Annotated in this window: 52 protein-coding genes, 3 tRNA genes and 1 pseudogene (2 of these 56 cut by a window edge); 30 read left to right on the top strand and 26 right to left on the bottom strand. The window is 52.7% G+C overall.

Annotated elements, in window-relative coordinates; translation table 11 throughout:
• The 3 genes from K3T82_RS14840 to K3T82_RS14830 all read right to left on the bottom strand — a co-directional run.
• Nucleotides 1-508 carry the 5' portion of an SRPBCC family protein gene (locus K3T82_RS14840; protein WP_220194217.1) on the bottom strand. It extends 503 nt beyond the left edge of the window, so 508 of the gene's 1,011 nt are visible here — the first part of the coding sequence; the start codon lies at nt 506-508; its stop codon lies off the left edge, out of view.
• A 316-nt stretch (nt 509-824) separates the two neighbouring features.
• Complete coding sequence (locus tag K3T82_RS14835; protein ID WP_220194216.1) at nt 825-1,859, bottom strand: SRPBCC family protein; 1,035 nt, start codon at nt 1,857-1,859, stop codon at nt 825-827.
• A 435-nt stretch (nt 1,860-2,294) separates the two neighbouring features.
• A tRNA-Arg gene (locus K3T82_RS14830) sits at nt 2,295-2,367 on the bottom strand.
• Between the two features lie 415 nt (nt 2,368-2,782).
• Here K3T82_RS14830 and sufB point away from each other — a divergent pair.
• Nucleotides 2,783-4,183, top strand: a complete 1,401-nt coding sequence (sufB, locus tag K3T82_RS14825; protein WP_220194215.1) for a Fe-S cluster assembly protein SufB — start codon at nt 2,783-2,785, stop codon at nt 4,181-4,183.
• Here the strand turns inward: sufB and K3T82_RS14820 are convergent.
• Nucleotides 4,180-4,425: a hypothetical protein gene (locus tag K3T82_RS14820; protein ID WP_220194214.1), complete on the bottom strand. Its 246-nt coding sequence runs from the start codon at nt 4,423-4,425 to the stop codon at nt 4,180-4,182. The two genes, sufB and K3T82_RS14820, sit on opposite strands and share 4 nt — an antisense overlap.
• Before the next feature lie 134 nt (nt 4,426-4,559).
• Between K3T82_RS14820 and K3T82_RS14815 the strand changes: the two genes are divergently transcribed.
• Entirely contained in the window at nt 4,560-6,470 is a 1,911-nt protein-coding gene (locus K3T82_RS14815; protein ID WP_220194213.1) for a protein kinase domain-containing protein, read from the top strand.
• Between the two features lie 89 nt (nt 6,471-6,559).
• Here the strand turns inward: K3T82_RS14815 and K3T82_RS14810 are convergent, their stop codons facing one another.
• The 3 genes from K3T82_RS14810 to K3T82_RS14800 form a co-directional block, all read right to left on the bottom strand.
• Nucleotides 6,560-7,030: a hypothetical protein gene (locus K3T82_RS14810; protein WP_220194212.1), complete on the bottom strand. Its 471-nt coding sequence runs from the start codon at nt 7,028-7,030 to the stop codon at nt 6,560-6,562.
• Nucleotides 7,031-7,303: 273 nt separating this feature from the next.
• Nucleotides 7,304-7,711: a hypothetical protein gene (locus K3T82_RS14805; RefSeq protein ID WP_220194211.1), complete on the bottom strand. Its 408-nt coding sequence runs from the start codon at nt 7,709-7,711 to the stop codon at nt 7,304-7,306.
• A gap of 89 nt (nt 7,712-7,800) precedes the next feature.
• The gene (locus K3T82_RS14800) at nt 7,801-8,919 is read right to left on the bottom strand and encodes a citrate synthase (protein WP_220194210.1); all 1,119 of its coding nucleotides are present in this window, start codon (nt 8,917-8,919) and stop codon (nt 7,801-7,803) included.
• A gap of 210 nt (nt 8,920-9,129) precedes the next feature.
• Here K3T82_RS14800 and K3T82_RS14795 point away from each other — a divergent pair, with 210 nt between their 5' ends.
• The 9 genes from K3T82_RS14795 to K3T82_RS14755 all read left to right on the top strand — a co-directional run bounded on the left by K3T82_RS14795 (nt 9,130) and on the right by K3T82_RS14755 (nt 16,323).
• The gene (locus K3T82_RS14795; RefSeq protein WP_220194209.1) at nt 9,130-10,017 is read left to right on the top strand and encodes a helix-turn-helix domain-containing protein; all 888 of its coding nucleotides are present in this window, start codon (nt 9,130-9,132) and stop codon (nt 10,015-10,017) included.
• 141 nt (nt 10,018-10,158) lie between these two features.
• A complete protein-coding gene (locus tag K3T82_RS14790) occupies nt 10,159-10,953 on the top strand; it encodes an alpha/beta fold hydrolase (protein WP_220194208.1) in 795 nt (264 codons plus the stop codon).
• 233 nt (nt 10,954-11,186) lie between these two features.
• Nucleotides 11,187-11,561: an AAA family ATPase gene (locus K3T82_RS14785; RefSeq protein WP_220194207.1), complete on the top strand. Its 375-nt coding sequence runs from the start codon at nt 11,187-11,189 to the stop codon at nt 11,559-11,561.
• A 59-nt stretch (nt 11,562-11,620) separates the two neighbouring features.
• Nucleotides 11,621-12,040, top strand: coding sequence for an AAA family ATPase (locus K3T82_RS14780; protein WP_220194206.1), 420 nt, complete (start codon nt 11,621-11,623; stop codon nt 12,038-12,040).
• 25 nt (nt 12,041-12,065) lie between these two features.
• Nucleotides 12,066-12,977 carry an AAA family ATPase gene (locus K3T82_RS14775; RefSeq protein ID WP_220194205.1) on the top strand — a complete coding sequence of 304 codons (912 nt, stop codon included), beginning with the start codon at nt 12,066-12,068 and terminating at the stop codon, nt 12,975-12,977.
• A gap of 224 nt (nt 12,978-13,201) precedes the next feature.
• On the top strand, nt 13,202-13,831 hold the full coding sequence (locus K3T82_RS14770; RefSeq protein ID WP_220194204.1) for an RNA polymerase sigma factor: 630 nt from the start codon (nt 13,202-13,204) through the stop codon (nt 13,829-13,831).
• Between the two features lie 83 nt (nt 13,832-13,914).
• Nucleotides 13,915-14,547 carry an anti-sigma factor family protein gene (locus K3T82_RS14765; RefSeq protein WP_220194203.1) on the top strand — a complete coding sequence of 211 codons (633 nt, stop codon included), beginning with the start codon at nt 13,915-13,917 and terminating at the stop codon, nt 14,545-14,547.
• 147 nt (nt 14,548-14,694) lie between these two features.
• On the top strand, nt 14,695-15,435 hold the full coding sequence (locus tag K3T82_RS14760; protein ID WP_220195118.1) for a GH25 family lysozyme: 741 nt from the start codon (nt 14,695-14,697) through the stop codon (nt 15,433-15,435).
• Nucleotides 15,436-15,549: 114 nt separating this feature from the next.
• Entirely contained in the window at nt 15,550-16,323 is a 774-nt protein-coding gene (locus K3T82_RS14755) for a hypothetical protein (protein ID WP_220194202.1), read from the top strand.
• A gap of 170 nt (nt 16,324-16,493) precedes the next feature.
• Here K3T82_RS14755 and K3T82_RS14750 read toward each other — a convergent pair whose 3' ends face one another.
• The gene (locus K3T82_RS14750) at nt 16,494-17,927 is read right to left on the bottom strand and encodes a S1C family serine protease (protein WP_236031156.1); all 1,434 of its coding nucleotides are present in this window, start codon (nt 17,925-17,927) and stop codon (nt 16,494-16,496) included.
• 215 nt (nt 17,928-18,142) lie between these two features.
• Between K3T82_RS14750 and K3T82_RS14745 the strand changes: the two genes are divergently transcribed.
• The gene (locus K3T82_RS14745) at nt 18,143-19,231 is read left to right on the top strand and encodes a tetratricopeptide repeat protein (RefSeq protein WP_220194201.1); all 1,089 of its coding nucleotides are present in this window, start codon (nt 18,143-18,145) and stop codon (nt 19,229-19,231) included.
• 57 nt (nt 19,232-19,288) lie between these two features.
• On the opposite strand, the gene K3T82_RS14740 is transcribed toward K3T82_RS14745, so the two are convergent.
• On the bottom strand, nt 19,289-20,782 hold the full coding sequence (locus K3T82_RS14740; RefSeq protein WP_220194200.1) for an HD domain-containing protein: 1,494 nt from the start codon (nt 20,780-20,782) through the stop codon (nt 19,289-19,291).
• Between the two features lie 337 nt (nt 20,783-21,119).
• Here K3T82_RS14740 and K3T82_RS14735 point away from each other — a divergent pair.
• Nucleotides 21,120-22,006: pseudogene (locus K3T82_RS14735) on the top strand (Cof-type HAD-IIB family hydrolase).
• On the opposite strand, the gene K3T82_RS14725 reads toward K3T82_RS14735, so the two are convergent.
• The 4 genes from K3T82_RS14725 to rpmE all read right to left on the bottom strand — a co-directional run bounded on the left by K3T82_RS14725 (nt 21,949) and on the right by rpmE (nt 25,675).
• On the bottom strand, nt 21,949-22,584 hold the full coding sequence (locus tag K3T82_RS14725) for a protein-tyrosine phosphatase family protein (RefSeq protein ID WP_220194197.1): 636 nt from the start codon (nt 22,582-22,584) through the stop codon (nt 21,949-21,951). The pseudogene K3T82_RS14735 and the gene K3T82_RS14725 sit on opposite strands and share 58 nt — an antisense overlap.
• 123 nt (nt 22,585-22,707) lie before the next feature.
• Nucleotides 22,708-23,682: a DUF1385 domain-containing protein gene (locus K3T82_RS14720; RefSeq protein ID WP_220194196.1), complete on the bottom strand. Its 975-nt coding sequence runs from the start codon at nt 23,680-23,682 to the stop codon at nt 22,708-22,710.
• Between the two features lie 55 nt (nt 23,683-23,737).
• Nucleotides 23,738-25,228: an MGDG synthase family glycosyltransferase gene (locus K3T82_RS14715; protein WP_220194195.1), complete on the bottom strand. Its 1,491-nt coding sequence runs from the start codon at nt 25,226-25,228 to the stop codon at nt 23,738-23,740.
• A 240-nt stretch (nt 25,229-25,468) separates the two neighbouring features.
• On the bottom strand, nt 25,469-25,675 hold the full coding sequence (rpmE, locus tag K3T82_RS14710) for a 50S ribosomal protein L31 (protein WP_220194194.1): 207 nt from the start codon (nt 25,673-25,675) through the stop codon (nt 25,469-25,471).
• Nucleotides 25,676-26,085: 410 nt separating this feature from the next.
• Between rpmE and purB the strand changes: the two genes are divergently transcribed.
• The 4 genes from purB to K3T82_RS14690 all read left to right on the top strand — a co-directional run bounded on the left by purB (nt 26,086) and on the right by K3T82_RS14690 (nt 30,362).
• Nucleotides 26,086-27,399 carry an adenylosuccinate lyase gene (gene purB / locus K3T82_RS14705; RefSeq protein WP_220194193.1) on the top strand — a complete coding sequence of 438 codons (1,314 nt, stop codon included), beginning with the start codon at nt 26,086-26,088 and terminating at the stop codon, nt 27,397-27,399.
• 171 nt (nt 27,400-27,570) lie between these two features.
• Nucleotides 27,571-29,193: an MptA/MptB family glycosyltransferase gene (locus tag K3T82_RS14700; RefSeq protein ID WP_220194192.1), complete on the top strand. Its 1,623-nt coding sequence runs from the start codon at nt 27,571-27,573 to the stop codon at nt 29,191-29,193.
• Nucleotides 29,194-29,241: 48 nt separating this feature from the next.
• Entirely contained in the window at nt 29,242-29,676 is a 435-nt protein-coding gene (locus tag K3T82_RS14695) for an alpha-hydroxy-acid oxidizing protein (protein WP_220194191.1), read from the top strand.
• A 14-nt stretch (nt 29,677-29,690) separates the two neighbouring features.
• Complete coding sequence (locus K3T82_RS14690; protein ID WP_220194190.1) at nt 29,691-30,362, top strand: alpha-hydroxy-acid oxidizing protein; 672 nt, start codon at nt 29,691-29,693, stop codon at nt 30,360-30,362.
• Nucleotides 30,363-30,498: 136 nt separating this feature from the next.
• Here K3T82_RS14690 and mobA read toward each other — a convergent pair whose 3' ends face one another.
• Together mobA and K3T82_RS14680 are read right to left on the bottom strand one after the other, a co-directional pair.
• Nucleotides 30,499-31,131: a molybdenum cofactor guanylyltransferase gene (mobA, locus tag K3T82_RS14685; RefSeq protein ID WP_220194189.1), complete on the bottom strand. Its 633-nt coding sequence runs from the start codon at nt 31,129-31,131 to the stop codon at nt 30,499-30,501.
• A 17-nt stretch (nt 31,132-31,148) separates the two neighbouring features.
• Nucleotides 31,149-31,619: a hypothetical protein gene (locus K3T82_RS14680; RefSeq protein ID WP_220194188.1), complete on the bottom strand. Its 471-nt coding sequence runs from the start codon at nt 31,617-31,619 to the stop codon at nt 31,149-31,151.
• Nucleotides 31,620-31,829: 210 nt separating this feature from the next.
• Between K3T82_RS14680 and K3T82_RS14675 the strand changes: the two genes are divergently transcribed.
• On the top strand, nt 31,830-32,885 hold the full coding sequence (locus K3T82_RS14675; protein ID WP_220194187.1) for an N-acetyltransferase DgcN family protein: 1,056 nt from the start codon (nt 31,830-31,832) through the stop codon (nt 32,883-32,885).
• A gap of 66 nt (nt 32,886-32,951) precedes the next feature.
• Here the strand turns inward: K3T82_RS14675 and K3T82_RS14670 are convergent, their stop codons facing one another.
• Together K3T82_RS14670 and K3T82_RS14665 are read right to left on the bottom strand one after the other, a co-directional pair.
• Nucleotides 32,952-34,157, bottom strand: a complete 1,206-nt coding sequence (locus K3T82_RS14670; protein ID WP_220194186.1) for a DNA glycosylase AlkZ-like family protein — start codon at nt 34,155-34,157, stop codon at nt 32,952-32,954.
• Between the two features lie 52 nt (nt 34,158-34,209).
• Complete coding sequence (locus K3T82_RS14665; protein ID WP_220194185.1) at nt 34,210-34,743, bottom strand: cysteine hydrolase family protein; 534 nt, start codon at nt 34,741-34,743, stop codon at nt 34,210-34,212.
• Between the two features lie 161 nt (nt 34,744-34,904).
• Between K3T82_RS14665 and K3T82_RS14660 the strand changes: the two genes are divergently transcribed.
• A complete protein-coding gene (locus tag K3T82_RS14660) occupies nt 34,905-35,879 on the top strand; it encodes a helix-turn-helix transcriptional regulator (RefSeq protein ID WP_220194184.1) in 975 nt (324 codons plus the stop codon).
• Nucleotides 35,880-35,989: 110 nt separating this feature from the next.
• Here K3T82_RS14660 and K3T82_RS14655 read toward each other — a convergent pair whose 3' ends face one another.
• The 4 genes from K3T82_RS14655 to K3T82_RS14640 all read right to left on the bottom strand — a co-directional run bounded on the left by K3T82_RS14655 (nt 35,990) and on the right by K3T82_RS14640 (nt 38,995).
• Nucleotides 35,990-37,228, bottom strand: a complete 1,239-nt coding sequence (locus K3T82_RS14655; protein WP_220194183.1) for an ornithine cyclodeaminase, nickel-pincer nucleotide-dependent — start codon at nt 37,226-37,228, stop codon at nt 35,990-35,992.
• Between the two features lie 117 nt (nt 37,229-37,345).
• On the bottom strand, nt 37,346-37,903 hold the full coding sequence (cas4, locus tag K3T82_RS14650; protein ID WP_220194182.1) for a CRISPR-associated protein Cas4: 558 nt from the start codon (nt 37,901-37,903) through the stop codon (nt 37,346-37,348).
• Between the two features lie 43 nt (nt 37,904-37,946).
• Nucleotides 37,947-38,354: a hypothetical protein gene (locus K3T82_RS14645; protein WP_220194181.1), complete on the bottom strand. Its 408-nt coding sequence runs from the start codon at nt 38,352-38,354 to the stop codon at nt 37,947-37,949.
• Nucleotides 38,355-38,419: 65 nt separating this feature from the next.
• Complete coding sequence (locus tag K3T82_RS14640) at nt 38,420-38,995, bottom strand: HDIG domain-containing metalloprotein (protein WP_220194180.1); 576 nt, start codon at nt 38,993-38,995, stop codon at nt 38,420-38,422.
• 351 nt (nt 38,996-39,346) lie between these two features.
• Between K3T82_RS14640 and K3T82_RS14635 the strand changes: the two genes are divergently transcribed.
• The 3 genes from K3T82_RS14635 (at nt 39,347) to K3T82_RS14625 (ending at nt 41,905) form a co-directional block, all read left to right on the top strand.
• Entirely contained in the window at nt 39,347-40,360 is a 1,014-nt protein-coding gene (locus tag K3T82_RS14635) for a dipeptide epimerase (RefSeq protein ID WP_220194179.1), read from the top strand.
• 236 nt (nt 40,361-40,596) lie between these two features.
• Nucleotides 40,597-41,247: an ATP-dependent Clp protease proteolytic subunit gene (locus K3T82_RS14630; RefSeq protein ID WP_220194178.1), complete on the top strand. Its 651-nt coding sequence runs from the start codon at nt 40,597-40,599 to the stop codon at nt 41,245-41,247.
• A gap of 13 nt (nt 41,248-41,260) precedes the next feature.
• On the top strand, nt 41,261-41,905 hold the full coding sequence (locus tag K3T82_RS14625) for an ATP-dependent Clp protease proteolytic subunit (RefSeq protein WP_220194177.1): 645 nt from the start codon (nt 41,261-41,263) through the stop codon (nt 41,903-41,905).
• Nucleotides 41,906-41,984: 79 nt separating this feature from the next.
• On the opposite strand, the gene K3T82_RS14620 is transcribed toward K3T82_RS14625, so the two are convergent.
• The gene (locus tag K3T82_RS14620) at nt 41,985-44,477 is read right to left on the bottom strand and encodes a DUF4012 domain-containing protein (RefSeq protein WP_220194176.1); all 2,493 of its coding nucleotides are present in this window, start codon (nt 44,475-44,477) and stop codon (nt 41,985-41,987) included.
• A 451-nt stretch (nt 44,478-44,928) separates the two neighbouring features.
• Nucleotides 44,929-46,344, bottom strand: a complete 1,416-nt coding sequence (locus K3T82_RS14615; RefSeq protein WP_220194175.1) for a DNA polymerase Y family protein — start codon at nt 46,342-46,344, stop codon at nt 44,929-44,931.
• Between the two features lie 440 nt (nt 46,345-46,784).
• Here K3T82_RS14615 and K3T82_RS14610 point away from each other — a divergent pair, with 440 nt between their 5' ends.
• From K3T82_RS14610 to K3T82_RS14595, 4 genes are all read left to right on the top strand, one after another.
• On the top strand, nt 46,785-47,534 hold the full coding sequence (locus K3T82_RS14610; protein ID WP_220194174.1) for a hypothetical protein: 750 nt from the start codon (nt 46,785-46,787) through the stop codon (nt 47,532-47,534).
• 266 nt (nt 47,535-47,800) lie between these two features.
• Nucleotides 47,801-48,583, top strand: coding sequence for a GspE/PulE/PilB domain-containing protein (locus tag K3T82_RS14605; RefSeq protein WP_220194173.1), 783 nt, complete (start codon nt 47,801-47,803; stop codon nt 48,581-48,583).
• Between the two features lie 121 nt (nt 48,584-48,704).
• A complete protein-coding gene (locus K3T82_RS14600; RefSeq protein ID WP_220194172.1) occupies nt 48,705-49,634 on the top strand; it encodes an NAD-dependent epimerase/dehydratase family protein in 930 nt (309 codons plus the stop codon).
• 286 nt (nt 49,635-49,920) lie between these two features.
• The gene (locus K3T82_RS14595) at nt 49,921-51,075 is read left to right on the top strand and encodes an inositol-3-phosphate synthase (protein WP_220194171.1); all 1,155 of its coding nucleotides are present in this window, start codon (nt 49,921-49,923) and stop codon (nt 51,073-51,075) included.
• Nucleotides 51,076-51,246: 171 nt separating this feature from the next.
• On the opposite strand, the gene K3T82_RS14590 is transcribed toward K3T82_RS14595, so the two are convergent.
• Both K3T82_RS14590 and K3T82_RS14585 read right to left on the bottom strand, forming a co-directional pair.
• The gene (locus K3T82_RS14590; protein WP_220194170.1) at nt 51,247-51,453 is read right to left on the bottom strand and encodes a carbon storage regulator; all 207 of its coding nucleotides are present in this window, start codon (nt 51,451-51,453) and stop codon (nt 51,247-51,249) included.
• 592 nt (nt 51,454-52,045) lie between these two features.
• Nucleotides 52,046-52,927: a sigma-70 family RNA polymerase sigma factor gene (locus K3T82_RS14585; RefSeq protein ID WP_220194169.1), complete on the bottom strand. Its 882-nt coding sequence runs from the start codon at nt 52,925-52,927 to the stop codon at nt 52,046-52,048.
• Nucleotides 52,928-53,444: 517 nt separating this feature from the next.
• Here K3T82_RS14585 and K3T82_RS14580 point away from each other — a divergent pair.
• From K3T82_RS14580 to K3T82_RS14565, 4 genes are all read left to right on the top strand, one after another.
• Nucleotides 53,445-53,738, top strand: coding sequence for a hypothetical protein (locus K3T82_RS14580; RefSeq protein WP_220194168.1), 294 nt, complete (start codon nt 53,445-53,447; stop codon nt 53,736-53,738).
• Nucleotides 53,739-53,874: 136 nt separating this feature from the next.
• Nucleotides 53,875-53,960, top strand: a tRNA-Ser gene (locus K3T82_RS14575).
• A gap of 8 nt (nt 53,961-53,968) precedes the next feature.
• A tRNA-Ser gene (locus K3T82_RS14570) sits at nt 53,969-54,057 on the top strand.
• A gap of 517 nt (nt 54,058-54,574) precedes the next feature.
• Nucleotides 54,575-56,467 (top strand): GAF domain-containing sensor histidine kinase, encoded by a 1,893-nt coding sequence (locus K3T82_RS14565; RefSeq protein WP_220194167.1) that lies wholly within the window; start codon nt 54,575-54,577, stop codon nt 56,465-56,467.
• A 31-nt stretch (nt 56,468-56,498) separates the two neighbouring features.
• Here the strand turns inward: K3T82_RS14565 and K3T82_RS14560 are convergent, their stop codons facing one another.
• Nucleotides 56,499-57,671: the 3' portion of a cation diffusion facilitator family transporter gene (locus K3T82_RS14560; RefSeq protein WP_220194166.1), read on the bottom strand. The gene runs 318 nt beyond the window's last position; 1,173 of the gene's 1,491 nt are visible here — the last part of the coding sequence; its start codon lies off the right edge, out of view; the stop codon is at nt 56,499-56,501.

Here is a 57,671-nt window from a genome sequence, read left to right as displayed (position 1 = left end):
GGCGCGTGGTCGCGGCTCCACGCCCTACGGCACTCCCTGCGTGGAAAAGATAGTGAGAAGACATCGGATCAAGCGCTCTTGGCGGCGCCTCTTCAACCATACGGGCGAAGTGCTGCATATCCTCCTCAAGGGCCGCCTGGAAGCGCGAATCTATCCCCAACCTCTCTGCTACCGCGCCCAGAATACCCGCTGGTGGCGTGTAACTGATAAACACATTCACCATCGTTCGCTCAGGTCCTACCGGTTCAAACTTGACTCGACCCGAATTCTCCAGACCTTCTACCGAGCGCCAACCCACTTGCTTATCTGTAATCCAATCTTCATTGAGCGCGTCCCATTCATAGGCGCTTCCACCAACCTCAGCTACCCAATGACTACGCTGCTCGTCATAGTATGTAACCTCTTTAATGAAGCGCATAAATTTAGGAAAGTCGTTGAAATGCGTAAACAACGTGTATACCTGCTCCACAGGGGCTTGTATGGTTACTGAAACATGATGTTCTGCCATAACGTGTCCTTCCTCACTACATGAACGCGCCAATCAGGTTCGTTCTATCCCTACCCTGGTCTGACGCTCTCCACTTTCTGTTATGCTTGGTCGCTTCTGAGATAGCGGTACTTCTTATCACGCGCTACCAATAGCGGAAGTTTCGCGAAACTTCTTAACTCCTCCAGGATTTCTTCCTTTTTCGACTCCCTGAGCACGCCGTGCCCCCACGCATAAGACCTTCACGCAACAACAAAAAAGAGACATGGTAGGTTACACATGCACCTACCATGTCTCTAGTGAAACTGGCTTGCTTTACAGAATGCCTTTTTGCCCATCAGGACGAGGAAGTACCAGGGTTAGCCTCTCCTCCCACTTCTGGAGTGTCACTAAGCACACATATGTCGCGGTTTCCCCGAATCATGGTCAGCCAGGGTGATTCCTCGTACAGCTCCTCAACAGACTTCCGCGTCGCATCCTTCTCCTTCTGTGGCAGACGCGACATCATTGGGTCCTGTGTATACCAGGGATAGCGTGGACGCAGCGAATCCTTGTCGCCAAAATTAGTACGATCTAGACCAGCATGCCGCCCACCAAGGGTATCATAAACCGGATGGGGCGGATAAGACTCCAGAGGCTCATTGCTGATCTCCTCGCCCATGGCTTGCAAGCGATTCTGGCGCTCTTCCTCCAGACGTTGTAATAGCTCTACTCTTGCCTTCTGCTCCCGCTCCTGTCGCAAACGAGCCTGCTCTCCTGCCTGCATCAACCGGCGCTGGCGCTCTTCCTTAACCTGCGTCACTCGCTTTTCACGCTCAGCAAGCGCTTCTGGAGACATCATAGGATCTTGCGCCATCGCCTTACGCTGGCGCTCTGTCACATCGCGACGCGCATAGGAGCTGTCTTTGTGAAAGAGATAGTGAGACTGCATAGGGTCCATCTCGCCCTCCGGCGTCTCCTCAACCATACGCGCGAAATGAATAAGCTCAGTCTTCAAAGCCGTGTCGACATAGCTATTAACGCCCAGGCTCTCGCCAATCTTCCCCAACGCACCGGAAGGCGGCATATAATAGATATAAACCCCAACCTCCGTACGGCGTGGACTCAAAGCATGAAATTTGACTCGCCCGCTATTCTTCAGTCCTCGCGTGGAGCGCCATCCTATCTGCTTGTCCGGTATCCAATCCTCGTTCACAACATCCCACTCAAAGCGTCCTAATAGCTGCATGACCCAATGACTTCGCTGATCATCATAATAGGTCACTTCTTTGACGAAGCGCATATACTTGGGAAAGTCATGGAAATGGGTAAACAGTTCATATACCTGATGGAGCGGAGCCTGCACAGTCACCGATACACTATGCTCTGCCATATCTCACCCCTTCTCTCAGTCATTGCCGCAAACAGCGACAAATCTGTTGCGAAACGCACTACGAAGAGTAATGAACAGTCTCCATGTGACCCCAGAATTACCACAAGGGTCACCGACACTAGATTGGGAGAGTACACGAACCGAGAAGTCCGCTATACAGCTGCAAGAACGCTATATTGACATATTCGGTATTAGAAAACCTGAGCGCGCAGCGCTAGCCACCGTTCAGGTGGCATCGGTTTTCACATAAGGCATACTATAGTATAGCATGATGCAACTAACTTTACGCCTCACAAAAAGTAAGCTTTTACGACAACAAGCAAGACTAAGTGCACCACATTAGCTATGAAAAAATATGACAAGAGAGGAAAAATAATTTCATTGAGGATAAGAAGATGATACTATATGCAGGTTAATAAACAGGCATAAAAAAAACGCGCCCGGCAGGATTCGAACCTGCGACAGCCGACTTAGAAGGTCGGTGTTCTATCCACTGAACTACGGGCGCGTACCTGGAGTAATAAACTCCATTCGGATAAGCTACATAATAGCAATTTCATGCACCTTCTGTCAAGCAATGTTTCCCTGGTACTTTACAAAGAACTTGCCGAATAAGGTTATATATATCTGACAGTCAGGCGGAATCAGACCCACAATGAACTTAACCTATTGCGCACAGAGAACGAACTTGGTACCATATCCCCTGGGCTACTTCCACGATTCATCCAGGGCTCTAGATCAGGTATAGAAGCCAGGCGAGACACCTGCGAGTGCCTGCAAATCTTGACAGGCATACTAAAAAGACATATAATACCAAAGAAAATCCGAGTAGCCAAGTAAGGATTACAGAAGCTCTGAGCTTCTCAAACCGATCCAATCCAATACAGAACAAGACATCAGCCAGCGAGTGGAGTTAATCTTTTATGAGTCAGGCATTTGAACTGGAGCAGGGCAATTATACTGCCGGGTTCCATGTACCAGAAAATTACGCATATAAGTCTGAAAAAGGGCTTAGCAGGAAGATCGTCGAACAGATCTCCGAAATGAAGGGCGAACCCAGTTGGATGCGAGATTTCCGTCTCAAGAGCCTGAATCTCTTTGAGAAGCGCCCGATGCCAACCTGGGGGGCTGACCTGTCAGGCATCAATTTCGACGACATCTACTACTACATTAAGCCCGTGCCTCAGCAGGGCAAAACCTGGGACGACATCCCTTCCGAGATCAAAGAAACCTTTGACCGCCTCGGTATTCCCCAGGCTGAACAGAAATATCTCGCCGGTGTCACCGCTCAGTACGAGAGTGAGGCCGTTTACCATAAGATGCGCGAAGACCTTGAGAAGCTAGGCGTTATCTTTACCGATATGGATACAGCTCTGCGCGAATATCCCGATCTGGTCAAAGAGCACTTCGGCACTATCATCCCACCTTCCGATAATAAGTTTGCGTCCCTCAATAGCGCGGTCTGGAGCGGTGGTAGCTTCGTCTACGTGCCTGAGAATGTTCGCGTCGAGATTCCTCTTCAGGCGTACTTCCGCATTAACGCCCAGAACATGGGCCAGTTCGAGCGCACTCTGATCATCGCCGCTCCTGGCTCCTATGTTCACTACGTTGAAGGATGTACCGCTCCAAGCTATACCAGCGATAGCCTGCATAGCGCCGTGGTCGAGATTAAGGCTATGGAAGGCGCTCGCGTACGCTATACAACTATCCAGAACTGGTCAAAGAACGTCTACAACCTTGTGACCAAGCGCGCGGCTGCTTACCGCGACGCGACGATGGAATGGGTCGATGGTAACCTCGGCTCGAAGGTGACAATGAAGTATCCCGCCGTTCTGCTCATGGAACCGGGCGCGCGCGGTGACGTCCTCTCGGTCGCCTTCGCGAATGATGGTATGCACCAGGACGCGGGCGCGAAGATTACGCACCTTGCTCCCCATACGACCTCGCAAATCCTGTCGAAGTCGGTCTCCAAGGGTACCGGGCGCGCGTCGTATCGCGGTCTCGTACGTATCAATCCAGGCGCGCACCACACCAAGTCCAGCGTTCGCTGTGACGCGCTCCTCCTCGATGAGGATGCACGAACAGATACCTACCCAACCATCCGCGTTGAGGAGAACCAGACCGAGATCGGCCATGAGGCAACCGTCTCCAAGGTCGGTGAGGATCAGCTCTTCTACCTGATGAGCCGTGGTCTCGACGAGTCCGAAGCCTATTCGCTCATCGTCAACGGCTTCATCGAGCCCATCACCAAGGAACTCCCTATGGAGTACGCGGTCGAGCTCAACCGCCTGATCCAGCTTGAGATGTCAGGCAGTGTGGGCTAGTCGCTCAACACACCAATGGTAAACCCTTTATTCGCCAATACCGCCGTTCTGGTGGTGTTGGCGAATATTTTTACCGCTTGCTCACTTTCCCCTCGCGTGCGTACAATACAGAAGTACCCGCCATCGGCAGGGCGCAACCCGGACCCCTTAATGGCGTACATAAGGATAGAGAGAAAAGATGCTCGTAACTCTTCCGCGCTCCCGGTGGCGCAAAAGGAGTTCCAATAACTTTTTGGTAGCATGCCTTTCATTTGCCTGAGCACAGCCGCCTGAGAGGCTCAGACATCGCGCCACACCAACTCAGCCTGATGTGGGACAATGTGGCGGCGTTGGCAAATGCTTTTTATGGCGTGTAGAGAAGAGGTAGGAAAGACCTTTGGCTCAGTGTCTAAATCCCCGCGGGAGCCACGTTAACCCCGACAACATAGCTTGCTGCCGCCAATGCGACTTCCTGGTTCAGGGAGCGCATATCGGCGCATACGAAGTTATGGCCTTTGTTGGCGCTGGCAGCTATGGACAGGTCTATAAAGTTCGCGAACCGGCTCCCCTCAGTCGCGTCCTGGCTCTGAAGGTCCTCCGCCTTGACCAGTTTACCGCCAAGGCTCAGACAAGCTTCTTTCAAGAGGCTCGACGCATTGCCTCTATGCATCATCCCAATATCTTGCCCGTCTACAATTTCGGTCAGCTTGAGCAGAACGCGCGTCCCTATCTGGTCACTGAGTACGCGCCACAAACAATCCTTGATCTTTTCCGCCGCGACAATGGCACGCGTCGCCTTGCCTTCGCTGAAGAACTGGTCCCCTATATCCAGCAGATAGCCTCGGCACTCCAATACGTCCATAACAACGGCCTCGTCCATCAGGATGTCAAACCCGGCAATCTACTCATCGGGCGCAACGGCCAAATCCTGCTCGCGGACTTCGGCACAACCTTCTATCTAGGCATGCAAACTCATGCTTCGCTGGGTGAGATTACCGGAACGGCTGCTTATATGCCTCTGGAGCAATGGCAGGGTAACCCACGCCGCGATTCTGACCAGTACGCCCTGGCGATCTGCTGCTATGAACTCCTGACCGGGCGCACTCCCTTTGTCCATCAACGCCTTGAGGATATGTGGCACGCACACGCTGGTCAACAGCCACCACCACCGCAACAGTGGAACGGGCGTATCCCCGTCGAGGTCAGCGCGGTCCTTCAGCGCGCCCTCGCCAAGGACTATCACCAGCGCTATAACAGCATCAGTGAGTTCGCCAAGAGCTATACACACGCTGTCGAAATCGCCTTACAGCGCTACGTCTGCCAGCGCTGCGGACAACAGAATCGCAGTGGGGCCGTGCGCTGCTCCTTCTGCGGCGCGACTGACGATAACCGCCGCTGTCCATACTGTGAGACGCCTGTGCGTTTCGGGCAGCGCTGCTGCACCACCTGCGGACGCCTGGTTATTCCATCGGCTATGGTTGCGCGTAGCCCCCTGGTAGGCGTGACTCTGCGTCAGGGACGTTACTCTATCGCCCATGTCCTCAAACAGGAGGAGGACTCAAGCGTCATGGTGGCTATCGCTATCGATGAGAAGCAGCGCGGTCAGCGCGTCGTACTCAAACGCTGGGAGTGCTGTGATTCCCCCCTGACCCAACGTGCCAAAGAGGTCGCTTACTATGAGCACGCGACTGAATCCCTTGCACGCCTGCGCCATCCACTCGTACCCCGCGTACTGGACCGCTTCGCTGAGGGACGCCACTACTATCTTGTGTTCTCCTATATCGACGGCGAGAGCATCGAAGAACGCTTACTCAAATTCTTGCGCCCCATTCCCGAGGCGGAGGCACGCGGCTATATGCTTGCCGTACTCAACATCCTGATCGCCCTGGAACAACAGAAGCCAATCGTTCGTCACTACGATATCACACCCGCTAACATCATCATTGAGCGCCTGCGCAACCGTGTCCACCTGACAGGCTTCCAGGTGCCGCCGCCTCCCGTGAGCAGCGGCACACGCGTCGTTCACGGCAAACGCACAACGCGCAAACTCATCATCTCACCCTATCTACCCATTCAAGATAAACCCTACGACCAGCGCACCTGTATCTATACTCTGGCAGCCAGCATCCATCATGCCGTCACCAACGTCGCGCCACCCCACTATCCCACCTATCCGCCCGTCCGTATGCTCAACCCCAATATCTCGCCCGAATTTGAGCTCCTGCTCAGTCGCGCCCTTGCCGAAGAACCACACGTCCGCTACCAAAACTACGCCAGCCTCAAACAAGACCTCCAACGCCTGATGTAATACAAAAGAAAGATTTTGAAAGATTGTTATGGAAAGGATGGGAGTGAATAGTTGCATGAATGTACAAACGTTGGAGAAGGCCCCGATCATCAATGCTCTTGCGGAGTCCAGACATTCCGTCTCTGTATAGGGGTAATATCAAACATCTGCTTCAGCTCATATTTGTTATCAAGCACAGTGCCGCCGACAAACACATTACGGCGCTTAAACGGTTCCGGCGTTGTGGAAAGCAACCAGGCACGCTCAGCCTGGTCGGGGTAATAATACCAGGGTTGCGCGAGAAAGTAATCTTGCTCATTAATCCACTCAGGGCAAGGAAAGGCCGTTCTCCTACACAGTTCCTCGACGACTGCGGCACATAAAGCCGCCCAGCGCCTACCCTCTAGCGTCACGGCTACAGCGGGTGGCTCCATAATCAGCTCGCGGCGCTTCTCAACCGCGTAGCACCACCAATCATGCAGAAAATCCCCCAGAGCGAGCCAGGGGTCTTCACCCTCATCAATGCACCCAACTACATCAGCAATGGGATGAATGGGATAAGGAAGGGCCGAAGATGTCATTTATAAAGCCTCGCTCCTGGATATGCCTTTTCTAACGCTCTCACATTCATACTCAAATATACACTTTTATTATACAACGGTTCACAGGGAGACAATCCCTTACACTGGTTTTATTAGATGATTGAAATTAATTACTAACAATGGCATCTCATTGTTTGAAACAACGGTTAATTGCCCTTTCTGTTTCATTGATACGTCTGCTAAGTTGCATCTGTGGGATATAGGATTTCACAATTTGCCAGGCCTGAGCGCGAGAATCAATATTAACTTGGGCTAAAAGAGCTTGAACATCCCGGTCATCCTGGGGCGGGCAGCGAACAATTTCAAAGCAAGGATATACTCTAATTCGGGAACATATACAACCAGGTTCCCAAAATCACGCCATATAGTCGGCTTCTGGGGATGACGAATCTGGTCAACAATAAGCGTAACATCATCGTTCATCCATTCGTCTGGTAAGCGGTTTTCCTGTGCCACGAGAGATATTGCGCGTTTGATAGCACGATACTGTTGGGCATCATTGGTCGCCACAACAATGTCTATATCACGAGTAGATGGGCGGTTTTTCACTATCGCCACCATCACCGCTCCTCCAAGGAGAAGAATTGTACCTGTGATACCAAGCTCACCCATCTTTTGGGCCAATAAGGCTAAATTTTTTTCGATTTGCTCGCTATTCATATTCACCCCAATCACCCAGAATATAGCCAGAAGGGCGTATATAGTCGAGCTATAGCTCGACTATATACGCCCTTCTGGCTATTCATGTTTTACCCCCGCTCATCAATTGGCGTGTACTCGGTAACCTTCTGCCCCACATACTCGGCACGGGGACGGATCAGGCGATTATTGGCATATTGCTCAAGGATGTGTGCCGTCCAGCCCGCGATCCGACTAGAGGCAAAGATGGGTGTATCCAGGTCAATCGGAATACCCATCATGTAATAGACCGAGGCGGAATAAAAGTCAACGTTGGCATTCAGGTGCTTATGCTCTTTGATGTACGCTTCTGTAACCTGTGACATCTCATACCAGCGTGAATCTCCTGTTCGCTCACCTAACTCCTTTGACATGGCGCGCAGGTGCGTTGCTCGCGGGTCCTCCGTACGATAAACCCGGTGCCCAAAGCCCATGATACGCTCCTTACGAGCCAGTGCGTCCTCCAGGTAAGGCTCAACTTTGCTGATATCGTTCATCTTATGCAGCATACGTATCACTTGTTCGTTCGCTCCGCCATGTAGAGGGCCAGAGAGCGCGCTCAGCGCAGAGACGACCGAAGCATACATATCCGCTTTGGTACCGGCAGTGACGCGCGCGGCAAAGGTGGAGGCATTCAATTCGTGGTCGGCATGCAGGATCAAGGCGATATCCAGAGCGTGAGCGGTATACTCGTCTGGCAGCTTTCCTGTAAGCTGATAGAGGATGTTCGCGGCATGCGATCCGTTGTCAAGCGGCTCAACGGGCGCAAGCCCCTCGCGAATACGGTTCCAGGCCATGACAATCGTTGGTAGAACGGCGGTCAAACGAATCGCGCGTCGCTCGTTGGCGGGTGCGGATGTGTCGCTCGGGTCGGAGTCGAAGGCAACCAGGGCGGAAATGACAGTGCGTAGCACATTCATCGGGGACATAGAAGGGGGGAGTAAGTGCATCAGATCTATGAGGCGACCCGGCAAAGCCCGGCTACTATGTAGCGCACTCTCAGTCTCCGCGAGTTGCGCCTGCGTGGGCAATTTACCGTGCCAGAGCAGGTATGCCGTCTCCTCAAAACTGGAATGTTGCGCCAAATCGTGAATATCTACGCCATAATAGGTTAATTTCCCAAGTTCTCCATCAAGATCGCAAATTCGCGATGTTGTCGCGACAACATCTTCCAGACCCGCAGTGGTCATTGCAATTCCTCCGCATAACTATATTTTGGTGGAATACGCCCGAGTGGTTCCAACCATTGGACCGTCTTCCGCTTCCCCAATGAAGCGGTCAGGCACTCCTTGCTCGATTCACAAAGTATGGGTACCTGCTAAATTATAGCCGCCAAAAATCGACGGTGTCAACGAAGCTAGCTAACAGAAGGGTCCTTCTACCAATCCCAAGCCATTCATTTGCCTGAGCACAAACCACCTGATACGCTCATGCTTGGCACAATACACACTCCGCTTGAAGTAGAACTACATGGCGGCGTAGCCGGACGCCGCTCAGGTGGCGTTAGCGAATACTTTTATAGCAAGCCAGGAGAAGTCTCTACCGCGTATCCATGTTACAATACGATCATTGGCGCATTATTGCGGACGAGGAAAATAGAGATGAGTATTAGCCATATAGTACGACTATCCGACTCACCACTGGTCGAAGAGGTAAAACACGGTCGCACCGAGCGGGCCGCGACGACCATTCGCCCCGCCGAGTGCTGCTGGCACCTCGTCCTGATACGCTATAATGGCGGCGCAGAACTACGGATCGTAGGGCCACTGACGATAGCTACCCCCCTCTCTTATCCCGAAGGCGCGGAACTACTCTGGATCAAGTTCCGACTTGGGGCCTTTATGCCCCGCCTCCCCTTGAAAAGCTTTCTCGATACAGAAAAATCTCTACCCGATGCGACCAGCCAGTCTTTCTGGCTGGATGGCTCCACTTGGCAATATCCAAGCTATGAGAACGCGGATACCTTTGTCGAGTGGCTTGTGCGTAAAGAGATCCTTGTATCTGATCCAGTGGTCAAAGCCGCCTTACAGGGGCAACCCCAGGAGGTCGCCGACCGTACACTGCGCCATCGCTTCTTACGCGCCACTGGTCTGACCCAGAAGCAGATTCAGCAATTCCAGCGCGCGCAACTGGCATGGACACTTCTACAGCAAGGCGTGTCAATCCTCGATACCGTTGAGGAAGCGGGCTATTTCGATCAGCCTCACTTGACGCGAGCACTCAAACACTGGCTCGGTCATACTCCCGCTCAGATCGTGCGCATGGAAAAAACAGCAGTCATCCTTTAATGCCCCGCCTTTCAGGCTGGTCGTTTACAACCAAAGGTTTGCCATTTTGTACAATACTTCCATCTTCGGTCAGGCTACAATAGTTTCGTTCTTAAGGCAATCTGCCCTTCGCTATAGACATCCTCAAAGGAGAAACCTTCTATGCGCAAAGTCATTTCCCAAGATGGAACCCCTATCGCTTTCGAACAATTCGGGCAGGGGCCCGCACTCATTCTGGTCGCTGGCGCGACTGCCACACACATAGCCGATGCCTCCCTGGCTTCCACCCTGGCCCCTCACTTCACAGTATTCATATACGACCGCCGTGGTCGAGGTGAGAGTGGAGACACGCAGCCCTACACCGTCGAGCGTGAGGTTGAAGATATCAAAGCCCTGATGAACGAAGCTGGTGGATCGTCCTTCCTCTTCGGCTATTCCTCTGGGGCTGTTCTGGCCCTTGAGGCCGCGCGCCTCCTTCCCTCACAGATCACCAAACTGGCACTCTACGAGCCTCCTTTTATCGTTGACGACAGTCGCCCTCCAATCCCAGTGGATTATGTATCACACCTTACTAAGCTCGTCTCATCGGGCCACCGGAGCGAAGCCGTAGCTTACTTTATGACAAATGCCGTGGGCGTCCCTGCCGAAATGCTCACTCAGATGCGCCAGTCGCCAATATGGTCGAGCATGGAGGAGGTCGCGCATACTATCGCATATGATGGTGCTATCATGGGCGATACTATAAGCGGTAACCCCTCATCCCTCAAGAAATGGGCTTCTGTCACCATCCCTACGCTTGTGATGGACGGCGAAGCTAGCCATCCCCATCTACATCAAGGGGCACGGGAGCTAGCCAATATTCTCCCCAACGCGCGCCGCCGCACCCTGACAGGTCAGGGCCACGGCCCCGCCAACGAGATCCTTGGCCCTATATTACAAGAATTCTTTATTGGCTAACATTTCTCCCCGATGGAACCTGTTCCCTTGCTCAAAGAAGTTCCAGGGCACAGGTTCCATCCTATACACCATACAATCAATATCTATTTTTACGACTATTTCAATATACACCTTGAAATCTTGACATTATTGCGATCTCTTATTTACAATTATATAGTAAGCAAAATACAGTATATATAATATTATTCTTCGCTAAACACGTAGTATGCAGTATAGAGTAGGAGAACCACCCTATGGCTCAACACTACGATGATCTCTTCCAGCGTCGCACTCGCTCCATCAATACCCCCATTACTGAATTCCTTCCTCCTGCCCACTTTAGAGTTCCCATGATCATCCACAATCTGCTCCCCACTGGTCTGACTCTACTCACTGGCGCGTCCCACTCTGGTCGCACTTCCCTCGCCCTCCATTTAGCTCTTGATATCGCTACCGGCGAGCCAGCCCTCAACTCACGTGTCCCATCACTCCACGATGACCACCAGCCCTACCGAACCGCCTTTGGTTCTCACATCCATTACCTGGCTCTTGATAGTTCCGAAGAGAATCTGCAACAAACGACAGCCCGCCTCTTTAAGTCTCGCCCCTCCCGGCCTCACTCAAGCTAACTCTGAACAATACCCTCGATACTCTGACCTCTCAGCAAGGTCTACTTGATCTACATACCTTGTTCTCTACTCGCCCTACCAGCCTGCTCGTCATCGATAACCTCGCCGCCTTCCGCAAAGGTTTCCCTGGAAATGACCGTGACCTGCTAGACGCGCTTCGCCGCCTGGCAGAAACATGTCAGATGAGCATTCTTGTTCTGCACACTGGACGGCGCTCGACCCCCTTAGCCGCCCACGTGGATCACCATTGGCACCTCTCTCGGCTGCCCATCTCTAACTATTATCGTCTCGAAACGCATTGCGGCAATCTTAAGCCCGCCACCCATCTGCTACACTGTTCTTCTGATACCCTGAGCTTCCGCTTCGCATCCCTCTCGGAAATCACCTCTCTCAACACTATTAGCGCTCACAAGGTGCTAAGCCCCGAACGCTTGACCATTCTGCACCTCATCCACAACAGCGAATCAGAGTTAGCTTGAGTAAGGTCTACTTGATCTACATACCTTGTTCTCTACTCGCCCTACCAGCCTGCTCGTCATCGATAACCTCGCCGCCTTCCGCAAAGGTTTCCCTGGAAATGACCGTGACCTGCTAGACGCGCTTCGCCGCCTGGCAGAAACATGTCAGATGAGCATTCTTGTTCTGCACACTGGACGGCGCTCGACCCCCTTAGCCGCCCACGTGGATCACCATTGGCACCTCTCTCGGCTGCCCATCTCTAACTATTATCGTCTCGAAACGCATTGCGGCAATCTTAAGCCCGCCACCCATCTGCTACACTGTTCTTCTGATACCCTGAGCTTCCGCTTCGCATCCCTCTCGGAAATCACCTCTCTCAACACTATTAGCGCTCACAAGGTGCTAAGCCCCGAACGCTTGACCATTCTGCACCTCATCCACAACAGCGAAAAAGCCATGACACCACGTCAGCTTGCAACCGCCCTTGACTTCGATGATGATTGTATGCGCCAGCTTCTCTCTAAAATGCATAAGGCCGATCTACTCACGACAACCGATTATGGTCATTACAGTATCCATCCCTTCATCAAATCACTCATACCAGCTCTCCTCGATGAGGTCCCCATTCTCCCTCTACTCACCCTCAACGAGATTCCACCCGATGATCTCAATGCAACGATCCCTCACACTTCCCATGATCCCAATCTCAATGCAGCGATTTCTCACCTTTCCGATCCCGGTCCAACTACCCCTCACACGACCAACACCCAGGACCAACTCGACGCCCATACCTCTCACGATCCCAATCTCAATGCAGCGATCCCTCACACTTCCAAATCCAATACCATGCCATCACAACCTAAACAGCCCCTCACCAATTTCCATACTCCCAATGCGGCTATCACTCACAATTCCGAGCAATATAACGGCACACCACGAAAGGACCCAAATATGTAGGCACGACGCTTTAGCAAGCGCGGCTCTCCGCCCTGCACTGTATCATCTACCATATGTAGGCGCGACGCTTTAACAAGCGCAACGCTTCACCCTGCGCGGTCCCTGCTGAAAGATTTGTCTTTTCCACTCTAGCGGGCAAAAGCGTGCATAATATGACGTTTTGTGCTACACTAGCCGAGATGGCAGGCGGAGACGCAGATTTCGTAGAGAGAGGCTCCTGGTTGATGAGCAAGCACACACCCGAGGATGAGGAATGGCTCATCGTGCGCAGTAAACGTGGCGATTTAGAGGCGTTCAATAAACTGATTGAGCGCTACCAACAATTAATGTATGCCTCGGTTCTACGCATGCTCGGTAATACAGAGACAGCGGCGGATGTCACGCAAGATGCCTTCCTCTCAGCCTTCCGCCATATCGACTCTTTTAAGGGCGGGTCCTCGTTTCGCGCCTGGCTGCTACGTATTGGCTCCAACCTCGCCTGCGATCACTGGCGCTATAAGCAGCGCCATCCCGCCGCCTCGCTTGATATGCTCACCGATAGCGAAGAGCCACACGCCCAGGAGACACTCAATTCGCTGGTCACCAGCGCGATTAGCGATAACCCGGAAGAACAACTGCTCACTCACGAACTTCAGGCCCTCATTCAGCGCGGCTTACAGGACCTCCCACTCGAACAGCGGGTCGCAGTCGTGCTCTGCGATATCGAGGGCTTCTCCTATGAAGAGGTGGCAACGGCGACAGAGACTTCACTAGGCACGGTGCGCTCGCGTATCTCGCGCGGTCGCAGTCGACTACGCCAATACCTTGTTCAGCATCGGGAACTTTTACCGCGCGATTATCGTCTAACCAATTAAGATCAATATATACTTTGGAATACCAAACCAGTGTTCATAGGTTGTAATATTTGGTTTCTTGAACTAGGAGATGGAGTAGACGCGTGGCACACGACGAACGGCACCTGACAACGGAAGAGTTCTCCGCGTACCTGGATGGGGAGTTACCTTCCTCCGAACAGGATCGCTTAGCCCAGCATCTGCGCTCCTGCTCCAGTTGCCAGGAAGAACTACATGAATTACGACAAACCCTCACACTCCTCAAGTCCTTACCTCAACCAGCGCTCCCCAGGTCGTTCGCACTCTCCCTCGACTTCGCACGCCTCCCCGATACACCACCACTCTACGCGCAAGTAGACGAAGATAAGAGGAAAGACACACGCGAACTCTCCACACCATTCCCAGGCCGCTCAAGCACCCGTAGCGCCTTACGTATGCTGAGCGCCATCGCGGCGGTCATAGGACTCTTCCTACTAGGCAGCGGATTCCTTCCTCTGATGACACCGCTCTCAGTTCAAACAACATCATCGAGCGCGGGCTATTCTAATGCCAAAGATAATGGTGCTAAGTACCCTAATAATGAGATGACTCCCTACCAAGCACAAAATACCCAGGTACCCCAAATCACCACTCGGCCAGAACAGACTCAACAAGTACAGGGACAAACCCTTTCTACTGGCCTACCATCTGGATCTTTGATCTCAATACAGGCATGGGACGCCTGGGCCTGGGGCTAATCATCTTCCTGCTCGGAGCCATAGGCTGGCTAGCCCTGCGCGTAGGCGCGCGCATATAATGCTACTGTGCCATAAGGCTATAAACTTGCGAAAGCTGTTATAATCCTCCCATAAATACATTTACAATAAGGGGATTTCATTTTGAATATGGCATGGAATTGGCTCAGGAGAAGCATATGGCCTCGCGTCGGACTTACCCTGCTCGGATTACTGGTAATAGGAGCTTTACTTTCCTATGCAGGAATCATCTGGCCGAACTCCTGGTTCGTGGGACATGACAGCACACAAGGGTTCGATGTATCAAGCTATCAGAAGCAAATCGATTGGAAAGAGGTCGCCCAGACGGGAACCTATAGTTTTGTGTTCATCAAAGCCACTGAAGGGCGAACATATCAGGATGCCTACTTTCAAGCAAATTGGCGTGGTGCCAAAGAACAAGGGCTGCTTCGGGGCGCGTATCATTTCTATACAGAGTATCTAACTGGCGCTGAGCAGGCTAACAACTATATCCATATGGTCCCCAAAGAAGCGGGAATGCTCCCCCCCGTACTGGACCTGGAAGTAACCGGGAAAGACCAAAAGAAGATGCTCCATGAGATACAGGTCTTCCTCGATATGCTGGAGCAACACTATGGCCTGAAGCCCATCATATACACAGATTTTGACCGGTATGAGCAATATATCAAAGGACACTTTGAGAACTACTCCATCTGGTTCAGGAATATCATCTATCCGGTTCAATGGAGCAATATCCCCAACTGGTCCTTCTGGCAATACTCAAATCGTGGACACGTTCCTGGTATCTCAGGATTCGTTGACCTCAACATGTTCTCTGGCAAGCGCGATCAACTTAAGGCCCTCACCCAACAGACATTCTCACAGCACTGATATTCCTCCACGCGTTGCACGAAACTGTAGTTTTTTGTATAGTTTAGGAGGTACACCAATAGATTTCTATACGTTTGCCTGATCCAGACCTTGAAATAACGAGTGACATGTCTTATGAATAACGTCCTTCTCTATTCCTCGCCGGTCATCAATATCATCGCGACCGCCTTCTTCGCGGGCACGATCACACGCCAATATCTGCGCCGACGACGGGAATATCAACTTTACTGGTCCCTGGCTCTCCTTATGGCTGTCGTCGCGACAGTGGCCTATGTCGTCATGATGCTCGCGGGACCAACTAGCGGCACGGGCATTGCCTGCTTCCGTGTTTACTACACATTGGGAGCAGCGCTTATGCCTGCGTGGCTGGGGCTGGGCAGCATTGCCTTACTGGGCAAACCCATGTTGACGCGCTCATGCTTGATCTTTCTCTCATTCCTGAGCCTCATCGCTATCTCCTTCACCTTCGACGCGACGATAGATATGGCAAAACTCAGTCAGATTGCGGGTACCCCAGGTACTGGTACCCTCCATCCCGGCCCCTGGCTGGTCACGACGATTATCCTGAATACGCTAGGCGTGGTAGCTATCGCGGGAGTCGCTGTATACTCGGGGCTGAACCTGCTACGCAAACGTGGAACCATCGGCGATCTGAAGTCACTCAATATGCTCTGGGCCAATGTACTCATCATGGCTGGGGCTCTTATTGACGCGGCGGCTGGCACCCTGGCACGTGTCATCGGCCTTCAGAGCTCTTTCTGGGCCATTATGGCCCTGGGCTGGCTCGTCTTCTACGCCGGAGTATTGCTCACAGGTCGCCGCTCTCGCCCATCACAGACAGCCCCCGGCACCATCCCACAACCCGCACCCTCAAGCACTTCTCACTAACCTCCTATAACCAGCCCATGTGTAGCCGCGTCGCTTCAGCAGCGGCAATCGTAGCGCAAAAAGAAGGACGGGTACTAGTACCCGTCCTTCCAAAATCCCAAGCACAAGGAAAAGCGCTATATAGTGGCACCATCAACCAGTAAAGGCTGAAAGGCGCGTGGTTGTCTGCTTTATGAATTCTGAGCTTGAAGTTCGCCCAGGGTAACGTTGATTGTCATCTGCTGATTTCCACGATAGATCTTTAATGAGACCTGCTGGCCCACATCCTTGCTCAAGAGCGCGTCCGAAAGCGTTGAGGCATCAGTGACAGCCTTTCCATCCACCTGCACAATCACATCATTGACCTGAATACCAGCTTTATCCGCCGAACCACCAGGCGTTACCTGAACGACCAGCACGCCCTGACTGACCGCGAGGCCATTCGTTTGCGCCACGTTGGCGTTGATGCCCTGCACTGTGACATTGAGCGCGGCCCGCCCGGTATGCGTAACCTTACCATCGTTGATAATCTGCTGCGCGATAAACTTTACGCGGTTGGACGGAATCGCATACCCTACGCCATTCGCTGGTGTATTGTACTCCGAATTGATCGCAACCAGGGTCGGCATCCCGATTACCTTGCCAGTCAGATCGACAAGCGCGCCACCACTATTACCAGGATTGATCGGCGCATCCGTCTGAATCGTATTTGGCAAAGTCGCGGTGCTATCCTCGGAAACATTGCGACCTAGCGCGCTGATGATACCCTGCGTAACTGTATTTGAGTTGCCTAACGGGTTCCCAATTGCCAGCACTTCCTGACCCACCTTAAGCGTCGAAGAATCACCCAGGTTGGCGGTCGTCAAGCTAGTCGTTGGTGTGATTTTGAGCACCGCCAGATCGTCAGTCGCGTCTGTTCCAACCAGGGTCGCGCTCTTCTGCGAACCATCTAAGAACTTGACGGAGAGGCTCTTGGCCTTCTCAACCACGTGATAGTTGGTGACGATATAACCACGCTTGTCAATCACAATACCAGATCCCAGGCCGGAATCAGTCGTAATCTGCACCACAGCAGGTTGTACACTGGCGATAACCGCCTCGCGCACTGTCTGTATATTGTTGTCAGTCAACGAGGGGATCGTCACCTGCCCATTATTATCCGATTGCAGGCCCTTCTTCTCCGTCGTCGTCTGCGCGGGTAGCGTCGAGGTACGCCCATACTGCCAGCCCGCGAAGAGCCCCGTCCCAAAGACCAGCAGAAGCACAACTGCTAGCAAAGCTATTGCCGCAGTTCGCGGCCCCTTGCGCTCAGGTGGACGTGGAGCAGGTGCCTGCCCATAGGGACCCATCCCGGGCTGTCTCACTGTCTGGTGCTGATCGGTTATTGGATAAGCCGTCGGCGTATAGGAACGCCCATGTGCATCTTCCTGAGATAGATGCTTAGCATAGGTCTCAACACGTGTATAGTCATTATTAGCAAAAGTCATATGCTCATAAGGCTGCTCTGGTTGCCGCTCTTCCGCGACGACCTGAGACACTGTCGTTCCCGTATCCTGTCTCACAGAATCATCCATAGTTGTATTGTCGTAATTTGGATCATTAGTAGTCATATTTTCGTCTGGCATCTGGCATCCTCCTGAACACGATGCATCTGGACCGGTTCATTCGCCTCTTGCTACGAAGTTCTGTCGTCTTGTTACTGATAACTATACAGTGGTAGTTTTAGAAATCTTTATGGGTTTTGTAAAAAATCTGTATGACTTTCAGTCCTGAAAGGGTTGCTCATAATAGATCTTCATGTGATAATGGAGGGTAAAGAGAGCGGAGAAGAGCGTCATACATGGGAGAGAGTAAGCCAACGTTGAACGAAAATGACCAGCCAATCACACCAGAGGCTTCAGGAGAGACGCCACAAACGATCAATCAGTTGCGCCAGCAGGCCCACACCGAATTACAGGCGCACAACTGGCTCCAGGCCAGCCAATATTTGAACGAGCTCATCCAGCGCAATGAGGCGGAAGAAGAGGATCTTGTAGGTCTCGCGGCGGCGCTTGATGCCCTCAGCGAGTATGACGCGCTGTTAGCTATTTCCACCCGTCTACTTGATGCGCAGCCTAATTCAGCTACCGCCCTGGCTTTTAAGGCTCGCGCTCTACAAAAGCTCGAACGTATCTCAGAGGCGACTATTGCCAATGACCAGGCTCTCCTGCTTGATACAAACTTGCCTCTGGCCTGGCTCAATCGTAGCGGGCTTCAATTGATCCAGCAGCGTTTCCCCGAAGCATTACGCAACGCTCAACGCGCCGTCATGCTCGCACCAGAGGACGCGCGGGCCTGGGCCAATCAGGGTGTCGCACTTATGAACTTTCAACGTTTGAATGAGGCGCTAGATAACTTCAATCGAGCACTAGTGCTTGATGAGCATAATTTCTTCGCCCTCCATATGAAAGGCGAGATCCTCTGCCGTCTGGGTCGCATGCAAGAAGCCATTGCCGTTACGCGCGAAGTCTTGCTACAGCACCCCGGACATACCCCTTCCCTGGTTCAGGCAGCGCAGGCCCTACGTGCGCTTGAGATGTATGACGCGCTCAAAGAGGTTGCCCGCGAATTGATCGCCCAGGTACCCGATAATCTCTTCGCCTGGGAAAACTATATGCGTGCATGGCGAGGCCTGGGCCAATATGCCGAAGCCAACGAGACCCTGGATCAACTCTTACAGCTTGATCCCGCGAACGTGCGCTTCTGGACCCTCAAAGCTGATACTCTCTACCGCCTGGAGCGCTATCGCGAAGCCGTACGCTGCTCTGAGCACGCCGTACGCCTGGATATAGATTACGCTCCCGCACGGCGCATTTACGAGAAGTCTCTAAAACAGGTACAACAAAAACGCGAAAAGGCCATTCTACACACAGTCCATCCCCAGAGTTAAGCAAGACATATGAAGGGGACGTACGCATGGTGCGTACGTCCCCTTCATATGTCTTGCTTAGATTATCTCTTCCAGAATCGGTAGTACAACATCGTCACGGCGCGCGGTCAACAGGTCGCGCAGGCGCGTGGCAACTACGATACGAATGCGGCGCTGGTGCTGCTCATAGCGCGCAAGATCATCTGGCTGTAGACCAGTCACCTCGACCCAACTCATGAAGGGCTTCATCCCCACAGGTGGGTGCTCAAAAGTAATATTCAGGTCCATCTCCCATTTTTCCGGGCGCGGAATGTCAAAGAGCAATTCATGATCGGCGATTTCCGTCTCCAACGCGGTAGAGAGGCGTTGAGCCAACTGGCACTCCACGCGCCGTCGACGCTCAGAATCCCAGAAGAGTGCATCCAGGCGATTAAAGAAGCGCCCGGCCATGCGACTGACCTCCAGCACCACCTTATGAGGCTGACGGAGCGTCAGGCTTTGCGTCAATTGGCGTGTGCTCTGTGGCATCGAATCTCCCTGCAACAGAGTTAGCAAGGAATGATCATCCAGCCCTACCAGTTGTTCGGCACGCAGTTGCTCACTCAACAGTGCATCCTGTACGGCACGCACCAGCATAATCTGGAAGGCGCGGCTCGTGTGATGCCAGTAGATATTATCAAACATCTCCTGTCGCGCATGAAGCAACGAGTGAAGTGGGCTGATCCCCTTGTGTGTGACCACAATACGCCGTTTGCCATCCACCTGGTGAACAAGAAGCGAGCTGAGTAGGCGCGAGACATCAACACCACCATAGGGCACATTACAGGCACGGGCATCACGCGGCAGGTAATCTAGCTTATCAACGTCCAGGGGACCACTCAGCAGGTGCCCCAACAATTCATCATCTGGATGAAGCGAGCGATTCTTCGGTGGATCAATGAAATCTGCTACACGCTCAGGCGAGAGATGGTAATCGCGCTCAAGGATAGTCGAGATAGAGCTTTTCTCAATAACAGAGCGCCCGACACGCTCATGCAGCAGAATGGGGTGGCCTAGCTCCTCGATAGTATGGGAATATGGATAATGTCCGATATCATGAAGCAAAGAGGAAACTACCAACGCTTGAATGCTACTCACCGAGACTCCATCCAGCCCACCTTTCTCCCCACGCTGGAGCAGCGCACGCAGAGCGCGCACCGTCAAATGATAGCAACCAAGGCTATGCTCATAGCGGGTATGGGTCGCGCCAGGCCAGATGCGATAGACAAATCCAAGCTGTTTGACATGCTGCAAACGCAGAAACTCAGGACTACCAATCAATTTGACTTCGCGCGGTCCCAGTGGAATCAGGTCATAGAGGCTATCGCGTACCGTACTCACCGGCTGGATATCCGGCAAAAGAGGAAAGCCTTCGTCATCAATCCAGTGCGAACGCATATGCGGCTGGATAACCGTGTCCCTTTGCGCGCTTGTCTCGTCCTGACTGCTATTATGGGTTACCTCTATATATTGCTGCACTTCCGCCTGGGAAGGGGAATCCGTCTCTAGAGATTGCTTATCTCGCGTATCCATGATTAACCTTCTACCAATTTCCTTTATAGTCTTATGCGAAACCCAACCCCGCTGCCGTGCCCCCGTATGGGGATCGTGGAGGCGCTAGTCTTCGCACAAGGTCTTTGCTGCACATTTCCTATTCTTTGCCGAACACATATTTTTGGAAAGGGTGGCACATCCAATCCACACTACCGAATCGTCCTGTTCTTTCAATCTAATTTGATGAGATGCTCTGAATCAGCATATAATAAGCAGAACAACACTTATGCGGTGGAGATGCACCTGCCCGGGTTAGAGGGAACTCTCCATTACCCTACCCACATATAGTACAACGAGTCAGGCGGATAGAATAGCTATGCACCAACCTCAACCTCTAGAACCTCTTAAAATGCTTGCCATTGACATTGATGGGACCTTACTCAACCCCCAGAAGCAAATTACCGCTCGCACACGTGAGGCAATTCAAGCGGCACGCCAAGCAGGCCTGGTCGTGACCCTGGCAACGGCCCGACGGCATATAAATACCAGAGGCATTGCCTCCACACTGGGGGTCGATATCCCAATTATTTTATATGATGGGGCCTTGATTCTTGAGCATCCCAATGGGCACGTCTTCCATACCCTGATGCTTCAGGCGGAGATAGCTCAGCAGGCACTCGATATCCTGGTTCAGCATCGAGTCCAGCCTGTCATCCACCACTACTACGCCCTCGAAGAGGAAACCTGGACCGGCCTGGAAGAGTTTGACACTCCCTCTGTTACGAACTATCTGACATCATCTCAGACGCTCCGCCGCTTTCCCTACGCAAGCTGCTGCCTGGGACAACCTGATCCCTTACGAATCGTCGCCTTTACCTCAGAGGAAGTTGTGCAAGCCATACTACCCACAATCTCGGCCCTTAACTGCGCCTGGAATATGACGCCACTTGGAAGTTACCACACCGCCGAACTCTCAATTATGCATGCCCGTTGCTCCAAGGCCAGTGGAGTACAAACCCTGGCGGATTCCCTGGGCATACCCATGTCACAGGTAATGGCTATCGGGATGGCTATAACGACATTGAGATGCTAGAAAGCGTTGGTTGGGGCGTGGCAATGGGGCAGGCGCGTGCGAGAGTTCAGAAAGCGGCGCGTGCGGTCACTGCCAGCAACGCCGAGGATGGCGTTGCTGTAGCTATCGAGCGTTATATCCTGGGTAGCGATTTGCAGGTCTCCTCAAACTCGCGCAGTCGCGCGATCTGACGATGATTAGGCGCGGCCTGCCAGCGCTGGCGCTGCACCAGTTCTAGCGCCTCCGCTCCATGCATACCACCGTAGACCAGAGCGGCACAGGTCAGTAATACACTTCTCCCGACACCATGCTCACAGTGGATCAGCACACGTCCATTCTGCTTCAGGCGCTCATTGATCCAGCGCGAACCATCAAGTAGCTGCTCCACACTCAGGGGATAAGTATCAGGTGTAGGCAAATACAACAACTCGATATTATGTTTGCGCAGAGACTCCTTGTCGTCGCAATACTCCTGGCGCGTATCCACGACGTGCGTGACTCCAACCCTTGCGAGCGCGGGAATATCCTCCGGGCGCACACGCCCCCCAACGGCAAGGTGGCTATTAACCCAGCTCATATTGAGCGTATCTGGCAAGGGAATATGTAGAGCATGCGCCACACGCTCGCCAAACGAATCCTCCGGGCAGAGGTGCGCGGCGATCCGCGTCCAAAAGCGATACAACAAACGGATGACACCATTGCTTCCCCAACGCAAGAAGGAAAACTTGAGTGGCATAGAGGTATCACGCTGCTGAAGCTCTTGCTCCATCTCAACCTGTTCGATGGCGGCAAAGACTTCGATATTCGTATCCTCCGGGTGTTCCCCAGGAGGGGTGTGATTTGCTGTGATTCTGATTGCATAGAGCGTATGTCGATCCTTACCTTCGGAAGACTAGGGTGCTACCGCTAGTGATGCGGCACTGGCATCTTGCTTTCCGCTCTCGGCATCCTGATCACGCGCCAGAACGCGTTCGAGAGCGGCAATAGAGCACTCGATCATACCATCTTCGGGCTCGCGTGTCGTCAAACCCTGCAATGCCAGCCCCGGCGCCAGCAGCCAGCGCACAATACGAAAGCGGTAGTTCGCGGCACCCAGACGCATCAATTCGTACGCGACAGCAGCGACCACAGGCACCAGCACTACTCGCGATATGATCTTTATGGGCAACGAAGGCGTAACCACCAGGGCAAAGATAGCAATAGAGAGAACCGCCACAATGAGAAGGAAGCCAGTCCCGCAGCGGGTATGTACACGCGTCGCGGCGCGCACATGCGCCACATCGAGCGGCTCCCCATGCTCCATGGCATTAATTGCCTTGTGCTCAGCTCCGTGATAGCCGAAGACGCGCTGTATATCAGGCACACGCCCAATCAAGAGCAGGTAGCCAATCAGCAAAGCCAGGCGTAGGATCCCTTCCAGCACCAGGCTCAGCCAACCATCACCAATCCAGGTCCGCAGCAGGCTTGTCACGACGAGCGGTCCCACGAAGAAGACTGCCACAGCTATCGTCATTGAGGTGATCAGAGAGAGGGCCATCGAGGCCCCAATCTTCGTCTTGTCCTCGTCAACCTCTTGAGCAGGGGCATCGGCGCTCGGAGCCTTCGCCTCATCCTCAGGCTCCTCGGAGGCCACATTGGCAGAGAGCGTCATGATGCGCGTACCTAGAATTAACGTCTCCCACAGCAGCAACATGCCACGCAGAAAAGGCAGGCGAAAGAGCTTGCCGCGATACAAGCGGGGCGGCAGAGCCTCTTCATAGACATAGATGCTCTGATCCGGCTTACGCATAGCGACGGCGACAGAGGTCTTCCCTCGCATCATAACGCCCTCGATCACGGCCTGCCCGCCATAATAAAATCTGGACATACTGGTTGCTCCTTATGCATAGAGACGCGTGCGCCGATAGAAACAAGCGCGAGCATTAGCGCCCATTCCCTTTGATCTTAATAAACCGACGCAGAATAGAGGTTGATGGTGTATCTGTACCGTTCTCCGACAGGTCACGGGTGCGCGCGAAACGTCGCGTCACCGGATTACGCAACAAAGTCTTACCCCCCACAGGCTTACGCGCACGCGTTCCCTGACGACGACGCAGCCGGATCGCCGAGCGCAAACGCCCTGAGAGACGGCGCTGCGCGCGCTGCCATTGACGTGAATGCCAGATGCTCTCGGCCTCAAGATCCGGAAGATAGCTAAGAATGCAGTTCGCGATATCAAAAGAGGCACGCGCGCGACTAACCTTCCGCGCGTTATCCAGGCGCTGGCGCAATATCTGTGAGCCAGGCTTGATCAGTTTGCGTAACTCATTCACCAGGGTGCGAGGATCAAGCGCCAGCACACCAACATCATTTGCCAGCACAAACTTGACGTTTCCCTCTTCCTGTCCCGGTACATACCCACTAAGAATAATCGGCAGATCGCATGAAAGGGCCTCACAAATAGTACCTGGCCCCGCCTTGGTAACAATAATATCCGAGGCGCGCATCAGTTCCGGCATATTATGTACAAAGCCAAAAATCTTGGCAGGCACATGAAACTTGGAGCGTGTACGCAAGAGTTGCGCGTACAAACGACGGTTACGCCCGGTTACCACCATCAACTGGACGGGCAAGCGGGCCTGTGAAATGGCCTTGACCGCTGCCTGTAAGCCACCCGCGCCATCACCACCACCCACCAGCAACACAGTTGGCAAGCCCTCTTGCAGACCAAAGCGCTTTCGTAACTCTTCTTTGCTATCAGTGGGCAGCGTGAATTTAGGATCGATTGGCATGCCCAACATATGCAGACGCTTTGGATCGAGGCCGCGCTCCATATACAGTTGTTTGGCCTGTTCAGTCGGCACAATATAGCCATTTGCCCCCGGAGCAAACCAGGTAAAGTGAACCGTTATCAGATCCGTGACAACGGTCAGGAAAGGGATCTTTAACCCAAGTTCCTGCAAGGCATGAATGGTTACGTGATTGAGCAGGGGATGAATAGAGACAATAATGTCGGGTTGAACGCTTGTAATCAAGCGCATCAAGCCATTCAAGATGAGTGGTGTGGCAATCGTCTGGTAAGCCTTCACCGGGCCTTCTTGATTGCTTAAATGAAATACATCACCGAAGAGCTTCGGATTATAGCGAATGGTTGGGCCGTAGAGCTTGACAGCTTCACGCAGAGGAAAGCGGCTATACTCTTCAAAGACATCCACGATTTCAATGCGGTAGGTTGGTGGTTCAAGCGCGGGAACTCCGGTCTCGCTAGCGGAACCTGCGACCGTAGAAGGTACAAGTTGCTCCGCATGCTGCGCTTGCCAAGCCTCTTGCTCTCGCTGCGAGATAAGCTTGATCGCGCCCGTAATGGCATTCGCAGCGCTACGATGCCCCGCCCCTGTATCAGCGATTAGGAACAATATAGTGCGTTGCTTCACCAGGTAAGTCACCCCCTCAAATTAGTGCATCCACAACATGACTGGTACTTTCAGAAGAGGAGCAAGGAGCGAAAATAGAATCCACCTCTTCACCAGCGCTCGAATAACGGCAGCGCCTCTCTACCTCTCCACCATCAATGGCTGACCAGCACATCTTAGCAGGAAAAGGCCAGCACTGTAAAAAAGGGGTAAAGGACACCGTTTATCGTTCCTTTACCCCTTTTCATCTATTACTTAAGCCTACTCTTCTTCAAGGCTAAAGCGCTTGCGGAAGCGCTCCACGCGACCCGCAGTATCAAGCATGCGCTGCTGACCAGTAAAGAATGGGTGGCACTTAGAACACACATCAACTTTCAAGAGGGGCTTTATGCTCAACGTCTTGAAGCTATTGCCACAGGCACAACTCACTGTGCTCTCAATATAATTTGGATGGATTCCTTGTTTCATTGCTTGCGACTCCCAGCTTTTAGCTCTTGTATTTATGCGATTGTGGCGTTATTCCCCTGGAGAACTGTACATCTGGCAGCCTCCCCACGTCTCTCGCCATATACGCATAACAATTCTGAGAAGATTGTACATGCATGGTCTTGCCACGTCAAGATGCTCGTTACTCTACGTTCCGAACACAGTGACCTCGATCATGTAGTACGCACATCTTATTTTGTTCCTATTCTAACATAGATAACACAATGAGGCATCATTTTATGCCACAGTAATGTGGAGGCTCTATCTGGCATGTGATACACTGACGGGTGGACAACACATACCCTTGGTTTTCATAAACCTCTCACCATCTGCGGTGGCTGCGCGTCAGCGCTGAGAAGTCATGTTTATTCATTGAGGTGAAATCATAGATCATGATCGAACGCTATTCTTTGCCTGAAATGGCCGCTATTTGGTCAAATACACATAAAACGGACAAGTGGTTGGAAGTTGAGTTGCTTGCCTGTGAGGGTTGGGCCCGTGAAGGAGTTATTCCCCAGGACGCGATTGAGAAGATCCGTACCGCGCGCTACAACGCCGAGCGGATGAGCGAGATTGAGAAAGAGACACATCACGATGTTATCTCCTTCCTGCGCTCTATTCAGGAACAACTGGGACCCGAAGGACGCTTCATCCACCTGGGTATGACCTCTTCCGACGTCCTGGATACAGGCCTTGCGGCCCAGATCAAAGAGGCTGGCGAACTCTTGACCGTCTCACTCGCTAAACTGGTTGAGGTCGTGGGGACCGCCGCGAAGCGTTATAAATATACGTTGATGGCTGGTCGCTCGCATGGCATTCATGCCGAGCCAATGACCTTTGGTCTGAAGTTGGCCCTGTGGATGGATGAGCTTAAACGGCACCAGCAGCGCCTCGCCGCCGCGCTTGAGCAGATCGCGGTTGGTAAGATTTCAGGCGCGGTTGGGACACACGCGACCATACCACCTCATATCGAGGAGTTCGTGTGTGAGAAAATGGGCCTGGGTGTTGCTCCCATCTCAAATCAGGTCGTGCAGCGCGACCGCCACGCACACTTCATTACGACCATCGCTCTGCTCGGAAGCTCGCTAGAGAAGATGGCGCAGGAGATCCGACATCTGCAACGGACAGAGTTGAGCGAGGCCTTTGAGCCCTTTGGCGCGGGACAACAGGGATCTTCCGCGATGCCACACAAACGCAATCCTGAGCTCTGCGAGCGCATCTGTGGCCTGGCGCGCCTCCTGCGCGGCTACGCGGTAACGGCAATGGAGAATGTCGCCCTCTGGCATGAGCGCGATATCAGCCATTCGTCCGCCGAGCGCGTCATCATTCCTGATTCTTGCACTCTGCTGCATTATGTTCTGCACATCTTCACCAACGTCATTGAGGGCCTTCAGGTTGATGAGGAACGCATGCTCGCTAATCTGAATATGACCGGTGGGCTGGTATTCTCACAGCGCATCCTGCTCGCCCTGATCGATAAGGGTGTTGGTCGCCAGGAAGCCTATAAGATGGTGCAACGCAACGCCAAAAAGGTCTGGGCAATGGCAAGCAATGGCTCAATCCAGGGTCCCGCCCTCCTTAATGAGCTCAGCAACGATTCCGAGGTTACGCAATACCTCTCGCGCCCCGAGCTTGAAGAATTGACCAATACAGATTTCTATACTAAGCATGTCGACACCTCGTTCAAACGCGTAGGATTGGCCTGATTCTGGTATAGCCCTTCCAGATAGAGGGGTCGTGTTGGTGAATAATAGTAACCAACGCGACCCCTCTATCTTTGGGAACCTACCTTGAATCCCATCACTTGCTATATAATAGCGATGGTGGGTCTTACACAAAGGCTCCTCAAGTACGCACTATAAGGACGCTATGTCGTCGTGACAGATATACAGTTGCTATCCCACACACAATCAAATACAGTACGCGTGCGCAGCGCAGCATTCGCATTATTCTGGCTGGCTCTGGCTAGCGAGCTGGTCTATCTCTTTCTGCTGGCGCTCGTTCCCCTACCAGCGCTACATCTTATACCAACTCCGCTATCGGGGCTCTATCCCTGGCTACTCCAGCCCTCACGATGGCTTGCTATGCCACTACAGACGCTCACGAATGTCTTTGGGGGATCGCCAGCTCCTCTCCTGGGAGGGGCGTTGATCGCGCTCGGCCTACTCTATCTCGTAGGACTCTCGCAGCTCACGGGAATAGGTGATAGACGCTGGCTCATAGGATTGTTGGGAGGCGCGCTAGTCTTTGGGCTGACCCTGCTGTTGTTACCCTCTATATTCTCGGATAATGTCTTTACTTCAATGTTTGCTGGTCGCACGCTGGGTTACTATCACCTCGACCCCTTCCAGATCGCGCCCATACACCTGCCTAATGATGCATATGCAAGCTGGATTCAAACTCGTCGAGACCAGCATGACATCACGCTACCTCTCTGGCTCTATCTTTCAACACTGTTCACCCAATTGAGCTCAAATCCAGCCACAACGTTGCTCCTCTTTAAAGGCTTCGCCCTGCTGGCGCATTTGCTCAATATCGTGCTTGTCTGGAGCATTCTCAGCAAGATCGCACCCAAACACCGCCTGTCAGGAGCTCTGATATATGCCTGGAATCCGCTGGTCTTGATTGAACTAGCGGGCAATGGACAGAGTGAAGGGTTGCTAATGCTACTCCTATTGCTGGCGACATGGTGCACGCTTCAGAGGAGGAGGCCAGTCTACGCCTTGGGTGCTCTTCTATGCTTTGGTCTAGCGATTAGCACCAACATGATCGCACTGCTTCTGGCCGCTCTCTACGCCTGGTTTATTGTCGACCATACACGGGGGTACTGGCATGCGGTCCTGGCGGCAGGTTGGCGGATATTAACAATGTTGCTTCCCCTGGCCCTGCTCTTCCTACCTCTCTGGCATGGCGCGACAACATTCTTTGCGCTGACCTCAACCGTCGATGTGGCGCATTTTATTCATTCGCCAATTGGGCTGCTCGCACTCCTTCTACGAGGTTTCTATTCCTGGTTTGCCCATCTCACGCATATGCCAGCGTACCTGGACCCCATCACCTCAGCAGATATGACGGTACGTGCCTCCGCCACCTTCGTCTTTGTCCTGATCTATCTGCGTCAGTTTGGCACAGTGCGCGATGCTAGCCTACTCAACCTCCATCTCACGGATGCAAATGACCCGGCATCCACTCTGACAAGCGTCGATACGCTGATATATGGATGGATCAGCAGCATTCTCTGGTATCTGCTTCTGGTTTCAGGCTGGTTCTGGCCGGGGTATATCCTCTGGCTCTTCTGGGCAGTAGCACTGCGCCGCCGTGATGCGTTCTCATTCACCCTGCTGATCCTCACCAGCACCACACCTTTGCTGTACACGTTAAGCGATTTCAATACTGCTTCTGTCACTATCTACCAAATCGCCATAATTTTTGGTCCGCCACTCGTCTACTTTATAGGTGCAAGAACCAGAGAGCGCCTAACGTCGAGCGTAGCCAAGTAGCATCAGATCGCAGAGCGTCGTTCGCGCAGAAAGGATTTCCTTACATTTATGACCGATGAAGTCAAACAGCGCAAAATTGAGCACGTCAATGTCGCGCTTGCACGGGACGTCTCAGCGCCGCAGCAGGCTGGCTGGCAGGATATACACTTCGTGCATCAGGCACTACCGGAGGTAGACCTGGATGCTATTGATACCTCAGTAGAGTTTCTGGGACAACGACTGCGTTACCCTCTCTTCATTTCCTCGCTTACAGGTGGGCATCCCGATGTACTTACAATTAACCGCAACTTGGCGCGAGCCGCCGAAGAGTATGGGCTAGCACTGGGTGTGGGAAGCCAGCGTGCCGCGATCCTTAATCCTGAAGTCGCGGATAGCTTCGCAATCACGCGCGAGCAGGCTCCACACGCCTTTCTGATCGCCAACATTGGCGCCCCCAGCTTATCGCTCAAGAGCATCATCCGGCCTTTACCTACGAGCAGGTAGAGCAGGCCATACAGATGATCGGAGCGAATGCCCTGGCACTGCATATGAACAGCTTACAGGAAGCGGCCCAGCCAGAAGGTGATCGACGCGCGGTTGGTGAGGCCAGGGCGCTGCGTCAGCTCGCGCAAAGACTCCCATTACCAATCATCGCCAAGGAGACAGGGGCAGGTGTTTGCCGCGAGCAGGCATTGCTGCTCCGCTCATGCGGAGTCTCAGCCATTGATGTGGGAGGCGCTGGCGGTAGCAGCATGGCCGCGATGGAGGCCGCACGCTCACAATCTCGCGGAGACGAACGCTCCACGCGCATTGGCGAGCTCTATCGAGACTGGGGTATTCCAACGCCTATCGCGGTTATTGAGAGTGGTGTGGCACATTTGCCCTTGATAGCAACTGGCGGGGTACGCAATGGGTTGGACATTGCGCGGGCGCTGGCAGTAGGCGCGACGCTTGTTGGCATAGGGTTTCCCTTCCTGAAAGCGGCTAGTCAGGGGTATGACGAGGTGCGAGAACTTCTAGAAGGACTCATCGCGGAGCTCAAGGTTGCCATGCAACTGAGTGGAGCTGGTACCATAGCTCAGATGCGCAAGGTAGATATAGTGGTGGGAGGCGAGACTCGCGCCTGGCTTCAGATGCGTGGCTTCGAGGAAGAGCTCAAAAAAATGGCGCGAAGGCGCTTGCGCTCATAGAGCTCTGCGCTCGCTGAAGCTGAGCGCCTACATATGGACTGCGAAGACGTGGCATGGGCTAACAAGTTACGCTCGATGAAGCTGAGCGCCTACATATGAGATTTCCTGTGTTGGGAAAATAGATAAGCGAGAGGGCCTATCGTTCCAGGCCCTCTCGTCGCAATTCGTCGGGAGTATTTATGTTCACAAACGAGCGCAGTTTGGGATCTATAGCCCGCAAGCGCTCCTCCTCCACATAACGCACACGCGCTTGCTCCAAGAGTGAGCGAGGACCACGTCGCCCGGCGCGCAAGCTCGCCTCGATGATAGGCAGCAAGATGCGTGGATACACGGCCAACAAAACCTGGGGAGCGCCTGCTACAAAGGGCAAAATGATGGCGTCGTCCAGGGGTTGAGCCAGCAGGAAATCAAGCACGGCAAGCTGTACAAAAGGCATATCAACAGCGGAGACCAGGGCATGTGACGCATTAATAGCACGCAGACCGCTGTACAAGCCCATCAATGGCCCCCTGTCCTTCTCAACATCGACCACCACACGCACACACGTAGGTAGATCCAGATGCCGATACCGCTCCGCATATTCCTCATCGCGAGCGACAAGTACAACCTCGCTACATCGCTCGCGTAGGAGTGTGGCCTGTGAGACCACAAAGGTTGAGCCTGATCTTTCGTCAACCCCCATCAACGGAAGCATGGCCTTATCGCGACCCATGCGGCTACTAAGCCCTCCTACCAGGAGGATACCTGCCACGGAGGTTGTACGTCCCAAGACAGTCTCCAGTTAGTCTAGCGCGAGCCAGCGCGAGCGTTACGCTTGCTGCGATTCCCCTTCGGAACATACTTCTGCTGGGTCTGATATGCCTTGAAGCCAGCGCGCTCTGAGGGGTATTTGCGTACCAGGTAGTAAATCCAGGTCGCAGCCCAAACAACCATGCTCAGGAGCCAGAGATAGCGCCAGAAACGCCAGGCGAAGAAGTAGCCACTCAGGTAGACGCGCGCAAAGATCAAGGGGAGACCCACAACACAGATCACGGCGAACCAGCCCAAATAGTTGTCAAGCATGCGCTTCGCCAGGGGCTTGCTCTTCACAAAGCGCTTACGACCCTCAACAGAATAGTAAAAAGTGAGTAAGAGTCCGGCAATACAGAAGATAAGCCAGGGCCAGAGAAAGTGAAACACTTCAGTACCAGGGAGACCACCATTGGACCCGGCCATCACGGGATCTTCAAAGAGCCAGCGGAACAGATTGGATTGCATGAAAAGTAAACTCCTTACTGTGTATCCACGCTATGTGATGAACTTTATGATAGCATGTCTCCCTGCCAGCGTCTAGAGGGCAAGCAGCAAAGCTTAACAGTTCGCTCAAGAGCGGGCTCCACTCGCGAGAGCAGGCCGCTCGCTCCCTTCTTTTTGTGTATATAATAGGGAAAAATTATCTACCCATCTGGACAAAGGAGCTGCTTATTTATGCGACGAATTGTGATCCTGGCGGAAGGAGCTTTCACCCTGCACCGGGCCAAGACGGCAACGGGTGTTATTCGTTATAGTAAGGATGAGATTCTAGCGGTCATCGATAGTACTCATATGGGAAAGGATGTCGCGCAGGCATTGGAAGTGCCTCTGGGCGAAGGCATCCCAATGGTCCAGGATATCCATGAAGCCCTGCGCTTAAAACCAGATACCCTTATGATCGGCATCGCACCGCAGGGTGGAGCGCTCCCCGCGAGCTGGCGCTGGCAACTCCTGACTGCCATCGAACATGGGCTCGACATCATTAGTGGACTCCATACCTTTCTTGCAGACGACGACGAACTGCGTGAGGCCGCAGAGAAGAAGGGCGTTACCCTTTGGGATGTGCGGCGCGCACCAGATCAGACACGGGTCGCACAGTTTACCCCTCACCGACCTGGAAGCCACACCGTCTTGATGGTTGGCTCCGACTGTTCAGCAGGTAAGATGACGGTCGCGCTTGAACTTGAACGTGTCGCGCGCCAGCGCGGCCTGGATGGCGCGTTCCTGGCGACGGGTCAGACCGGCATAATGATCTCTAACGATGGACTACCTATTGACCACCTCATTAGCGACTTCATCGCGGGAATGGTGGAAGAGAAAGTGCTGGAGATGTCCAATGCGCATGAATGGGTCTTCGTTGAGGGACAGGGCGCGCTTACCCACCCTGGCTACTCACCCGTAACGCTGGGCCTGATCCACGGATCGGTTCCTGACGCCATGATTTTCTGCCACCTCGCTACAGCGAAGACCATTGACGGCTACGAGCGCTGTCCCATGCCATCGCTCTCGCGCCTGATCCAGATCAATGAAGACGCGATCAACTGGATTCGCCAGGATGGGCAATGTAAGGTCGTCGGACTGGCATTGATGACCGTTGGGCTAAGTGAGGAAGAGGCTCGCGTAGCCATCCAGCAGGCTGAAGAAGAGACGGGTCTGCCTACGACAGACGTTATTCGTTTCGGCGCGGAAAAGCTGATGGATGCCCTTCAACAGCATTTCTCCACTCGCTAAACCAAAATGTAGAATGGTCGCTGTATTATACTAGAGGTAAATACAGCGACCATTCTACGTTTTTCCTTATTTCTTGCCCGAGAGGAGGACGGCTCGAGTTTTACTATCGATAGCCTCGCTAACGATGATGTCATGAGCGTTGAGGTAATGCATGAACTTGCGGGAAGCGCGCTTGAGGGCGGCGCGCATACTCGCGTCAGGTTTGACGTCGCTCTCCCACCACCACTTATTGATGGTCCAGACCCCTTTCTCCAGGCGTGAATCGATACGCGCGACAAAGCGGTCGCGATAGAAGACAGGAAGCACGTAATATCCCCAGCGGCGCAGGTGCTCAGGCTTATAGACTTCCCAGATGTAGTCGAACCCGAAGATATGCTCAATGCTCTTACGGTCCCAGAGAATGCTATCGAGGGGCGCGATGAAGCGCATCTCCGCTTCATTGGCGTGCTCAGTAGCGGTGGAGGTGGACTCCAACAGGGGAAGAGCACTGGTAAGAAGGTAGTATGTCCAGGCCTTCTCGTCTACCTGAACGGGAGTCAGAATACCATCCGCGACAAGCTGAGCGATAGCCGCTTTACGTATAGAGGAACTACCGCAAGCGCTCCAGATAGCGGCTTCCGCATTGGGGCGAAGCAGTCCTACGGCCTGAAAACGGCGTCCGATTATCCAACGGTGAAAGGCATCAGCATTATCTAGCAGTGGTGTCTGAAAGTGAGCATCGGGAATAACGCGCTCTGGGCGATCATAGTAGTGCCGCCCATTGCGACGATGATGTGTGAGGATCATGCCACAGACCCACATCGAGCGGAGCGCACGTTTGGCTTTTGTGAGGCCATACCACGAATTCTTATCAGCCATGCGTGAGTGGTCATCCAATTCCAGGGAGGAGAGCGGGCCGCGTGCATCCATCTCAGCCAGAATACGCTCAGGTGTTTCGGGATCAAGCCCCAGGATCTCACGGTCGTGGTAGGGTCGGTATGACTCACGCACCATCGCCCGTAGCGGCCAATCGCTAATTGGGACCAGGCAGGCTTGCTTATCCCAGGCATCATAAAGAAGGCGCTTTGTATAGGCCAAATGCTGCCAGTCGTCAATCTGGTAGCCAGGGATGCGAGCCTGGAAGACAAGATCAGGATTGCGTCCGACCGGATTCAAGGGATCATACTGCACCGTTCCCAGGCGCTCAAAGACACCTGGAAGATCGGTTGGTTGAAAGTGATAGGCTGTTAGGAAGCGGCGCGCATGCTCGCGTGAAATATGTAACATTGCCATAGAGATATGCCCTGGCGGGAGGACACCCTCCCGCGCCTTTTCCTGTAGTGTGCTAGAAGTGAATGTCTGCGGTGGGCTTAACTGAGATTCGGCCTTTATCGGTACCGAAACCATCGAGCAGATAATTATGATAAGCAATGGCCTGACGCGCGGAGAGAAACTCGTTGTCCGCAGTAATATGCGCATCGGAGACCAACGTAATGCTGTAGCCAAGCGTCGTCGCGCGGCGAATGGTGGTATCGACGCAGTACTCGGTCTGCCCACCAGTAACGACGAGATGAGTGATATGCTTCTGCTGAAGCTCCTCATTAAGAGTTGTCTCATAGAATGAATCGGAGGCGCGCTTCTGGACTACCAGTTCACCTTCGTGTGGCGCGATGTTTGGATGGATCTCCCACGTGGGGAGCCCCTTCACCAGGCTATCACCCTCGGGACCATTATGCTGCACATAGATCACTGGTGTTCCCGCCTCACGAGCCTGAACTAGCAGGCTTTGAATATTCGCTAGCTGCTCTTCTGGCTGACCGGCTTCTTCAAACAGCCCTACCTGCATATCAATAATCACAAGCGCGGTTTGTTTATCCATAATGATGGTACTTACCTTTCTTCTTGCGTTCTATATATTCACTGTAGCCAATACAGACACGACTAACGTTGAGTATACAACCGAAAGCGGGTATAATACGTCCTGATTGAACATATTTCTGTCAGCCAGAGCCAATACATAGCGAGAAAGGGACAGGAAGCATGTATTTTCCAACCACACGCGTCCTCACAGTTCTTGAATTGCTTCAATCGCGCACACGTATCAGTGGGCCAGAGCTAGCGGAGCGTCTGGAGGTAGATGTACGCACTGTGCGGCGCTATGTGACTATGTTGCAGAGCATGGGCATTCCAGTACAGGGGGGCAGGGGGCGCTACGGAGCATATTTCTTGCGACCCGGCTTCAAGCTACCACCTCTGATGTTTACCAATGAAGAAGCATTGGCGTTGACGTTAGGGCTTTTCGCGGCACGCAAACTGGGCTTAGCCGAGGCGACCCCCTCTATTGAAGGTGTCGCGGCAAAAGTAGAGCGTGTTCTCCCCCTGGAGCTACGTGAAAGCATGCAGGCATTGCAGAATACCCTGGAATTCCATTATCTCGACACACGTAAGACGATACGTGCCGAGATCATCTCCGTACTCTCGACAGCGGCACAGCTAGAACGGCGCGTCCACCTGAGCTATCAAGCCTTCAAAGGCGACATCTCTGAACGCGAGGTTGATCCCTATGGGCTGGTCTACCGCGTGGGCTACTGGTATATGGCGGGCTACTGCCACCTGCGGAAAGAGTTGCGCAGCTTTCGCCTGGACCGAATACTGGACGCCACAATGCGGGCTGAGCACTTTACCCGCCCAACGAACTTCAATTGCCTGGAGTATGTCACGAAGGGAATACCGATGACTCCCGCACGCTGGTATGTCGAGGTGATACTGGAAACGACACTAGAGGAGGCACGCACGATGGTGCCGCCAGCCAGGGCAGTACTCGAACAGGTCATAGATCAGGAGCGACAGGTACTCTTCAAATGCTATGTCGATGAACTTGACTGGTTGGCACACTCGCTGGCAAGCCTTGAGTGCCCTTTTATTGTGCGCCAGCCCGATGAGCTACGTGACGCGCTCTTCCGACAGGCAGAGCGGATGCGTGCGCTCGCCGAGCACGCTTCATCCCCACAGTAGATGAAGCACAAAAAAGACATCCCTTCGCGCGTTAGCGCACCATAGGGCATATGTAGTCGCGTACACTAAAGTGTACGCGACTACATATGCCCTATGGCTTCCTGGTTTGGTTAGACCTCAGTTCTTTCGATCTCGTTGAGGGACTCCACCAGTTCGCGCAGGAAGAGTTCGGCGTCGGTGACGAGGCCCGCAGCCTGGAAGGTACCGCGATCCGCAAGCTTGGTCACGACCGCTGGATTGATATCCACAACCACCGTGCGCACACGCGCCGGAAGTAGATTGCCCGTAGCGATAGCATGTAGCATAGAGGCAACCATGATCGTCATATCGATATCCTGCACAACCTCGCGCATTCGGTGCTGCGCCTCTGGCATGTCAGTGATAACACCTGGCATGGGACCGTCATCGCGAATGGAGCCAGCAAGCACCAGAGGCAGGCCACGCTTCAGGGCCTCGTAGGTAATGCCCTCACGCAACAGGCCAGCCTCGATGGCCTTTTCCAGCGAGCCGATGCCACGCATAGCATTAATGGCGCGCAGATGGTTGCGATGTCCACCCTCAACCTGCTCGCCTGTTTTGAGATTGACACCCAGGGAGGTGCCGAAGAGCGCGGACTCGATATCGTGTGTGATGATCGCGTTACCACCGAAGATGGCATGGACATATCCACGTTGAATGAGTTCCGCTACGTAGCGGCCCGCACCGGTATGGATCACAGCGGGACCCAGCACAAAGAGGATCTTACCGCCTCGTTTGTGCGTCTCGCGCATCTGGCGAGCAATATTTTTGATAGCAAGGACCTTGGCACGCTCGGAGGAGACATCACTCTGCATGAAGGCAAAGGTCTCCTGACCACGCTCACGCTCGTAGGGCTGAACACGAATTCCCTTATGCCCAACTACGATCTTGTCGCCCTTCTGCACCTCATGCATCGGCTTGCAATAGGCATGCTTGTGTTCAGGCTCAACCACGATCACCACATCCATCTCGATCCCGTCAACCGTCACCCACTGTCCACCAATGCGGATCTGTGTAGGCAGGTTAGTTGTGGAATAGAAATTGGGGGGCAACACGCCATCCTGCTCCACCATTTCCGTCTGAGTATCGTGAGCGTCTACCATAACCGCGCCAAACTGCTGCAACTCCGAGATAATCAGTTCGAGCGTTTCGGGGTCCTGCGCCTCTATCTGGAGACGCACATAGCTTGGCTCCGACTTATGTTTACCGATAGTAATTTCCTGTACTGTAAAATTGCCGCCACGGTCCATGATCGTGTCCCAGGCGCGAGGAAGCGACCAGGAATCGATAATATGCCCTTTCAACTCCACCACTTCATGAAATGTAGCCATAAATAGATCCTCACTTCAAATAGGGGTAACCCATACACATCTAACCTGATGCCAGTGTAGACCTTTGAGCGAGGGCTGTCAATTGAGGGGTGAGTTTTGTACAGAAGCTCTCAGCTTCTATTTATTGCGTCCAATGGGGCAGATTTGTTGGAAGACACAGGCGCGGCACTTGTTGGCTCGCTGGCTTGCCAGAGTAGGAATATCACGGGAGCCGTAGCGCTCCATCTCTCCCAGCAAGCGAATGACCTTCTTGCGCAGAGCAGGAGTGTAATCAATAGTGAAATCATGATCGGCATAGCGAAGAAGACCATGCGTAGGAGGCATCGCGGAGTAGTCCTCAAGGATCAGGCAATAAGCCGCGACTTGCAGAACGTGGTTACTCAGGGGTTGAGTCAGGCCCGACACGGTGAGTTTGAGCGCCACAGGGATGAGTCGCCCATCGTCGTGTTGAGCAATATAGTCTGGCTTGCCAATGAGGGGATACTCGCTAGAATAGAGGGTTTCCCCCTCATTATCAACATCCTCGTAAACCAGTTCGCCTGGCAGGTCAAGCGCCTGGCGGCGCTCATTATGCAAACGCTCTTGCTGACGCGAACGCTCATTATGCCAAAGCATGAGTAGAGCGAGAGCGATGAAGAGCAGGCAGAGTCCAAACGTTAACAGGATGCTACCCAATGCGTTTCCCCCCTTTCCCAACACATTTCTGACAAATACAGCCTTATTTCAGAAAGGCGGACGAGATAATCAGAAGCAGCGAGAGAACAACGAGCCCCAAAATCACGGGGACCAGGCGGCGCATAGCGCCCTCTGAGCCAGGTGTGATTATACGCTCATCCGCCATCTCCTCGACATCCGTGCCCTCACGCTGCCGCGCATTCTCATCCTCAAAGGCCCCTCGACGCAAAAGCAATTGCTCGACGACATGATACTCAGGCAGAGAAGGAGCCTGGGCATCATGCTTGTTCTCCATCTCGACGAGGCGCGCGAAGAGTTCGTCGTCGTTCCCCTGAGCGATAGGATCATAGTGCTCATGCCACCAAGCGAGTGAGCAATGCTCATATGAAGCAAGCTCACTGGCAGTAAAGAGCCGCCGCGATTGATGCCGGGGTTTACGAGACTGCTGCATACTGTCTACACTTCCGTTCGCACGCTGCGCCGAGGCGAGCGCACCAGATAGTATCAAAGGACATACTAGGCGTCACTACCCGCCAGACCAAGTACATCGGCGATGCCAGTCATGGCCTCGATGACAAAGGTAATATGCTCGTTTAGATCGACGCCGAGGCCTTCAGCACCCTTTACCAGATCATCGCGATTGACACCAGCAGCGAAGCCCTTGGCCTTCATCTTCTTGCGCACCGAGGAAGCTTCCAATCCAATGATACTCTTCGTTGGGCGCACCAGGGAGGTCGCGGTAATCATACCCGTCACCTCATCGCAGGCATAGAGGGCTTTGGAGAGCAGGTCAGAACGTGGGTTTGTCTCAAGGTTTAGATCATTATGGGCCAGGATAGCATAAATAACACGCTTATCATACCCGGCGTCACCAAGCCAGACCGCCGCAACCTGGGTATGCTGGCTCAGATCGGGATACTCTTCATAGTCGCAGTCGTGTAGCAGGCCCGCCACGCCCCAGAGCTCTTCGTCCTCACCATACTTGCGCGCGTACGCGCGCATTGCCGCCTCAACCGAGAGCATATGCCTTTGCAGGCTCAGATTGTGTACGTGACTTGTCATAAGTGTATAGGCGTCTTCTCGCGTCGGCATACATATTCCCTTTGCTAGCATACGATTCTATGATAGGCGCGCAGACAGCACGCAACGAGAGGCATTGTCAGAAAACATTATAGCATAGCTTGCTGGAAATGCTGCCTCCTCGCTTTGATCCCCTTTACCTGAATATGTTTATCAGCTAGAACAATGTCCAACATCTCTTGTTATCAAAAGCATATTCTTCTTGCATTCTCCGATGAGTAGTGACCATCCCCTCTTCCCATAGCGCTCGTCAGGCTGTTAGAATGTAGCATAGGCACTTATCACTGATGTCCTAAACAAAAATCAACGCCGCAGGTGCGGCTAGAGCGAACGCCTTGTCTGAATACATGGAAAGAGGGAAAAATGATCCATATTGACGCACGTCCCGTAGACCTCCAACTCACGACGCCCTTCCGTATTTCACGCTCAGTTCAGCATGTTGCGGCGAATGCGGTCGTAGAATTGTCGTTTGGCGAGCAGGTAGGCTATGGCGAGGCAGCACCTAGCCGCTACTATGGCGAGAGCGTAGAGACTGTCCTGGCCTGTATCGCACTCTTCGCGGGCAACCTGGGCGACGATCCTTTCGCTATTGAAGAGATCATGACTCGCCTGGATAAGGTAATACGCCTGAATCCAGCCGCCAAGGCCGCAGTCAATATGGCCCTCTATGATCTTGTGGGAAAACAGCTTGGAGTACCGCTCTATAAGCTGCTGGGCTTAGATCCTACACGCACGCCTCTGACATCGTTTACCATCGGCATAGACACACCAACTGAGATGGCGAAGAAGGCGCTCCTGGCGAAAGACTACCCTGTGCTTAAGATCAAGGTTGGCACGAAGCAGGACATCGAAAACATCAAGGCTATTCGCGAGGTCTCATCGGCGGTCATCCGCGTGGATGCCAACGCGGGTTGGACGCCAAAGGAGGCCATCAAAAATATCAATGCCTTAGCTCCCTATAATATCGAGTTTGTTGAGCAGCCGGTGCCAGCCTATGACCTGGCAGGCCTGAAACTCGTTCGAGAGAACGTGCCCTTGCCCATCATGGCCGACGAAAGCTGTGTCGCACCCGAAGATATCCCCAGGCTGAGCGAATGTGTCGATGCCATCAACCTGAAGCTGATGAAGAGCAATGGTATCAGCAATATCCTCAAGATGATCCACGTAGCACGCGCGCACGGCCTGAAGATCATGCTAGGTTGTATGATCGAGAGTTCACTTGCCATTACCGCCGCTGCACACCTGACCCCGCTCGTCGATTATGCTGACCTGGATGGACATCTGCTTATTAACGATGACCCTTATACTGGCGTAGGCGTCGAGCGAGGCAAGCTCATCCTCCCCGATACCCCCGGACTGGGCGTCGCCACACGCTAAAAGCTCCCGTAGCGTATACATGTTTCTTGACGGAAGACATAGCAAGGTCGTCTGGAGAATTCCAGGCGACCTTACTGCTCCTTTGGGCGTGAAGATGGTACGCTAAAAGCTCCCAGGCGCTATATTGACATACATCGACGCTTTCAGTATCATACGGTCAACTATCAGAATGCGCCTCTTGTAAGATTGAAAGCAAAAGCAACACATTTATACGCGAGATGCCAGAAGGAGCACATATGAACCCGATCTGGAGCAACCATGGCACTGAAGAAGGCCAGACCGCGCCTTCTATAACAAATATGGCCTCGTATCGTCGAGAAAGCGTCCGTATCAATGAAGTTCCCTCCCGACTCCTGAGAGAGCGTATCGTCTTCGTTCCTCCTTTTATCAATGATGAGATCGCCAACTACCTGATTGGAGTGCTGCTCTACCTTGAAAGCGACGACGCCACGAAGGAGATTAGCCTCTACATCAACTGTCATGGCTCCCTTGATGGGAACCTATACTATGGCCTGGGCATCTATGACACCATGCGCTACCTGAAGCCAGAGATCACGACTGTATGCCTGGGAGCGGCCCAGGGAGTTGCCGCAGTGCTCTTAGCGGCTGGAACCAAAGGAAAGCGCTTCGTCCTCCCACACTCGCTCGTTGTCCTGCATCAACCATTGAGCTCTATCAAGGGACAGGCCAGCGATATCGAGATTCGCGCGCGTGAGCTCTTGCGTCAGCGCCAGAGCTTCTATGAGATCCTCGCCGAGCACACGGGACGCAGCGTCGACGAGATCGTACTGGACGCCGACCGCCGTCGCTATATGAACGCCAAGCAAGCGGTTGAATATGGGATTGCCGACGAAGTGATTTCACGCGAGGAACTGGCTGAGAAATAAGGAGAAAACTCTCATGGGTAGCATTATTCATCCCCGCGATCTGCGCTGGGGTGGTGAGGTACAGCGCCTGGGTCTGCATTCCGTACGCAATGAATATGGGCGCGGTGGTGAGCGTGGAGGAACATACAGCATCGAAGACATGCTGCTGAAGGACCGCATTATCATGATAGGCAAGCCCGTCGACGATATGGTTGCCTACCAGACAATCATGCTCATGCTCTACCTGGAACATGAGGACTCGTCAAGTGATATTAGCCTGTATCTCAACACCCCTGGTGGTAGCGTCACGGCTGGACTGGCGATCTACGATACCATGCAATATATCAAGCCCGATGTCTCAACACTCTGTGTTGGCATCGCTATGAGTATGGGTTCCGTCTTACTAGCAGGAGGCACGAAGGGAAAGCGCTTTAGCCTACCCAACTCCACTATTCTTATCCATCAGCCCCTTATTTCGGGCGAGATCGCGGGTCAGGCCGCAGATTTGGAGATCGAGGCTCGCGAGATCATCCGCACACGTAGTGAGTTGAATGAACTGCTCGCGAAACACACGGGACAGAGCGTAGAGCGCATTGCTCAAGATTCGGATCGTGACAACTATCTCACCGCCCAGCAGGCCGCAGAATATGGCCTGATCGATGAGGTTTTGGAAAACTAACAATTACACCAATAGCAAAAGAGAAAGAGGCTGAGCCTGCACTACAGGATTCAGCCTCTTTCTCTTCTCTGGCTTATGATTACACGCCGGGACCAGGGTAACAATTATTGTTATTCGCGACCGCATTGGTAGGGCTCTTGCTCTGGAACAGGCGGTCCTGGGTCAAGGGACCGTTGTAGTAGACGCCCTGAGACGAGAGACTGGCGCAGTTACCCGAAGGCGGGAGCAGCGAGAGATCTAGTTCGGGAAAGGTACCGCTCTGACGTTGCACCAGGAGTTGATAGGGATCTTTCCCCATAGGTGGCACATACCAGGAGACACTCGCAGAAAGTGTGCAGTTCTTGGGAACAACCAGATAACCCGCGAACATTGCGCGTCCTGGTTCATCGCTCTGGAAGTTAGTCGGCTCGCCAATTTGGTTCAAGGGGTGCCACTGCTGATAGTAGGGATCATCAAGCATGGGTGCGGAGGCACCAGCCTCATACTGCCCTGGAGGGCAGATGAGCTGTTGATGCGAGTAGATGCCATCGCGGGAACAGGTACCAAAGCCACCGCCGCATAACGGGTCATTTGTATAGAAACCATCACCACCCAGGAACTTCGCAGAAGACGGCACATAGATGCGCACATAATCACGCAAGGTATCCAATCCATACACGGAACCGATCTGGTTATACGCCAAGCGTATCTGAAGTACGTGGGTAGCCCCTCCCTGCGCGTCCAGAGTGACATTATCCTTAAAGATGCTACGCGTGAACTGTGATGCCTTGCTAGCACTGACATTGGCCTGCACGATATAGAGACCATCATGCGTCGTTGAGCGATCAATTTCGGCGGCGTAACCATAGCGACTAAGCAAGCTCTGCGCCTGCTCGTTGTTCAGATAGACCTCCAGATCCTTCGTCTTCAAGTTTTGCATGAACATCGTACCAAGCAATAATAAATCGTTGAGTGGAGCCGATTGAATACGCTCCATCAGCACTTTCGCCAGGCGACTGGTAAAGAGCTTACGTGCTTGCGCCGGGTCCTCCACATGTTCGACGAGCTCGGCCTTGCGAATCCCGGCATTATCTAGCTGATAGTAGTGTAGGCGCTCCTCAAGGTTCTGCGATGTTATCGTCTCATGATATTCATTGATGGTAATGGGACCAGTCACCTCCAACACACGCTCGATCAAAAAGGGCGAGAACATGATCACACCATCGACATCGCGATTGACCTCGCTATGATATAAGTCGGTAATGATCTTCGCCGAGGTCGGGAAGTCGGCTGAGAGATTGGCATCGCGAACACCCCAGTTGGCAAAAGGCCACCAGGAGCGGTACGCGCTGGGAGCAAGCTGACCATTAGTGGGATTGCCAGCCACATACTCAATAAGAGAGATGTCCTTCAGTGTCAGGGGGGAGAAACGACCGCCAGAAACCGTAAGCTCGCCGTACTGCCCATTGAAACCACCAGTGGCGCGTAGCTCACCCCGGTCCATTGTCTGCACCAGGAAGGTGCGCTGCTTATCAACACCCAGAAGCCAGCCCGCGACGGAAGTCAGATTATTAGCAAGCGAGAAACCTTGCTCAACCTGTGGTAACAACTGCAGGTATTGTTTAGCCTGAGCGCGCTGCTGATCGCTTAAAGGGAGAGCATCGAGCGAAAGTTGGTGCAAACTCGTAGTGATGCGCTCAAATCTAGGCTGCATAATCTTGAGGGTCTGCTGGATCAAAGCCAGATCGCTGGAGGTCACCAGGGGATCTTTTGACGAGGCCAGGAGCGGCTTGCTCAATTTGGGAGCCAGCTTCATGACCAGGTGCAGCGCGTCCTCTCCCATATATGTCGCCTCAATGCCAATACCGAGAGCCTGGCGCGCAGCCACAATCTGTTGCTGATAAGAGGAGCTGTTCTGCTCCACCAGATGCACAAACGACGAAGTATTGAGGGTCTGCTGAGCTATGGTAAATTCTGTGCGCGCGTCCTGCAGCTCCTTGAGAGAGAGCTTCAGCTTTTGCTCATTCAAGATATTGGGCTGCTTCTGTGCGGGATTAAGCGCAGTAGAGCCTGAGAGCAGCGTTTTGATGTTCTGGAAATGCTGGACCCCCTGGTTGGCATGCTCGCGTAGCGAGTTATAGGTAGTCAATCCTTGCATAGCATAGACGATGCCGCCCGCGAGAGGGGCAAGAATACAAAAGACCAGGAGCAAACGCACCGCTAGCGAGAGCCTCTGCCTCTTTGTCATTTGCTTGAGAGAGGAAGGGGAGAACGTCTTTTTGAGTTGCGCGACACGGATAAGCAGGCCCTTCCCACCCTTCCCAGTGCTTTTCTGGTTGCGTTCCTTCGTCTCCGCAAAGTGCAGAGAGGGAGATGCCCCCATTTTGACTGTTGGCAAATCCTCCACGGCCTTCGGCGCGGGAACTACACCAAATCTGACTGCGGGAAGATTCTCAACCTGGGGAGAGGTGGAAGGTATCTCAGTTTTGATCGTTGGTAGATCTTCTACTGCCTTCGATGCGGGGACCACACCCAACTCCACCGTAGGCAGGTCTTCCACGGCCTCTGGTTTTGGTGTGACTGGATACTCCATAAATGGAGGAGGATCCTTTTGTTGTCCATTCTGTCTAGCCTTTATAAATTGCTTTTTTGCTGCTTCATCTTGCAAGGGTACCACCGTTTTCTCTTCTCTGCCTAGCAGATATAGCTCTTGTGCTAAAAAATAAATAGTAGCTAAAGTTATATAGAGCGAGGGGAGAAGTCACGTAGATAGCAACTTCACAGCACTGTGAAGCAGAATAAAACAAAATAATTTATTGCCAGAAAAACGGCATAGGTACAAAAAAGGGATAGCCATCACTGCTATCCCAACACGTACATCGATATATGCCCTCGCCTTAACTATAACGTCTCGACAGAGTGACATGTTTCAATATAAGTACTTTTTTATTGTGCCCGATAACATTTTGACAAGGAAGTGGGCATCCGTAGCGCAGGCAAAAGAGCCACACCTGCATATGCCATCTGAACGCCGCTATAGAAAACTAGCGGGAGAGCTTGCGTGTGGGCCTACCGCGAGCACGAACAGCTGGAGGGTAATATGAGGGCAAGGCAGCGATAATATCGCCAATACGCAACTGCACCTGTAGATAGTGATTAGCCGCCTTGTGATAGTGGGCAAAGAGCATCAGGCTATGATGTGCAATCACATCGGCATCATCGGTATGGCGGGAGAGAAGCATTTGCCCTCCCATCGATTCTTCAGCCGTCGTCACAGCCATCTCTTCGCCATCCTCACCCATAACCAGCTTGCGAGTCTCACGTTTCTGAGGGCGATCAGGCCAGAGAATGAGAGCAATGGATTGCCCCTTAAGTCGTTGCTCACGCAAACGCTCGCTCAGATAATCGGCAAGCTTACGTACGGCAGCGCAAGCCTCGTCCGCATCGGCAGGATGGTGAAAGCGCACGCGCGCATTCTGGCTCAAAGGGGGTACATCGGGAATAACCAGACTGATGTCCTCACCGCGCGCGACATGATAGATCCAGCTTCCCAGACGTCCCAGGCGGCGCGAGAGGCCCTCCTCAGCCAGGCCAGCGACTTGCGAAAAATTGGTAATTCCAAAATCGCGCAAATGCGCAACCATCTCCGCAACTGCGATAGGATCGGCCTGCTCACCTTTGACCTCCACCTCAGAAGTGTGCGCCCCATCGCTCTCAGCCAACTCTGGCAAGGCGCTGGGAACACCTGTGCCAGCCGAACGCAACTGAAGCAGCATTGAAAGGGGAAGAGTTTGCACAAAAGAGGCTTCACGACCAGGAGGCACATAGAGCACCCCTTGACGCCCATCGCGCCTGCTCATAAGCGCGGCCAATTCAGCAATAGCCTTACCATTAGCGATCCCAACCTGCGCCGTCAATCCCATCTCCGCGATCTCCGCGCACAGGCGCTCACCAAGTGTAACCGGGCTATCGAAGGCCAATTCGCACCCACGCAAATCGATAAAGGCGTCAGCAAGGGCCAGCGACTCGACAATACGTGAATATGCCCGGTAACGCTCACGCAGTTTCTGTAAGAAGGGCTGATAGCGCTCATTGGAGGCGGGCATAAAACGCGTGCGCGCCGCAATACGATGCGCGCGCCGCAATGGCATGCCAGGAGTAATGCCCAGGCGCACGGCGGCAGGCGAGGCATCAATAACACGGCCTGGCTCATTGGGACGACCATTGCCGGTCCCAATCACAAAGCTCAACCCGCGCAGAGTAGGGTCAAATATCTCTTCGAGCGTGCAATAGAAGTGGCGAATACGCACATGCATAATGCCCTGGCGTAAGCGAGCGCGCTCGGCTGCGAGAGAGACCTGCTCTGGCGCGGACTCGTCGTCTCGCGCGAGGAAGGCTTGTTCACCTGGTTGTTGCTCTGTCGGTGCCAGTGGTGGCGATGATTGGAAGGATCGTTGCATATTCTTCTTCAAGCTCTTTGCTACTAGTGTGATAACAGCACAATATCATATCTGTAGGCACAGGCCTGTTACTTTATTTTATGACAAAATTAGGCTCGATGACAGCAAAGCCAGGAATAGCTGCTTCTTACAGCCCCACCTGACTTATGGGCTTTGAGGAGACACTACTATAAACGTAAGCGAACGAGCAGTTTGCGCATGTCTCGCCAACATAGGAAACAATGTGTACTTCTCATTGTATACGCCCGATACAGCCTGTCAAGCTACTCATATCCCAGGTCTGGGATTCCAAACGATGTACATCACCATTTTCACCTGAGCATTGATGCCCACATCCCCTTGGACACGAGCCGCACATTAATGCAAATCTTTCTGCAAGGGAATAGGTTGAGTGCCGTACAATGGAAGAGAAAGACACACATCGGGAGGAGGTGGTGAAGATGGAATTAAATGATGGCGAGTTTCACGCACGCCTGTCGACCCTGCTTGCCCCATTACAAACATACAGCGAGCCTGCCGCGCTTCGGAATATGCAGTTGTGCTTGCATTATTTCCTGACTAATGCCCAGGCACTCTATAGTCACCACCTGCCAGCACTCAAGCGGTTAGGTGGAGTTAGTGAAGGCTGGAACTTCATTGGAACGCATGAGCGCATCGCCCTGCGCTATCGCTGCTGGCAATGTCTGCGTGAAATTGAGGCACAATGTACCCGTCTGGTTCCATGGGGTCAGCTGGTCAGTACCACTCTAACGGCAATGCTAGAGCAGCTAGAAAGCCTGCCAGAGCAGCAAAGCAAAATACAGGCCGCATCAGCCTCTCATGGAATCACCCATGAGCGCGCACGACATGACCTGATCGCGCTCTTCCAACCGTGGCTTGAGATGTATCATCGGCAGCCACCTTTCCTCTCAACGCTGGGCCAGAGTGGCCTATCACCACACACACTGCGCAAACTAGACACGGGCTTCCTCTCGCTTCTGCTTTGTGTGCTCACCTTGTTAGATGAAGGATTACCAGCGATATCAGTCGCCCTCTCTCAGAGCAAGCATCAACAATCAATGGCAATTCTGAACCTGCTCCAGAAGAACGATTTCCTGGTCAAGCAGACCCTTGGTCTAGTGCGCGAACTTAACGGGCTACGCTCACAGCACGCCCCCACAACAGGAAACTCACAAGGATATGTAAAATGATCTTAACCAGGAAGAGCCACTTTTAACAAAAATGCAACCGGCTTGATGCCTCTTCCGGGTATAGTTTGCGGTATGCTTATCTAGGCATGCATCCATATGGGTCTGAGCAAACAAGGGGTGTTGAAGGGATTCCGCTATGGTCTTATGCGAAAACCAACCCTCATACGAGGGCACGGCGCCGCTCTCGCAGCTAACGCTGCCCCCATGCGGGGAGCACGGCGCGCTCAGGTTTCCGGATAAGGAATATGAACAAAGAGAGGGCTTTCGTGTTATCTCATGAGCAATTAACCAGCACATATGCATACACAGAGATAGTATCGCTGCACGACCTTGAGCAGAGCGTACAAACAGATGAAGTGCAGAAACAAGAAGATCTGGCCCTGGTCTCTATGACACTGCAATTTGACGATAAGGAAGCGGCAGAGGTCAGCACACGCTACTTTCTGGAGAATGTACGCGAACTGGTACGAAAAACAGACGATGTCTTTCTGCTCGGAACGACCTTCTACTTTGTACTTCCAGGGGCCAATCAAGAGGGGGCCGCGATTGTACAGGAACGCCTCTGGGATGCCTTACTCTGGCGCGTTCACAATTGCGAGCGCCTTGATATCACACGCCCCATTGGTATGAAAAGCGCCAAAAGCGCGGTCAAAGTACATTCTCTGTCGCCCTCCCAAACCCTCTGGAATCAACTTTGCGCGACGCTCGAAGAACGACGTTACTTCCAATTCAATGCCGACGATACCCAGCCGGAACCACGCGCCATGCAGATGCATGATGATGAAGCGCTATCACAGCTGGCACGTGAGATCGGTGTGCCATACCTTCCTACCCTACCACATGCGCTACCAGCACATGTGCGCCAGCTGGTTGATGAGCGGCTCGCGCGCGAGCTTCATTGCTGTCCCCTTGGTCGTGAGCACAATGTCCTGACAGTCGCGATGGCAAATCCACAGGATGAAGTAACGTTGCGAAGACTCCAACATATCACGGGCCTGACGATCTATCCGGTACTCACAAGTATTCAGGCGCTTCAACGCATACAATGAACCATAAATAAGCTCGCAAGCGCCTCTCATGCCGATACACGTGTTGAAATTGCCTGCGAACGGCGGTTATAATAACCTCGGAAGAGAACCTGAGTAGTTACGAAAGGGGTTGTTATAGCACATGAAGATACTTGTCACAGGCGGGGCTGGCTTTATTGGCTCACATATTGTCGACCACTATATCACGGAAGGAAACCAGGTAGCAGTCGTCGATAATTTCTGGGCAGATGGTGGTGGGAAGGAGGCAAACCTCAATCCTCAGGCACAGCTTATACGCGCGGACATCACGGATGAGGAAGCCCTCGCCCGCGCCTTCGACGAGATTCAGCCAGAGATCGTATGCCACCAGGCAGCACAGCACAGCGTCGCAGTTTCTACACGCCATCCTCAGTTAGACGCTCAAGTTAACGTCCTGGGCTTAATCAATGTACTAAGCAACTGTACACGCGTTGGCACACGCAAGATTATCTTTGCCTCATCAGGCGCAACCTATGGCACCCCAACCCGCTTGCCAGTGGATGAGGATGTCCTCCAACGACCTGAATCACCCTATGGCATTACAAAGCTCGTCGCGGAACACTACCTACGCTACTGGCAGGAAGCCAACGGCTTGAACTACACTGCACTCCGCTATGGCAACGTATTTGGCCCTCGCCAGGACCCCAATGGTGAAGCCGGAGTCATTGCGATCTTCGCCAAGCGTTTCCTGACGCACCAATCGGTACGCATCGACTGGGACGGCGAGCAGAGTAAAGACTATGTGTACGTTGGCGATGTCGCACGCGCCAATGTGCTCGCACTCACACGTGGAGACAACGATATTTTCTGCATTGGCACCAACGAAGCCATCTCGGTCAACAAGATCTACCAGACACTGGTTGGTCTTACAGGCTATGAGCCAGAAATTATTCGCGCCCCCAAGCGTGCTGGCGACCTCTACAAAGCTCAATTCAATTACAGCAAGGCGGAACGCCTCCTGGGCTGGAAGCCAAGCATAACCTTCGAAGAAGGCGTACACGCAACCCTAGAATACTTCCAGCAACAGAATTAATATTTTCCAGAGAGAAAGAAGCGCGCGGTTGGCAGACATGAGGCTGTCAACCGCGCGCTTCTTTCTCTTTACAAAGGCAATCAAGGTAATTAGTTACTCTTATTAAGGAATAAAATTTCTCTTCTTCTCGGTTGTAGTTACGGGACAGCACAATGTTGTTCACACTCTTTACCATAAAGGTGAGGGTGTATGTATCTGTAATGGCTTATAAGACAACCCGCACCGGCGGCATAACGAATATCGGCATGGGTTGTTGAACCCCTTAGCGCATCGAAGGAGAGAGTACATGGCGAAGAGTCGAAAAGTACGGGTCGCGATCATCGGCGTAGGAAACTGTGCCAGTTCCCTGGTACAGGGGGTGCAATACTATCAAAACGCCAAAGAGGATGACTTTATACCAGGACTCATGCATGTCAATCTTGGTGGATACCATATCCGAGATATAGAGTTTACTGCGGCCTTTGATATTGATAGCAATAAGGTTGGTAAGGACCTGAGCGAGGCGATCTTCCAGGCACCAAACAACACCTATCGCTTTGCCGAAGTACCTTATTTGAATGCCAGGGTATATCGTGGCATGACGCATGACGGCCTGGGAAAGTATCTATCACAGGTAATCACCAAGGCCCCTGGAACCACCGATGATATCGTAAGCATCTTGCAGGAGACAAAGACCGACGTCGTCATCAACTATTTACCAGTCGGCTCTGAGACGGCAACTAAATGGTATATAGAACAGATTCTTCAGGCTGGCGTCGGGTTGGTCAACTGCATCCCAGTCTTTATCGCGCGTGAGAGCTACTGGCAGCAGCGCTTCAAGGACGCGGGGCTACCGATAATTGGCGATGACATCAAGAGCCAGGTTGGCGCGACCATTGTTCACCGCAAGCTGGCACGCCTCTTCCGCGAGCGTGGAGTCAAGCTAGAGCGAACGATGCAGCTCAACGTAGGTGGCAACACAGATTTCTACAACATGCTAGAACGCGAGCGCCTGGAATCCAAGAAAGAGAGCAAGACCAACGCGGTCACCAGCCAGCTCGATTACGAGATTGGCGAAGAGAATGTACACATTGGTCCATCAGACTACGTGGAATGGCTCTCTGACCGCAAATGGGCGTACATTCGCCTGGAAGGCCGCACCTTTGGCGACGTGCCACTCAACGTTGAGCTGAAGCTTGAAGTCTGGGATTCGCCCAATTCAGCGGGTGTAGTCATCGATGCCGTACGACTGGTCAAACTGGCGCTGGACAATGGCATCAGTGGGGCACTTGAAGCACCCAGCGCGTACCTGATGAAATCGCCTCCAGTCCAGCATTCTGATGACCTGGCACGCGATATGACAGAAACCTTCATTAGCGAGATAGTGAAGAGCAACGAAGAAGCTTTAGGAGCGGTTCAGAATCAGAAAAACGGTCATAGAGCGAGTGTCAATGTCGAATAAAGCCTAATCTATACAGAAAAAAGAAACACTGCCGGGCGGTCTAAGTACCAGCAGTGTTTCCTTATCTCGTGCATTGCTACCATGTTGTCTTACTGAAACGGGCCGAACTCATGTCATTAATTAACTGGCAGCGCTTATCCACATTGTTTCGTTGCGGTCCACTCCGTGGCGCTAGCGTTGCTGTAGGGTTGAGGGTGAATTCGGTTGTTGCACAGGCGTCTCGGGCACAGATCGTAATAGCTCCTCGCGCACGATACTAACATCTGGCGGAGCGCTAATTCCAATCTTAACGCGCTCGCCTTCGACGGCCAGCACAGAAATGTTAATGACACCAGCAAGCACTATACTTTCGCCAACTTTTCGTCGCAATACAAGCATGCGAAGCTCCCTTCATCAGAAGCAAATTCCAGGCGTCCCTGCGCTGCGATGGCTTCTCAATGCATGTGCTTGACGCGCAGCATTAGTGAAATGGCAAGCCACGATGTGGACTGACCATTGCCGGTTTCAGACGCAAGGCCCGTAGACAATGGGTATCGTGCGCACAATCTGCTCATCGATATACCACCTACTCGAAAACCTGAGCGTGCCGCGCCCCGTATACGGGGCAGCGCTAGCCTTGGCAGCGGCTCATCTCCAAATGGAATCGGTTTTCGCATAAGCCCATAAACTTACGCAAGATAAGTTTCATTTTTCAGTATACATTCCTCTACAACCATGCTCCCCCATTCACGTTCTCTATAATTAACGTCCAATGCGGACACAATTCTCTTAGAGCCTGATGGAGGCATCATTCTCTGCACCCAAAGATCTATATATTACTTTTTTAGAACTTTTTATGACTAAAAGTCGCTATATTCTTATTCCCGCTACCACGTTGTTGACATCACAACTCCATGCCCTAGGACTCAAACGTATGAGGCAAGCGTGTGGGTCACAGAAATGACGTTATATTCAAAGTCCATAGTAAGGATCAGTGTGACTTGCCAGCTCCGCTTGCCGCTGGATGCCGCTTATGCGCGTTCTGGTAGACATACACAGACTGTTCTTCTGCTCGACCACGGCCTTTCCCTCCAGATGGGGCAGCTTCACCTGTTTCATAAGTATTGAGCATAGAACGGAGGCGCACCAACGCTTGCATACGCAGTTGACAGACACGCGACTCAGAGACATTCATAATACGACTGATCTCCTTCATGGTTAGCTCCTCTTTATAGTAGAGGGAAAGTAGGAGCTGTTCGCGTTGTGGGAGATTCTCAACTGAAGAGGAAAGGGCCTGAGTCAGTTCTTCACGTTCCACTGATTCACCGGGGTCCTGCTGTTCTTCATCTTCAAGCAGATCCGCCAGGGAAGCTGTCTCTTCCTCGACATGGGTACCAAGAGGAGCATCAAGCGAGAGCACGGAAACACTCATCTCAGCAAGCATCTGGCGGTAGCGATCCACGGACACATCCAGGGCGTTAGCCGCCTCTACTTCAGTCGCGGGGCGTCCATGGGTCTGCTCTAGTTCCGCTAGGGTCTTTTCGATCTGGCGAATACGTGAGACAGCGGAGCGGGGTAACCAGTTGAGCTGGCGTATCTGGTCGATAACGGCTCCACGGATCCGGGGAGTTGCGAAGGCCTCGAAGCGAACGCCCCGAGCTGGATCGTAGCGATCAATAGCATTAATAAGTCCAATTGTGCCATATCCTATGAGGTCTTCCATATCAAGAAGACTAGTAGGAGGAATACCTAAGCGTCCAACCACGAAGCGCACCAAGGGAGCGTACATCGTGATTAACTCAATACGTAGTTCTGGACTTTTATGCTCCTGGTACTTCTCCCAGAGTTCGCTCAAGGTAATCGTAGCCTGCATAGACCTGTTTGCCACTCCTTTCAGCAAAAATAGTCCTACCCCTTAGTTTGAAAACCTGAGCGCGTTCTTGTTGATACAAACAACGTTGTCTGGCGGCAGCTAGCGCTGTCGCGCTCAGGTGTTTGTGCAAGGAGTTCGCTCTTGCCGCCGTTCAGGCGGCGTTGGTTTTCGCCTAAGACCCACTTCGCCCTTGCTTCCTTTTGTCATTAGTACCTAAAGTGTAGTGGCGCCGAACCAGGAGGGAACATTGACTGAAGTCCCTGGTTTGACTTACAAAAGTCCCTAAGGCATATCGTCCCTCTGGGGACTATAAACCTGGTGTAGAATGCCGATAAGGAAAGCTATAGCAGGACCTTGCAGAGCTGTGCCTTCACTACAGGACCAAACTCGGTTGTCATGTAATAGAGTCAAACCCGTTTAGGAGCACTGTACTCATCTGAAGATGGCTAACGCGTGTGTAGATGATTGAGCGGCTCATCACTTGAGAGAAATGGACTGCGTAAAGAGGAGAATGCATATGTCGAATTTACATGATCCATCGATGGGAGGCAGTTTCTTTGAGCAGCCTCACGATGGGCTGAAGCAATCGCCATCGATGGACCCTGAAGTCTCGGCGAAGGAGATAGCGCGTGAGCAAGTGCTCCTGCATGCATTGCTGGAGCAGGGCTTCCTCTGGGATGAAGCAATCAAGCTCATCAGGATGCGCGAGCATTTATATGAAAATACTGAAATGCGCCAACGTATGGCCGAGGACTGTCATATCCAGTTCGCACGCTGGCTCTATGAGCAAGGAGAACTAAACGAAGAGTAGAAGAGAGGGTGGCAGAGCAAGGCACGTGCCCATGCGTTATGCTCTGTCACCCTGGCTTTAACGAGGAAAGACGCACCTCTCCCAAATCCCAGAAAAGTGCTTGTCAAGGCAGGAAAGATGTGTTATACTCCGTGGCGGAGAGGTGTCAGAGTGGTCGAATGTGCCGCTCTCGAAAAGCGGTAGGGTTAATAGCCCTCGCGGGTTCGAATCCCGCCCTCTCCGCTTATCCTGGAGGAGTCTCATAGTGGTCTAGTGAGCACGACTGGAAATCGTGTAAGGTGATGAGCCTTCGCGGGTTCGAATCCCGCCTCCTCCGCCATTTTCCTATCCGGCTTTATAGAGCCGGTTTTTTTGTCCTCATTCATGACAATAGCTGCATTCTTTACTTCCATATTTCAATAATAGCTTAGGAATACAGTTATATGGTAAGCAAGCCACCGTGTATATCGATGCGGTGGGCTGGAGTTAGAGGCTCAACAGTACATTTTTCGTACGTCTCAAACAAAGAAAATAATTTGTCGAATATTGTACTGATTCAAGGCGTTCCTAGAAAAAAGTAATCCCACACAAATCCCACTCTAAGTAGAGAAGCATGCATACCTATTGACAGATGGGTATTTGTAGACTAGGCTTTTGCCTACATAGTAAGTAAATTGGCTTTGCTATGTAGGCAAAAGCGCCTTTTATATAAATGCTTACAGCGAGATTTGGAAATACTTGCTCCTTTGTTCGAGTAGCACAACCTACTAGCGCTCTTCTACACATACCGTCTAGATAGATGTTCACAGTCGCGACTTATTTCCTTCAGGGACGATGGGTAGAAAAGGAACCCTATATTGAAGCGCAAATTCCCCAAGCCAGCTACAAATTTAGCCAAGCCAACTCTTTCTCAGCAACTCGAGAGAGATTCATCAAGCAAGCAAGTAGATCCCTCGCAAGAAGTGTTCACCCAATCATCCATTGAAAAGCCAGGCAAGGGCGAAGACATACAAATACTACATGATGTAGCACAAATTACCGCTCAGAGCTTCACGTCTTCAGAGGAGGCGATGGACGCCACCCTTGAAGTACTGCGCCGTTTTCTTGATTGTCAGACCCTCTTCATCTCGCGTGTTGAGATAACCCCATCCAACGAAATCGATGGGGCAAATCAGCACACGCTCAAAATCATGGGAGTGCGTAACCAGGGCACCTCACAGCCGGCCCGAGGAGGAGAGAGAGCATTAGATGAGACATATTGCCACACTATCTGGCAAACGCATCAGCCTCTTATTGTCGAAGATTCCACACGCAGCCCTTTTTATCAGAAACTTCTCACAACCAAAGATTATAATATCGGATCTTACATAGGGGTCCCTCTGATCTATAGCGATGGTCGTATCTATGGTACCCTCTGCTCACAGGACTCCCGTCCTCGTCCACTCATGCAACAGCCTGAAAAGCTAGAACTCATGCAAATCATGGCTCGATTTCTGATCTCTCATATTGAACGAGAAGAACTAACAACCCAACTCAGGGAGGCTGAGTGTGCACAGGCTGAACTGGCGCGCAAGGAGCGGGAGGCACACATGGAAGCGGATAGGCATTTACGCGAATTAAATGCTATTCTCGACGCTATGGGTGATGGCATGCTTGTTAGCAATCGCGATGGGCAGCTCCGCGTAAATGAGGTAGCGAGGCAAATTTTATCTGTCATTCCTGACTGTAAAACGCTTGAAGAATTTCTAGCTCGGCAACAAGAGAGGACAGTCGTCTGGGACGAAAACACACAACCGGTGCTTAGTGAACAGTTGCCAATTGTGCGCGTCCTTAATGGTGAGCATCTTGTAGGTGAAAAGATGGTCATGGTCCAGAGAGAGAATGCCCAGGGGGTGAAACGCTTCCTAAGTGTCTCAGGCATGCCAATTTATGATGAGCAGGAGCATGTAAATGGATGTGTGCTTATCTTCCGCGATATACATGAACGCTACCTGCTACAACGGCAAACCCAGGAACTCAACACGCGCTTTAATGAGTTCCTGAGCATAGCTAGTCATGAACTGAAAGGGCCGCTGACCGCTTTTAAGGGCAACATTCAATTGGCTCAACGAGCCTTACGCCGCTTAATGTCCCAACATCAGCAAGAGCATGACACATCAATAAACCTGCTTGAGAAGATTCAACGCTATCTTGAACGTGCAGAACATCAGGTAAGGTTACAAACACGCCTGACAAGTGACATGCTCGATGTCTCTCGTATCCGGGCAGGCACGCTTGCACTTTATATGCAACGATGCGACCTGAAGCAAGTAGTGAAGGAGATCGTTGAAGATCAGCGCCAGGTGGCGGAAGGGCGCCGCATTGATCTGGAGCTACCGACCGCTGACATCTTTGTCCATGGCGACGCGGAACGGCTTGGTCAGGTGGTAAATAACTATTTGACAAATGCGTGCAAATACTCAGCAAGCGATAAATCCATAAAAGTTACTGTCATTACAGAAGGAATGGAAGGGCGTGTGATAGTGAGCGATCAAGGGCCAGGCTTAACGCTCGACGAACAGACGCGTGTTTGGGAACGCTTCTACCGGTCCAAAGATATATCCATAATGAGCGGAAATAGTATTGGCCTGGGTCTGGGTCTGCATATCTGCAAAACGATAGTGGAGCAGCACGGTGGGAGCGTTGGTCTACAAAGCACAGTCGGGCAGGGCTCACACTTCTGGTTTACACTTCCATTGAGCAAGACCTAAATGGGATGCTGATTCCTCATTCGCCCGTCCCTTACGCGGTTTCGGGCGGTTCAGTATGGATAGTGACAGTGTCCAGATAGGGGTGCGCCCGGCGGAGCGCACGCTTGATCTCTTCTGCCCAGATATGCACCTGGCTCAGCGGAGCCAGCGCGTCGAAGGTAATATGAAGTGTAACATCCAATGTGGCAGTTTCGGTGGCGGTGCTACCAAAAACCTCATGATCAGACTGGGCATCACAACGCCGATAAACATGAACTTCATGCGCACGCCCTTCACCCGCGATACCGTTAGCGATGCGCCTTATCTCTTCACGTAAAGCAGTATTCTCGTTAGTAACTTCCTGACGAGCAACAATAACATCGCTAGGAGCCTCAATATGCGTGGTGACACGGCGGAGGTGCGGGTTCTGCTGGAGAGCGATATGCTCGAAACGCGAAGCCTGAGCATGAGCCTCCTGGAGCGTCATATCGGTGCGCACCTCTACATCGAGATCAACCTCAAGCGCACCATCGACCTCACGCACATGGATATCATGGGCATGTATACCTTGAGCCTCCGCGAGATAGCGAATCTGATCTGAAACGGTTTCGCGAGGCGAAGCTGTAGGCTCGACATGCACAACGACATCGAACTCGCCCTGAGGAGAGTCTGGACGCGCGGCCTCAACGGTCTGCTCCTCGATCCGCTCGCTCAAGCGATGTGTTTGGTCAAAGGTAAACGTGCGGGGTGCGGCAATGACGATATCAATGAAATGCTTATTGCCCGCGCGGCGTACACGCATGCGCCGTACCTCTAGCACATCTGGCAGCGTCCGCAGTCGCTCGCGCACATGCGTACCAAGATCGTGGGGGGCTTTATCCAGCAAGGCATCCAGAGTATCACGTATCAAGCGAGCGCTAACCCAGATCACAATCACAGAGACTCCCAGAGCGGCAACGGCATCAGACTGCGCTAACCAACCTGGAAGATGCAGTAACTCAGTCAGGTAGACAATCACCAGGCCAACGATAACGACCGCAGAGCTCCAGATATCGGTGCTAAAGTGCAGAGCATCAGCCTCCAGAGCCTGGCTACCATGCTTACGAGCAACACGCAGCAGAGCCCGTGAACGCGTGATATCGATGATGATGGAGGAAAACATAACGATGAAAGCCCAGATGCTTATCTCCATACTGCCCTCATGATAGAGCAAGCGACGGATAGC

Source organism: Ktedonospora formicarum, from assembly GCF_016587355.1.
GTDB lineage: Bacteria > Chloroflexota > Ktedonobacteria > Ktedonobacterales > Ktedonobacteraceae > Ktedonobacter > Ktedonobacter formicarum.
The sequence above is the reverse complement of the archived record's forward strand: the minus strand, read 5'-3'. Positions and strand labels throughout refer to the sequence as shown.

Coding starts and splice junctions, on each gene's coding strand:
- K3T82_RS14595 (WP_220194171.1), top strand. CDS start 49,921: ATGGCGAAGAGTCGAAAAGTACGGGTCGCGATCATCGGCGTAGGAAAC.
- purB (WP_220194193.1), top strand. CDS start 26,086: ATGATCGAACGCTATTCTTTGCCTGAAATGGCCGCTATTTGGTCAAAT.
- K3T82_RS14720 (WP_220194196.1), bottom strand. CDS start 23,682: ATGTCCAGATTTTATTATGGCGGGCAGGCCGTGATCGAGGGCGTTATG.
- K3T82_RS14590 (WP_220194170.1), bottom strand. CDS start 51,453: ATGCTTGTATTGCGACGAAAAGTTGGCGAAAGTATAGTGCTTGCTGGT.
- K3T82_RS14645 (WP_220194181.1), bottom strand. CDS start 38,354: ATGCAGCAGTCTCGTAAACCCCGGCATCAATCGCGGCGGCTCTTTACT.
- K3T82_RS14655 (WP_220194183.1), bottom strand. CDS start 37,228: ATGGCTACATTTCATGAAGTGGTGGAGTTGAAAGGGCATATTATCGAT.
- K3T82_RS14820 (WP_220194214.1), bottom strand. CDS start 4,425: ATGCTACCAAAAAGTTATTGGAACTCCTTTTGCGCCACCGGGAGCGCG.
- K3T82_RS14675 (WP_220194187.1), top strand. CDS start 31,830: ATGCGACGAATTGTGATCCTGGCGGAAGGAGCTTTCACCCTGCACCGG.
- rpmE (WP_220194194.1), bottom strand. CDS start 25,675: ATGAAACAAGGAATCCATCCAAATTATATTGAGAGCACAGTGAGTTGT.
- K3T82_RS14600 (WP_220194172.1), top strand. CDS start 48,705: ATGAAGATACTTGTCACAGGCGGGGCTGGCTTTATTGGCTCACATATT.
- K3T82_RS14610 (WP_220194174.1), top strand. CDS start 46,785: ATGGAATTAAATGATGGCGAGTTTCACGCACGCCTGTCGACCCTGCTT.
- K3T82_RS14745 (WP_220194201.1), top strand. CDS start 18,143: ATGGGAGAGAGTAAGCCAACGTTGAACGAAAATGACCAGCCAATCACA.
- K3T82_RS14670 (WP_220194186.1), bottom strand. CDS start 34,157: ATGGCAATGTTACATATTTCACGCGAGCATGCGCGCCGCTTCCTAACA.
- K3T82_RS14665 (WP_220194185.1), bottom strand. CDS start 34,743: ATGGATAAACAAACCGCGCTTGTGATTATTGATATGCAGGTAGGGCTG.
- K3T82_RS14680 (WP_220194188.1), bottom strand. CDS start 31,619: ATGCAATCCAATCTGTTCCGCTGGCTCTTTGAAGATCCCGTGATGGCC.
- K3T82_RS14690 (WP_220194190.1), top strand. CDS start 29,691: ATGATCGGAGCGAATGCCCTGGCACTGCATATGAACAGCTTACAGGAA.
- K3T82_RS14630 (WP_220194178.1), top strand. CDS start 40,597: ATGAACCCGATCTGGAGCAACCATGGCACTGAAGAAGGCCAGACCGCG.
- K3T82_RS14725 (WP_220194197.1), bottom strand. CDS start 22,584: ATGGAGCAAGAGCTTCAGCAGCGTGATACCTCTATGCCACTCAAGTTT.
- K3T82_RS14805 (WP_220194211.1), bottom strand. CDS start 7,711: ATGAATAGCGAGCAAATCGAAAAAAATTTAGCCTTATTGGCCCAAAAG.
- K3T82_RS14585 (WP_220194169.1), bottom strand. CDS start 52,927: ATGCAGGCTACGATTACCTTGAGCGAACTCTGGGAGAAGTACCAGGAG.
- K3T82_RS14750 (WP_236031156.1), bottom strand. CDS start 17,927: ATGCCAGACGAAAATATGACTACTAATGATCCAAATTACGACAATACA.
- K3T82_RS14755 (WP_220194202.1), top strand. CDS start 15,550: ATGAATAACGTCCTTCTCTATTCCTCGCCGGTCATCAATATCATCGCG.
- K3T82_RS14740 (WP_220194200.1), bottom strand. CDS start 20,782: ATGGATACGCGAGATAAGCAATCTCTAGAGACGGATTCCCCTTCCCAG.
- K3T82_RS14835 (WP_220194216.1), bottom strand. CDS start 1,859: ATGGCAGAGCATAGTGTATCGGTGACTGTGCAGGCTCCGCTCCATCAG.
- K3T82_RS14785 (WP_220194207.1), top strand. CDS start 11,187: ATGGCTCAACACTACGATGATCTCTTCCAGCGTCGCACTCGCTCCATC.
- K3T82_RS14620 (WP_220194176.1), bottom strand. CDS start 44,477: ATGGAGTATCCAGTCACACCAAAACCAGAGGCCGTGGAAGACCTGCCT.
- K3T82_RS14615 (WP_220194175.1), bottom strand. CDS start 46,344: ATGCAACGATCCTTCCAATCATCGCCACCACTGGCACCGACAGAGCAA.
- K3T82_RS14760 (WP_220195118.1), top strand. CDS start 14,695: ATGGCATGGAATTGGCTCAGGAGAAGCATATGGCCTCGCGTCGGACTT.
- K3T82_RS14635 (WP_220194179.1), top strand. CDS start 39,347: ATGATCCATATTGACGCACGTCCCGTAGACCTCCAACTCACGACGCCC.
- K3T82_RS14625 (WP_220194177.1), top strand. CDS start 41,261: ATGGGTAGCATTATTCATCCCCGCGATCTGCGCTGGGGTGGTGAGGTA.
- K3T82_RS14695 (WP_220194191.1), top strand. CDS start 29,242: ATGACCGATGAAGTCAAACAGCGCAAAATTGAGCACGTCAATGTCGCG.
- K3T82_RS14580 (WP_220194168.1), top strand. CDS start 53,445: ATGTCGAATTTACATGATCCATCGATGGGAGGCAGTTTCTTTGAGCAG.
- K3T82_RS14660 (WP_220194184.1), top strand. CDS start 34,905: ATGTATTTTCCAACCACACGCGTCCTCACAGTTCTTGAATTGCTTCAA.
- K3T82_RS14770 (WP_220194204.1), top strand. CDS start 13,202: ATGAGCAAGCACACACCCGAGGATGAGGAATGGCTCATCGTGCGCAGT.
- K3T82_RS14810 (WP_220194212.1), bottom strand. CDS start 7,030: ATGACATCTTCGGCCCTTCCTTATCCCATTCATCCCATTGCTGATGTA.
- K3T82_RS14640 (WP_220194180.1), bottom strand. CDS start 38,995: ATGCCGACGCGAGAAGACGCCTATACACTTATGACAAGTCACGTACAC.
- K3T82_RS14800 (WP_220194210.1), bottom strand. CDS start 8,919: ATGACCACTGCGGGTCTGGAAGATGTTGTCGCGACAACATCGCGAATT.
- K3T82_RS14790 (WP_220194208.1), top strand. CDS start 10,159: ATGCGCAAAGTCATTTCCCAAGATGGAACCCCTATCGCTTTCGAACAA.
- sufB (WP_220194215.1), top strand. CDS start 2,783: ATGAGTCAGGCATTTGAACTGGAGCAGGGCAATTATACTGCCGGGTTC.